Origin of the sequence: Micromonospora sp. NPDC005172, assembly GCF_040608555.1 — a bacterium.
Classification (GTDB): domain Bacteria; phylum Actinomycetota; class Actinomycetes; order Mycobacteriales; family Micromonosporaceae; genus Micromonospora.
In genome coordinates, this window is the sequence record NZ_JBEXIL010000001.1 from 73,964 (window position 1) to 131,634 (window position 57,671).

At 71.9% G+C, this 57,671-nt stretch carries 48 protein-coding genes and 2 pseudogenes (1 of these 50 cut by a window edge); 11 read left to right on the forward strand and 39 right to left on the reverse strand.

The genetic code is table 11. The annotated features are described in order from the left end of the window. Together ABZV06_RS00250 and ABZV06_RS00255 are read left to right on the forward strand one after the other, a co-directional pair. A pseudogene (locus ABZV06_RS00250) lies at positions 1-1,446 on the forward strand (hypothetical protein); the annotation flags it as partial. A 60-nt stretch (positions 1,447-1,506) separates the two neighbouring features. After that, the gene (locus tag ABZV06_RS00255) at positions 1,507-2,352 is read left to right on the forward strand and encodes a hypothetical protein (protein WP_355617331.1); all 846 of its coding nucleotides are present in this window, start codon (positions 1,507-1,509) and stop codon (positions 2,350-2,352) included. 67 nt (positions 2,353-2,419) lie between these two features. Here the strand turns inward: ABZV06_RS00255 and ABZV06_RS00260 are convergent, their stop codons facing one another. The 16 genes from ABZV06_RS00260 to uraD form a co-directional block, all read right to left on the reverse strand. After that, positions 2,420-2,737 (reverse strand): WXG100 family type VII secretion target, encoded by a 318-nt coding sequence (locus tag ABZV06_RS00260; RefSeq protein ID WP_355243773.1) that lies wholly within the window; start codon positions 2,735-2,737, stop codon positions 2,420-2,422. Then, positions 2,737-3,189, reverse strand: a complete 453-nt coding sequence (locus ABZV06_RS00265) for a YbaB/EbfC family nucleoid-associated protein (RefSeq protein WP_355243776.1) — start codon at positions 3,187-3,189, stop codon at positions 2,737-2,739. The genes ABZV06_RS00260 and ABZV06_RS00265 overlap by 1 nt, the downstream gene beginning before the upstream one ends. Continuing rightward, positions 3,186-3,941: a hypothetical protein gene (locus tag ABZV06_RS00270; protein WP_355243779.1), complete on the reverse strand. Its 756-nt coding sequence runs from the start codon at positions 3,939-3,941 to the stop codon at positions 3,186-3,188. Before ABZV06_RS00270 ends, ABZV06_RS00265 begins: the two co-directional genes overlap by 4 nt. Beyond that, the gene (locus ABZV06_RS00275) at positions 3,938-6,430 is read right to left on the reverse strand and encodes a hypothetical protein (RefSeq protein ID WP_355617334.1); all 2,493 of its coding nucleotides are present in this window, start codon (positions 6,428-6,430) and stop codon (positions 3,938-3,940) included. Before ABZV06_RS00275 ends, ABZV06_RS00270 begins: the two co-directional genes overlap by 4 nt. Positions 6,431-6,433: 3 nt before the next feature. Continuing rightward, positions 6,434-7,120, reverse strand: a complete 687-nt coding sequence (locus ABZV06_RS00280; protein ID WP_355243784.1) for a hypothetical protein — start codon at positions 7,118-7,120, stop codon at positions 6,434-6,436. A gap of 81 nt (positions 7,121-7,201) precedes the next feature. Continuing rightward, positions 7,202-7,489 (reverse strand): hypothetical protein, encoded by a 288-nt coding sequence (locus ABZV06_RS00285; protein ID WP_355617337.1) that lies wholly within the window; start codon positions 7,487-7,489, stop codon positions 7,202-7,204. 38 nt (positions 7,490-7,527) lie between these two features. After that, positions 7,528-7,815 (reverse strand): WXG100 family type VII secretion target, encoded by a 288-nt coding sequence (locus ABZV06_RS00290; RefSeq protein WP_355243789.1) that lies wholly within the window; start codon positions 7,813-7,815, stop codon positions 7,528-7,530. A gap of 130 nt (positions 7,816-7,945) precedes the next feature. Continuing rightward, on the reverse strand, positions 7,946-9,472 hold the full coding sequence (locus ABZV06_RS00295; protein ID WP_355617340.1) for an RICIN domain-containing protein: 1,527 nt from the start codon (positions 9,470-9,472) through the stop codon (positions 7,946-7,948). Between the two features lie 73 nt (positions 9,473-9,545). Beyond that, positions 9,546-10,538 (reverse strand): allantoicase, encoded by a 993-nt coding sequence (gene alc, locus ABZV06_RS00300; RefSeq protein WP_355617343.1) that lies wholly within the window; start codon positions 10,536-10,538, stop codon positions 9,546-9,548. Then, a complete protein-coding gene (allB, locus tag ABZV06_RS00305; RefSeq protein ID WP_355617346.1) occupies positions 10,535-11,851 on the reverse strand; it encodes an allantoinase AllB in 1,317 nt (438 codons plus the stop codon). Before allB ends, alc begins: the two co-directional genes overlap by 4 nt. Beyond that, positions 11,848-13,020 carry a hypothetical protein gene (locus tag ABZV06_RS00310; protein WP_355617349.1) on the reverse strand — a complete coding sequence of 391 codons (1,173 nt, stop codon included), beginning with the start codon at positions 13,018-13,020 and terminating at the stop codon, positions 11,848-11,850. Before ABZV06_RS00310 ends, allB begins: the two co-directional genes overlap by 4 nt. Further along, the gene (aceB, locus tag ABZV06_RS00315; RefSeq protein WP_355617655.1) at positions 13,020-14,573 is read right to left on the reverse strand and encodes a malate synthase A; all 1,554 of its coding nucleotides are present in this window, start codon (positions 14,571-14,573) and stop codon (positions 13,020-13,022) included. The genes ABZV06_RS00310 and aceB overlap by 1 nt, the downstream gene beginning before the upstream one ends. A gap of 40 nt (positions 14,574-14,613) precedes the next feature. Then, entirely contained in the window at positions 14,614-16,005 is a 1,392-nt protein-coding gene (locus ABZV06_RS00320) for an 8-oxoguanine deaminase (RefSeq protein ID WP_355617352.1), read from the reverse strand. Next, positions 15,990-16,856: a factor-independent urate hydroxylase gene (pucL, locus tag ABZV06_RS00325; RefSeq protein WP_355243807.1), complete on the reverse strand. Its 867-nt coding sequence runs from the start codon at positions 16,854-16,856 to the stop codon at positions 15,990-15,992. Before pucL ends, ABZV06_RS00320 begins: the two co-directional genes overlap by 16 nt. 5 nt (positions 16,857-16,861) lie before the next feature. Then, on the reverse strand, positions 16,862-17,188 hold the full coding sequence (gene uraH / locus ABZV06_RS00330) for a hydroxyisourate hydrolase (protein ID WP_355243810.1): 327 nt from the start codon (positions 17,186-17,188) through the stop codon (positions 16,862-16,864). After that, on the reverse strand, positions 17,185-17,688 hold the full coding sequence (gene uraD / locus ABZV06_RS00335) for a 2-oxo-4-hydroxy-4-carboxy-5-ureidoimidazoline decarboxylase (RefSeq protein ID WP_355243813.1): 504 nt from the start codon (positions 17,686-17,688) through the stop codon (positions 17,185-17,187). The genes uraH and uraD overlap by 4 nt, the downstream gene beginning before the upstream one ends. Before the next feature lie 134 nt (positions 17,689-17,822). On the opposite strand from uraD, the gene ABZV06_RS00340 reads away from it, so the two are divergent. The 4 genes from ABZV06_RS00340 to ABZV06_RS00355 all read left to right on the forward strand — a co-directional run bounded on the left by ABZV06_RS00340 (position 17,823) and on the right by ABZV06_RS00355 (position 25,391). Next, positions 17,823-19,376 (forward strand): helix-turn-helix domain-containing protein, encoded by a 1,554-nt coding sequence (locus ABZV06_RS00340; protein WP_355617355.1) that lies wholly within the window; start codon positions 17,823-17,825, stop codon positions 19,374-19,376. 439 nt (positions 19,377-19,815) lie between these two features. After that, the gene (locus ABZV06_RS00345; protein WP_355236334.1) at positions 19,816-20,673 is read left to right on the forward strand and encodes an FAD binding domain-containing protein; all 858 of its coding nucleotides are present in this window, start codon (positions 19,816-19,818) and stop codon (positions 20,671-20,673) included. Further along, positions 20,670-23,405: a molybdopterin cofactor-binding domain-containing protein gene (locus ABZV06_RS00350; protein WP_355617357.1), complete on the forward strand. Its 2,736-nt coding sequence runs from the start codon at positions 20,670-20,672 to the stop codon at positions 23,403-23,405. Before ABZV06_RS00345 ends, ABZV06_RS00350 begins: the two co-directional genes overlap by 4 nt. A gap of 126 nt (positions 23,406-23,531) precedes the next feature. Beyond that, positions 23,532-25,391, forward strand: a complete 1,860-nt coding sequence (locus ABZV06_RS00355; RefSeq protein ID WP_355617360.1) for a bifunctional UDP-sugar hydrolase/5'-nucleotidase — start codon at positions 23,532-23,534, stop codon at positions 25,389-25,391. A gap of 67 nt (positions 25,392-25,458) precedes the next feature. Here ABZV06_RS00355 and ABZV06_RS00360 read toward each other — a convergent pair whose 3' ends face one another. From ABZV06_RS00360 to ABZV06_RS00390, 7 genes are read right to left on the reverse strand one after another with little or no spacing between them, the layout of a single operon-like run. After that, positions 25,459-26,454, reverse strand: a complete 996-nt coding sequence (locus ABZV06_RS00360; protein WP_355617363.1) for a DUF2156 domain-containing protein — start codon at positions 26,452-26,454, stop codon at positions 25,459-25,461. Positions 26,455-26,472: 18 nt separating this feature from the next. Beyond that, entirely contained in the window at positions 26,473-29,304 is a 2,832-nt protein-coding gene (locus ABZV06_RS00365; RefSeq protein ID WP_355617366.1) for an FAD-dependent oxidoreductase, read from the reverse strand. Then, on the reverse strand, positions 29,304-29,816 hold the full coding sequence (locus ABZV06_RS00370; RefSeq protein ID WP_355617369.1) for a hypothetical protein: 513 nt from the start codon (positions 29,814-29,816) through the stop codon (positions 29,304-29,306). The genes ABZV06_RS00365 and ABZV06_RS00370 overlap by 1 nt, the downstream gene beginning before the upstream one ends. 2 nt (positions 29,817-29,818) lie before the next feature. Beyond that, positions 29,819-30,307, reverse strand: a complete 489-nt coding sequence (locus tag ABZV06_RS00375) for an SRPBCC family protein (RefSeq protein ID WP_355617372.1) — start codon at positions 30,305-30,307, stop codon at positions 29,819-29,821. A 1-nt stretch (position 30,308) separates the two neighbouring features. Then, complete coding sequence (locus ABZV06_RS00380; protein WP_355617375.1) at positions 30,309-31,589, reverse strand: aminotransferase class III-fold pyridoxal phosphate-dependent enzyme; 1,281 nt, start codon at positions 31,587-31,589, stop codon at positions 30,309-30,311. 8 nt (positions 31,590-31,597) lie between these two features. Continuing rightward, positions 31,598-32,728 (reverse strand): acyl-CoA dehydrogenase family protein, encoded by a 1,131-nt coding sequence (locus ABZV06_RS00385; RefSeq protein ID WP_355236312.1) that lies wholly within the window; start codon positions 32,726-32,728, stop codon positions 31,598-31,600. Then, on the reverse strand, positions 32,725-34,263 hold the full coding sequence (locus ABZV06_RS00390) for an aldehyde dehydrogenase family protein (protein ID WP_355236309.1): 1,539 nt from the start codon (positions 34,261-34,263) through the stop codon (positions 32,725-32,727). The genes ABZV06_RS00385 and ABZV06_RS00390 overlap by 4 nt, the downstream gene beginning before the upstream one ends. Positions 34,264-34,494: 231 nt before the next feature. Between ABZV06_RS00390 and ABZV06_RS00395 the strand changes: the two genes are divergently transcribed. After that, positions 34,495-34,947: a hypothetical protein gene (locus ABZV06_RS00395; protein WP_355236306.1), complete on the forward strand. Its 453-nt coding sequence runs from the start codon at positions 34,495-34,497 to the stop codon at positions 34,945-34,947. Between the two features lie 175 nt (positions 34,948-35,122). Here ABZV06_RS00395 and ABZV06_RS00400 read toward each other — a convergent pair whose 3' ends face one another. The 5 genes from ABZV06_RS00400 to larE form a co-directional block, all read right to left on the reverse strand. Then, positions 35,123-36,049 carry a lysophospholipid acyltransferase family protein gene (locus ABZV06_RS00400; RefSeq protein ID WP_355236303.1) on the reverse strand — a complete coding sequence of 309 codons (927 nt, stop codon included), beginning with the start codon at positions 36,047-36,049 and terminating at the stop codon, positions 35,123-35,125. A gap of 13 nt (positions 36,050-36,062) precedes the next feature. Beyond that, positions 36,063-37,640, reverse strand: coding sequence for a lactate racemase domain-containing protein (locus ABZV06_RS00405; RefSeq protein WP_355236300.1), 1,578 nt, complete (start codon positions 37,638-37,640; stop codon positions 36,063-36,065). A gap of 50 nt (positions 37,641-37,690) precedes the next feature. Further along, on the reverse strand, positions 37,691-38,968 hold the full coding sequence (locus tag ABZV06_RS00410; protein WP_355617378.1) for a zinc-binding dehydrogenase: 1,278 nt from the start codon (positions 38,966-38,968) through the stop codon (positions 37,691-37,693). Next, entirely contained in the window at positions 38,965-41,289 is a 2,325-nt protein-coding gene (locus tag ABZV06_RS00415; protein WP_355236294.1) for an HAD-IB family hydrolase, read from the reverse strand. The genes ABZV06_RS00410 and ABZV06_RS00415 overlap by 4 nt, the downstream gene beginning before the upstream one ends. Before the next feature lie 67 nt (positions 41,290-41,356). Continuing rightward, a complete protein-coding gene (larE, locus tag ABZV06_RS00420) occupies positions 41,357-42,202 on the reverse strand; it encodes an ATP-dependent sacrificial sulfur transferase LarE (RefSeq protein WP_355617381.1) in 846 nt (281 codons plus the stop codon). Between the two features lie 67 nt (positions 42,203-42,269). On the opposite strand from larE, the gene larB reads away from it, so the two are divergent. Genes larB through ABZV06_RS00435 form a run of 3 tightly spaced genes read left to right on the forward strand, consistent with a single transcriptional unit; the run spans position 42,270 to position 45,506 of the window. Further along, positions 42,270-42,926 (forward strand): nickel pincer cofactor biosynthesis protein LarB, encoded by a 657-nt coding sequence (gene larB, locus ABZV06_RS00425; protein WP_355617384.1) that lies wholly within the window; start codon positions 42,270-42,272, stop codon positions 42,924-42,926. Then, positions 42,919-44,211 carry a nickel pincer cofactor biosynthesis protein LarC gene (larC, locus tag ABZV06_RS00430; RefSeq protein ID WP_355236285.1) on the forward strand — a complete coding sequence of 431 codons (1,293 nt, stop codon included), beginning with the start codon at positions 42,919-42,921 and terminating at the stop codon, positions 44,209-44,211. The genes larB and larC overlap by 8 nt, the downstream gene beginning before the upstream one ends. An 8-nt stretch (positions 44,212-44,219) precedes the next feature. Further along, a complete protein-coding gene (locus ABZV06_RS00435) occupies positions 44,220-45,506 on the forward strand; it encodes a nucleotide disphospho-sugar-binding domain-containing protein (RefSeq protein ID WP_355236282.1) in 1,287 nt (428 codons plus the stop codon). Positions 45,507-45,524: 18 nt separating this feature from the next. Here ABZV06_RS00435 and ABZV06_RS00440 read toward each other — a convergent pair whose 3' ends face one another. From ABZV06_RS00440 to ABZV06_RS00470, 7 genes and pseudogenes are all read right to left on the reverse strand, one after another. Beyond that, positions 45,525-46,877 carry a cation:proton antiporter gene (locus ABZV06_RS00440; protein WP_355617387.1) on the reverse strand — a complete coding sequence of 451 codons (1,353 nt, stop codon included), beginning with the start codon at positions 46,875-46,877 and terminating at the stop codon, positions 45,525-45,527. Next, complete coding sequence (locus ABZV06_RS00445; RefSeq protein WP_355236356.1) at positions 46,874-48,100, reverse strand: PLP-dependent aminotransferase family protein; 1,227 nt, start codon at positions 48,098-48,100, stop codon at positions 46,874-46,876. The genes ABZV06_RS00440 and ABZV06_RS00445 overlap by 4 nt, the downstream gene beginning before the upstream one ends. A gap of 185 nt (positions 48,101-48,285) precedes the next feature. Next, positions 48,286-49,326: pseudogene (locus tag ABZV06_RS00450) on the reverse strand (alpha-hydroxy acid oxidase); the annotation flags it as partial. 35 nt (positions 49,327-49,361) lie between these two features. Continuing rightward, positions 49,362-50,441 (reverse strand): 4-hydroxyphenylpyruvate dioxygenase, encoded by a 1,080-nt coding sequence (gene hppD, locus ABZV06_RS00455; protein WP_355236276.1) that lies wholly within the window; start codon positions 50,439-50,441, stop codon positions 49,362-49,364. A gap of 46 nt (positions 50,442-50,487) precedes the next feature. Further along, the gene (locus tag ABZV06_RS00460; protein ID WP_355236273.1) at positions 50,488-51,843 is read right to left on the reverse strand and encodes an NAD(P)/FAD-dependent oxidoreductase; all 1,356 of its coding nucleotides are present in this window, start codon (positions 51,841-51,843) and stop codon (positions 50,488-50,490) included. A gap of 21 nt (positions 51,844-51,864) precedes the next feature. Then, a complete protein-coding gene (locus tag ABZV06_RS00465; protein WP_355236270.1) occupies positions 51,865-52,143 on the reverse strand; it encodes a phosphopantetheine-binding protein in 279 nt (92 codons plus the stop codon). A gap of 204 nt (positions 52,144-52,347) precedes the next feature. Next, on the reverse strand, positions 52,348-52,902 hold the full coding sequence (locus tag ABZV06_RS00470; protein ID WP_355236267.1) for a TetR family transcriptional regulator: 555 nt from the start codon (positions 52,900-52,902) through the stop codon (positions 52,348-52,350). 362 nt (positions 52,903-53,264) lie between these two features. Between ABZV06_RS00470 and ABZV06_RS00475 the strand changes: the two genes are divergently transcribed. Beyond that, the gene (locus tag ABZV06_RS00475; RefSeq protein ID WP_355617391.1) at positions 53,265-53,654 is read left to right on the forward strand and encodes an isoprenylcysteine carboxylmethyltransferase family protein; all 390 of its coding nucleotides are present in this window, start codon (positions 53,265-53,267) and stop codon (positions 53,652-53,654) included. Positions 53,655-53,778: 124 nt separating this feature from the next. Here ABZV06_RS00475 and ABZV06_RS00480 read toward each other — a convergent pair whose 3' ends face one another. The 4 genes from ABZV06_RS00480 to ABZV06_RS00495 form a co-directional block, all read right to left on the reverse strand. Beyond that, positions 53,779-53,982, reverse strand: a complete 204-nt coding sequence (locus ABZV06_RS00480; RefSeq protein ID WP_355236262.1) for a hypothetical protein — start codon at positions 53,980-53,982, stop codon at positions 53,779-53,781. Positions 53,983-54,815: 833 nt separating this feature from the next. Continuing rightward, on the reverse strand, positions 54,816-56,249 hold the full coding sequence (locus ABZV06_RS00485; RefSeq protein ID WP_355236259.1) for a DHA2 family efflux MFS transporter permease subunit: 1,434 nt from the start codon (positions 56,247-56,249) through the stop codon (positions 54,816-54,818). Positions 56,250-56,258: 9 nt separating this feature from the next. Beyond that, positions 56,259-56,804, reverse strand: a complete 546-nt coding sequence (locus ABZV06_RS00490) for a flavin reductase family protein (RefSeq protein WP_355236256.1) — start codon at positions 56,802-56,804, stop codon at positions 56,259-56,261. A 5-nt stretch (positions 56,805-56,809) separates the two neighbouring features. Further along, positions 56,810-57,671, reverse strand: the 3' portion of a protein-coding gene (locus tag ABZV06_RS00495; protein WP_355617394.1) for an amino acid adenylation domain-containing protein. 719 nt of this gene lie beyond the right edge of the window; only the last 862 of its 1,581 coding nucleotides appear in the window; its start codon lies beyond the right edge, outside the window; its stop codon occupies positions 56,810-56,812.

The following is a 57,671-nucleotide window of genomic DNA, read 5'->3' on the forward strand; positions in this document are numbered from 1 at the left end:
TGCGTCACGGTCGGACCTGGCGTCACGGTCGGACCTGGCGTCACGGTCGGACCTGGCGTCACGGTCGGACCTGGCGTCACGGTCGGACCTGGCGTCACGGTCGGACCTGGCGTCGCCGTCGGGGACGGCCCCACCCTCGGGGACGGCATACCGGTCGACGTGGGGTTCGGCGTCGGGGCTGACGTCGTGGCCGACGCTGGAGTGGTCGCCGACGCCGAGCCGGTCGACGTTGCGGTGGTCGACGGCGCGGTGGTCGACGGCGCGGTGGTCGACGGCGCGGTGGCGGCCTGGGCTGCTGGCGTGCTCGACGTGGTTGTCGGCGCAGGTGCCGTGTTGGACTGCGACGCGGCCGGCATGGACGTGGACTGTGGATTCGCCGACGTCGGCGTCGAGGCGACGTTCGTCGTCGGTGTCGTGGCGGCGACCGGCGGCCCGGATGCGGTTGTCGACGGCGTCGGTCCCGTCGACGGCGAGCTGGCCGACGAGACCGGCGTGGAGGTCGCAGTGGCGGCGGACGCGGCCGGGGACGAGGCGGCAGTCGAGCCGGGTGTCGTCGCGGTAGGCGTCGGGCTGCCGCCGGCCGCCGCCGCGGTGGATATCCCGGTGGTGGGGGTGGCGGCACCGGCCGCTCCACCCGCCACGGTGGACGTGCCGGCGGGTGACGACGAGGTGGTCGTCGGGGCCGAACCGGTGGGTGTGGCAGCGCCGCCGGTCTGCCCGCCCGACGGCCCGCCGACCGTGGCTACCGGCGTGCTGCCGGCGGTCGAGCCGGACGTGGGAGCGCCCGCCCCGTTGCCGCCTGCGGTGGCGGCCCCCGAGGCGGTACCCACCTGGCCGCCCGACCCAGGGCTCGTGCCCGACGGGACACCCGGCCCCGAGGCCGACGTCGAGGCACCGGCACCGGCACCGGCAGCGACGCCGCCGGACGGCGATCCGGCCGATGCAGACGAGGACGGCGCCGGAGCCGAGGACGCCGACGCGGACGACGCCGACGCCGACGCGGACGACGCCGAAGCGGAGGACGCCGGAGCGGAGGACGCCGACGCGGACGACGCAGAGGACGCCGGAGACGACGCGGGCCCCGCCGACGACAGGGCGGCCGACGTCGGAGCTGCCTGCGTGGAGGACGCCGACGACGGGGCAGCCGGAGCCGAGGCGGATCCGCCGGATGCCGCCGGGCTGGCTGAGGATGACCCGCTCGCACGAGCGGTGGTCGTCGGCGCGGTGGCCGGACCGCCGGTGGACGTGCCCACCGGTGCCGCTCCGGAGGTGGCACTCGGTGCCGCCGACCCATCTGCCGATGGCGTGGCGTCCGAGGTGGACCGGTCGGCGGCAGTGTCCCCCGCCTTCTCCCCGCCGGTTTCGGTCGGCTTCTCCGGGGTGTTCGCGTCGGGCTTCTCCTCGAGGGCGGGCTTCTCGTCGAGGTCGCCGACCGCTTCGGCGTAGGTGGGCAGGCCGTCCATGTCCGGCACGGCCACCTCGCCCACGCCGCCGCCGTGACTGCCGTTGGAGGGTCCGCCCTCGGACGCGCCGCCGATCGTCGCGGCGGTCACCGAACCCCAGTTGAACGCCTGCCCGAAGATCGCGCCGGTGCTGGCGTCCGCGATGGCCCCGCCGGCACCCTGCGCGGTCGCGGAGATGGCGGCGTACGCGCCCTTGAACTGGATGTCCCTGATCTCGCGCATCCCGTTCCCGGTGATGCTCTGGGTGGTGCTCGTCCACGCGTTGGCCAGGTGTCGGGCGGCCTCGCCGGCGACGAGGCGACCTGCTCCGGCGGCGACGCCACCGATCACGCTGCCGACGCCGGACACCAGCAACGACTGGGTGTCCAGGCCACCGATGCGCAGGCCGCGGGCGATCTGGGCGAGCTGGGTGGCGAGGTCCACGCCGAAGCCGAGGGCGACCTCGGCGGCCAGTTCCGTGACCAGGGTCCGCAGGATCGCATACAGGATGCCGCGAGCGGTGGCCACGACCACCGGGATGAAGAGCGCGCCGAAGAGGGTGGCCAGCAACCAGGCGATGGACGCCGCCAGCACGACCAGCTGCACGATGATCGTGACCTTGGTCTTCTGGATGTCCGCGGCGGCGTTCATCGAGGTCTTGGCGAGTTCGTCGGTCACGCTGGCGAGGGCGTCGAGGACGCCGGGGAGGTCGGAGCGGACCAGATCGGTGTACGTGGTGGCGGCCGACCCGGTCATCGAGTCGCCGAGGGATCGGGCCAACCCGGGCATGTCCTCGCGCAGTGCCCGCAGGACGTCACCGTGGTCGCTCCACAGCCCGTGCATGCGCCGCAGCATCGCCTCGTTGCCCTCGGGCCATTCCATGCCGACCACGACCTTCAGCAGCCGCTGAAGGTCGGGAGGCAGGTCGACGACCCCGGGCCCGGAATCCTCCGCCATCGAATCCTCCGTGCCCTCTGCTACTCGCTGGTCAGCTCCAGCGAGCCGCCGCCCTGCGCGTCGAGCTGCTGGAACGCGTCGGCGATCACGTCCAGGTTGTCGGCGACCCCACCGAGGGTCTCGACCGTCGTGGCGAGGTCGGCGAGCTGCTGTTCGGCGGTCCCGACGTAGTTGTTGGCGAACGACTTGCCCGCGTCGTCGTCGCCCCAGCACCCGTAGACGGCATCGAGGTCCCGCTGCAACGCCCTGAGCGCATCGCCGAGTCGGTCGCCGGCGGTCCCGAGCCGGTCGGCCACGCCGTGCACACCGGGAATGTCCGCGGAGGTGATCTCGGACATCAGCTGTCCCCCCGCAGCCGTGCCTGGTCGGCCGCGGACACCGCGCCCGGCGGCAGAACGTCCAGCGAGGCACCGAGGAAGCTGCTCACCATCCGTTCCAGGTCGACCCGGCCGCCGGCCAGGTCCTGGAACGAGATGCCGGGCAGCACCTCGCCGGCGACGTCGGTGAGCTGGGTCAGGGACTCGACCCGGGCCGCCGCGATCGTCTCGGTGACGAGCGCGGCCAGTTCGGCCGGGGCCATCTGGCGATACCTGGTGTTGTGGAACGTCAGCTTGAGGATCTCGCCGCGGGCATTCACGGCGACCGACAGCATCCGGTCCTTGGAGGTGGTCGTCGTGCCCTCGGCCATCCGCTCGTGCATGCGTCCCAGGCGTTCCCGTTCCTCGGCGAGGGTCTGTAGGGCGGCCTCGAAACCGGCGGTCGCGTCGCCGGGTGCTCGTTGGTCGGTCATGACGGGCTCCTCTCGGGGCGTACGGGTGTCGAAGGGCGAGCACGTCCGGGCGTTCCCCAGCCGTCGGACGATTCGGCCCAGGGGCCGGGATCGACAGGCGCGGGGATGACCACGCGCCGCTCGCGCTGTTGCGCGCCGACCGCGCCCATGCCCATGCCCATTCCGCCCATCGGCATCATCGGCATCATGGGTGCGCCCGCGCCGGGCGATGCGGCACCGGGCGGGCTGGGCGGGACGTCCCGGTCGGGGTCGAGGTCGCCCGCGAACAACTCGACTCCGGGGGGCGCCGATCCGGCCAGCTCCCGCCCGGTCGCGGTGACCGGCGGTGGCGGCGGCAGGTCCAGCCCGGCCCGCAGGAGCGCCGCTCCGGTGGACGAGAGGACGACCTGGCCCTGCACGTCGTACCCGTCGGGTCGCGTCTGTGGATCCGCGGCCTGGCGGGCGACCAGCTCGCCCAGCCGGTCGCGGGCCTCGGCGAGCGAGTCGCCCGCCCGGCGCAGCGCGCTCGCGAAGTCGGTCGCGGCGAGTTGGTCGAGCACGGCCGCGACGTGGGCGGATGACGACGGCAGCGAGGACGACGAGCCGGTGGTCCGACAGGCGTCCTCGGCGTCGCGGAGCACACGACGGTACCGGTCGGCGAGTTCGGCGAAGGTCTGCCGGCGCTCCTCGAAGCGGTCCGCGGCGGCGTAGAGGACGGCAGGCGGCGTACGGCTCAGCCGGGCCGCCGCCTCCTGGAGCAACGCGACGGTCACGACGGCCGCCCGATCGCCTCGGCGGAAGCCCCGTCGCCGTTCTCCTGCCAGGCCTCGTCGTCGCCCTCCAACCAGATGCTGCGTTCCCGGTCGCGTGACGGTTGCTGCCCGTGGCCCTGACCCATCGGCGGCATCATGGGCATGCCCTGCCCGGCGGACGGGTCGACGGCCGCCGGGCCGGTCGGGCCGGCCTGCGCCACCGGAACGGCCGGACGCAGATCGGTGAGCGGGCTGCCGGCGGTACCGACACCGCCCGCACTGCCCGCCGAGCCTCCACCGCCGCCCGCGCCGAGCCCGCCCGACGAGCCCGAGCCACCGCCCGACCCTCCACCGGCGCCGGTCCCCCGCAGGAAGTCGGCGAGGCTGGAGGGCCGGCCGTCCCCGGTGTGGACGCCGTTCTCCTCGATCAGGTCGTCGAGAGCCTCGGTCGCGCTCTCGCGGGCGTCCTGGAGCGCCTCGATCCGGGTCTTCTCCTCGGCGCTCTCGCCCGGCTGCGCCTCGGCGTCCGCGACCAGGTCGTCGAGCGCGGCGTCGACCGCTTCCCGGGCCTCACGGACGGCGTCGTCGTGCAGGGCGTCGCGGGGGTCCACGACGTCCGCCGACTCAGCCATGTCGTCAAGGGAGTGGTCGAGCGCGTCCCGGGCGTCCTCGAGCGCCTCACGACGCTGCTCCTTGGACGCGGGATCGGCGTCACTCTTCTCGTTCTCCTCCAACAGATCGTCGATGGCGTCGGTCGCCGCGTCCCGGGCATCCTGGACAGCCGCACCGGGAGTGCTGGCGTCGCCCTTGCCCAGCAGGTCCTCGATGGCCTTGTCCGCGGCCTGCCGGGCGTCGTCGAGCGCCTGCTGACGCTCGGCGCCACCCGCGCCGGACTTGCCCGACAGGTCCGCGATGGCGTCGTCGGCGGCCTTCTTGGCGTCGTTCAGGGCCTGCTGCCGGGCGGCCTCGGACGGCTGACCGCCGCCCGCACCGGGTCCGGTACCACCGCCGGAGCCGCTGGACGGGCCGGAGGACTCGGTCGGCAGACCGTTTCCCGAGGAGCCGCCGCCCGGCATGCCACCACCGGCGGACTGCAAACCCTCGATCGCGTCGTTCGCCGCCTTCTGTGCGTCGTCCAGCGCCTTCTGACGTGCCTGCTCGGCGCCGCCGGTGCTGCCCTTGCCGCCACCCGAACTGCCCGACCCGCCGCCGGGCATGCCGCCACCGGGACTACCACCGCCGCTGCCGGGGCTGCTGCCGCTGCTCGGCCCCCCGCCGCTGCCGCTGCCCTTGCCGCCACCCGAACTACCGGACCCGGGGCTGCCGCCGCTGCCCATCCCCGGCATGCCACCGCCCGCACCCGCACCGGAGGTCTCCCCGCTCGGCGCCCCACCACTGCCGGACGTGCCGCCAGCCGGATTCGAGAGGCTGTCGATGGCGTCGTTCGCGGCGTCCTGCGCGTCCTGCAGGGCGGCCTGCCGCTCGGCGGCACCATCGCCGCCACCGGACCCGGAGCCGCTGCTGCCCGGCGTGGTGCCGCCGAGTCCCCCGCCGGACGAGCCGCCGGTCGATCCGCCCAGGCTGTCATCCGGCGCGGCGTCCTGGAGGTTGTCGATCGCTTCGTTAGCCCGGTCCTCGGCCTCGTCCCGCTCGTCCCGGTCCGACGAGGAGTCCGAGTCGGAGTCGTCCGACACCGAGGAGTCGTCGTCATCCTGGTTGGACGAAGAATCGTCGTCCTGGTTCGACGAGGAGTCGTCGTCGTCCTGGTTCGACGAGGAGTCGTCGTCATCCTGGTTCGACGAGGAGTCGTCGTCATCCTGGTTCGACGAGGAGTCGTCGTCGTTGGACGAGGACGAGTCGTCGGCCGCGCTGGTGAAGACGTTCGGCGGGGTGATCTCCAGCGGGTCCAGCGCCTCGCCCTTGATGACGTACTTGTCGCTCAGCGTCATCAGCAGTTGCCGCATGTGCGGCATCATGATGTTCTGCTCGACCATCTGGTACGCCGCGTCGCGGGCCTTCTGCAGCATGTCCGCCGGCGGTGACTGCTCGACAGCGCTGTACGCGTCGTACACCGCCCCCTCGAACAGCTTCTCCTGCTGGTCGGTGAGCTGATGGAACGTCTCCACCGCCTCCCAGAAGGCGGTGGCGAACACCTTGATGTCGTGCCCGACGTCGCCGACCAGTTGCCCGTACCCCTCCAGCCGGTCGTGCACGGCGCGGCTGTGGTTGAGCAGTTCCGTCGTCCGTTCCTGGAACGCGTCACCGGCCTGACCGACGAAGCCCGGGTCCAGTGCCGTCTTGATCCGGTCGAACTCGTCGTTGATGCGGGCGAGTTCGGCGGCGGCCTTGTCGAAGGCGGCCCCCGCGTCGTGCCAGGCGTTGCCGGTCTCCGCCGTGTTGTCCACCAGTTCGCTGACGTACGGCTGCAGGTCCGTCCACACGTGCAGCGAGGCGAACGTCTGCCCACGGGGAGCTGGCGTCTGGAGTGAGCCGACCGAATCCTCGGGCATGGCCTACTTCTCGTCGTCCTCGGGCGCGACGGTCGCGGTGACGCTCGTGCTCGTCGGCACCGACTGGTTGTTCTCGCCGTCGGTGAAGAACCCGCCCTCGTAGTCGTAGTCGAGGACGTCGGTGTCGGTGAAGAGCACCTGTGGGGTGATGGAGGTGTCCGGGAAGACGGTGACGTTCAGGTCCTCCGGCGCCGGCAGGGTGACCTCGATGCTGCCGTCGTCGGCCTTCCTCGCCTCGCCCGTCATCGGGTCGACCTCGAAGCCGAGGCGCGCGCCGTCGCGGTTGACGTTGTCGCCGGTGTCGTACGTCTCCTCGCCGTCGGCGGGTGGGATGGTGAGGCCGCCGACCGATGCGGTCCAGGTCTCGATCTCGTCGACGGCCTTGCCCTGGAGCGAGTCGCCGTTGGCCTGGTCCTGCTGCTCGAAGATGTCGGCGATGGTGCGCAGCCTGGTGCCGAGTGCCTCGAAGGACGCCTGTAGGTCGAGGGCGTGCTGGCGCAGACCGGCCCCGCGGTCGGCGACCATGGCCTCGAGCCACTGGGCGGCGTCGAGTTTGCCGGCCTCCAGCGCGCTGGTGTCCGCCGCCGTCTCGAAGATCGTCATGCTGCCGTCGCTCATGAGGTCCTCGATCTGTCGCGCCGCGTCGCGCAACGCCGAGAGGTCGATCTCGGTGCTGTCCGAGCTGGCCATTGCTCACTGCTCCTTTCCGGGCCGAGGTGTGCGTCGCGCGGTGCGGGCGGCGGCGGAGAAACTCCCCGCCGCCCCTGCGGTCTACCGGGAGCCGAGCTTCTTGTCGGTCGCCGCGTAGTCGGCGAACTTCTCGGCCAGCTCCTTGCTCCGCAGGAGGGTGGCGTTGTTCAAGTCGGTGATCCCGTCCCGGACCTTCTGGGCCTTCTGCTCGTAGTTGAGGACGTAGTCACCATTGAAGGCGAGAACCCTCTTCGCCTCCTGCTCCAGGACGTCCAACTGGGCGATCACGTTGTCGCTGATGCGCTTCATCTCGTCGTAGGCGACGTCCATGGAGTCGTAGTCGTACTTGATGTAGCCCGGATCCGTCACGGAAGGTGCTCCTTCTCGAGGTTGGTGGGGGACGGCGATCAGGAGAGGGATTCGCCCTGTTCCTGGTTGAGCCGCTCCAGTTCCGTCTTGCAATCACGCAGATACTGCTCGCAGTCGTCGAGGAGCTTGAGAATGCCGATCATGTCGGTACTCCATTCGTCCTGGACTTTGTTGAGCGTTTCCATGAGGACGCCGGAGTTGGCCGCGTAGAGGTCGTTCACGGTCTGGTCGAGGCCCGTACGTTGCTTGTCGAGGTCCTGCTCCGCGGCGTCGTGGTTGTCGGCCGCTGCCTCGACGTCGTCGGGGGTGATGTCGGTGATCGCCATGCTGGCTGCCTCCTGTGCACCGGTGATCGCTGGCACCGATAGACAACCAGCCGGCGGGCCGGCACAGGTCCGACCGGGAGAGTCGCGGGTCGATCTCCGGGGATTTCCCTCACCGGAGACGGACGTCCGATCAGGTGACCGGCCGCCAGGTCTGGTCCTCGTCGTAGTTGCAGGTCCAGATGGCCGTGGTCGCCAGGTCCCAGCCGATGTCCACGCACATGCCGCCGTTCACCGGGCTGATCAGGGCGTCGTCGCGGAGAGTCCAGCGCTGGGTGTCTTCACCGTTGCAGGTGGCGGTCTGCACGAGGGTGCCGTCGGTGACGCCGCTGTCGTTGACGTCGAGGCAGAGCCCGCTGCGGGCGGACCGGATCGTGCCATCCGACCGCACGTTCCACCGCTGCGAGACCTTGTACGGGTCACACGGCTCGATCCGGGAGGCGAGCAGGTTGGTGGCGGCGCCCGCGTCCAGGCACTGACCGGACCGCTCATGCGCGAACATGGTTCCAGACGGCTTGCGGCTCGGCGTGGGCTTGGGTGCCGTCGGCTTGGGCGACGCGGGAGGCGGCGCGCTCGCCCGCCGTGACGGCGTGGCCGCCGAGGACGTCGACGGGGCGACGGACACGGAGGGCGTCGGCGAGGGCGCGGCCACCGGCCCGGCACCGAGACGGGTGTCGAGCCGGTAGTAGTCGGTGTACCGGCGGACCTGTTCCAGGAAGGACAGTGTCATCGCGTCCGGTACGCCCCCGGCGCGTCGGACGGTGTCCTCGCCGGCACGCCACGAGGCGAGCGCGAGCAGGTACGGGTCACCCGGCAGTCCGGCCAGCTCCGTTGCCAGCCGGCACATCGCGAGAGCGAGCACGCCGACCGCGTCCTCGGCCTTCGACGGCGAGGCGTTCGCGGGCGCGTACCGCTGCCACAGCTCCGGCGGCACGCCGGCGACGCCGCCCGGTCCGTCCGCCCGGAACCCGGACACGGCCATCATCTGACCGGCGAGCGCGGCGGCGGGGACCTGCGAGCACCGCCGGCCGGCGGCGGCGAGCACGGGCGCGAGCGCTTCGGGCAGGGGTACGGCGTCCGGGGCCGTGCCGGCCGTGAGGGTCAGTGTGCCGGCGTCCGCGAAGTGCGGCAGGCCCTGGTAGTAGGTGGCGTAGCCGGCGGCCCGGTCGACGTACTCGGCCGCCGGGTCGGGTACCCGGCCGGCCCTGGTCACCGCCGGGACGCCGGCCCGGAAACCGGCAAGCGACAGCCGCCACGGGTCGCCCTCTATCCCGGCCTGCCGGATCTCAGCGCCGAGCTGGCACATCAGGTGTGACAGGGCTGCCACGGCGGCGGCCGGGTCGGTGCGCCGCGCGCCCGTCCAGGGTGCCCACCGCCGCCACTGCTGGTCGTCGAGGCCGGCGAGGCCGCTGCCGCCGGACACCGTGCGTGTCGCGTCCGTGTCCACGCCGGACTCGGCCATCAGCTGCCCGGCGATGCGGGCCGAGGAGAGCATCGGGCAGGCGTGACCCGCGGACAGTACGGCGGACATCTGGTCGTCCGACAGCGACCGGCCGACCATCTCGTCGTGACGCGCGTACGCGGTCACCCCGATGCCGACGACGGCGGCGACACCGGCGGCGACCAGGCCGACGACCCAGCCACGACCACGCGGATACATCCCCCGAACTCGCACGTTGAGTGTTTCCGACGACGACGCCACGCACCTGCAACGAGATCCGCAGGCGTCAGGTTCACGCCGACGACCACCGCCTTCGCAGGGTGTCCAGGCCGGCCGGGGTGATCTCACCGAGGACGCGGAGGCGGGCCATTCCGCCGTCCGGGTACGCGTCGAGTCGTACCCAGGTGACGGCGTCCGCGTCCGCGACCAGGAAGCGGTGCCGGGTGTCGGGTTGCAGGCGGGTCACCGGCAGCAGGTCGAACCAGCCATCCGGGTCGTCCGGGTCGGTGGCGCAGCCGCGGACTGCCGCCGCCCCGGGCGCGTTGCCCTTGAAGTGGCTGGTGTCCAGCTCGACGAGGCGGACGACGCCGGGCGCGGCCAGACGCAGCAGGACCCAGTCGTTGCCGTCGTCGCGGCGGCGGGCCGTCTCCCAGCCCTCCCCCATGGTGCGGGCCCGGCCCGGGGCGATCAGGTTGTGGGGCGTGCCGTAGAACATGTCGCTGCAGTCCACGACGAGTCCCCCGTGTTCCAGGGCCGCGAGGTCGACGAGGCCGCCGGTGAGGAACCGGGGGTCGGGGGTCACCTCGCCGTGCACCCGCAGCCGCGCGACACCGCCGTCCGGGAAGATCGACAGGCGTACGTGGGTGATCCGCTGGCCCGGTTCGACTCCGAAGACGTTGCGGGTGTCGCCGGCGAGCGCCGCCCGGGGCACCAGGGGCGTCCAGGTCGCCTCGGCCAGGTCGTCCGGTGTGGGATGACCGTCCAGGCGGCAGCCGTCGACGGCCGCGTGCGGTGGGTAGTTGCCGGTGAAGTGGCTGGTGTCCACGACGACCGTGTGCACGATCCCGGGAACGCCGAGGCGCACGATCGCGTGGTCGTGCCCGGGGGTACGCCGCCGCCGGGTCTCCCACCCCTCGTAGACCTGGCCCTTGGCCCCGAACGTGCCCGGGGTGAACGTCGGCGGGTTCGGGTCGACGAGATAGTCGGCGGGGGCGAAGAACTCGTCGTTGGCGTGGACGACGCCTCCGGACAGCACCCGGGAGGCCAGGTCGGGCAGGGTGGTCATCGGCTGCTCCGGGAGATGAGGCGTCCCCGTGGCGGACCGTCCGGCGAGACCGGTCGACCACGTAGCCACACGCCGCGTACGACGCCGTGCAGCGTCCGCCCGGCGTACGGGGTGACGGGGTGGCGGTGCCACAGCGCGGTCGGGTCGACCACGAACGGCTCGTCCGGCGCGAAGGCGACGAGGTCGGCGTCGAAGCCGGCGGCGATGCGCCCCTTGGTGCCCAGTCCGGCGATCTCGGCGGGCCGCTGCGCCATCCACCGGACGACGTCCACCAACCGGTGACCGCGCCGCCGGGCACTGCTCCAGATGGCCGGCAGGCCGATCTGCAACGACGAGATGCCTCCCCACGCGGCGGCGAAGTCACCGCTCGGCGGTCTCTTCAGCATCGGCGTGCTGGGCGAGTGGTCCGACACGACGCAGTCGATGACGCCGGCGACGAGTCCCGCCCAGAGCCGGTCCTGGTTGGCGCGGTCGCGAATCGGCGGGCAGCACTTGTACTCGGTGGCGCCGTCGGGCACCTCCTCGGCGGTCAGGCAGAGGTAGTGCGGGCAGGTTTCGACGGTGACCCTGACACCAGCGCCACGCGCGGCGGCGATCAGCGGCAGGGCGTCCGCGGAGGACAGGTGCAGGATGTGGACCCGCGCGCCGGCGCGTCGGGCGGCGTCCAGCACCCGGGCGATGGCCTCCGTCTCGGCGCTCGGCGGCCGGGACGCCACGAAGTCCGCGTAGCGGCGGGATGGCGGTGCGGCGCTGATGTCGTCGGGGTGCTCGGCGTGCACGATGAACAGGGCGTCGACCGCGCGCAGAGCCTCGTCGAGCGCCGGTGGGTCCAGCGGTGGGAACTCCGGCACACCGGAGTCGACCAGGAAGCACTTGAAGCCGAGGACACCGGCGCGGTGCAGCGCCGCGAGGTCTCCGGCGTTGCCGGGCACGGCACCACCCCAGAACCCGACGTCCGTGTGGACCGCGCCGTCGGCGGCGCGGCGCTTCACGTCGAGGGCCGGCACCGACACGGTCGGCGGGACGGAGTTGAGCGGCATGTCCACGATCGTGGTCACGCCGCCGGCTATCGCGGCGCGGGTGGCCGAGGCGAAACCCTCCCATTCCGTACGCCCCGGTTCGTTGACGTGCACGTGTGTGTCGACGATGCCGGGCAGCAGGGCCAGGTCGCCGAGGTCGGTGACCGGCCCGTGGGGCGTGGCGTCGTGGTCGGTCACCGCCATGATGCGTCCGTCGGTGACGCAGACCGTCGCCGGCCGCTCGCCCTGCGGGGTGACGACCCGCGTCGAGCGCAGGACGAGGTCGTAGCTCACAGCGCCTCCAGGGTGGCTCGGTCCACGCCGACCTCGTCCGGGTCGAGCGCGCCGCAGTCGACGCCACGGCGCAGGAACCCCGCGAGCGCGTGGGCGGTCGCCGGTTCGTCCAGCACGCCCCCGGCCCGACGGGCCAGGTACGCGGTGAGGCGTTCCACAGTGGTCGCGCGGCTCTCGCGGAAGAAGGCATAGGTGGCGGCGTACCGGGTGGGCAACTGCGCGGGGTGCAGGTCCCAGCCCTGGTAGAAGCCGCGTGCGAGGGACCGCCGGATGAGGCTCGTGTGCAGCCGCCAGGCCCGGTGCACGGCGGTCGCGTCGCCGACCGGAAGCACGTTGGACGAGCCGTCGCTGAGGCGTACGCCGGTGCCGGCCGCCGCCGCCTGCATGACGGCCTTGGCGTGGTCGGCGACGGGGTGGTCGAGCGACTGGTGGGCGGCGGCGATACCGCAGGCGGCGCTGTAGTCGTACGTGCCGTAGTGCAGCCCGACGCAGCGGCCCCCGGCAGCGGTGATCATGCGGGCGACGGTCGCGGTGCCGTCGGCGCCCAGTACCGCCTCCGGGGTCTCGATCTGCAGCTCGAACCGCAGGCTCGCGGCCGGCAACGCGTACGCGGCCTCCAGCGCCGCGCACAGCAGGGCCATCGCCGTGACCTGCTCCACGGCCCGGACCTTCGGTAGGGTGATGACGAAGCCGGGTGGGGGTGGGCCGAGCGCGTCGAGGAACACGTCGAGGGTGCGGATCGCCCGGTCCCTGCTGTCCGGGTCGAGGCTCTTGCAGCGCAGTCCGACGAACGCGGGGCGCGGACCGTGCCGCAGTGCCGTCGCGGCGACGCGGGCGGTCTCGTCCTCCTCGTCGTCGTCGCGTACGCCGTAGCCGTCCTCGAAGTCGAGACGCAGATCCTCGACGGGCTCGGTGGACAGCTTCGCCAGCACACGGTCGCGCAGCTCCACCGGGAATGGCAGGGGCGGGCACGCGTCGAGCGCGTCCAGCGCCTGCTCGCCCCACCGCCGGCACAGGTCCGGGGTGTACCGGTCCGCCGGGACGTACACGGTGTGCACCGGCTGCCGGCCGGGCGCCTCACCCGGGTAGCGCCGCCGCAGCGCCTCGTCGACCGGCGCGAGCCGGCGGTCCAGTTCGAGGCCGGTCCGCTCGTGCAGTCGGCGGCCCATCAGTCCACGACCTCGTACGCGGGCACCGTGAGGAAGTCGACGAACTCGTCGTCCAGTGCGCCCCTCTCGACGAGGGCACGGGCGTCCGTCCACCGTCCGGCCACGTAGCCGGCCTCACCCACGGCGTGCCGGATGCCGGCCAGTTCCTCCCCCACGACGCGTCGGACGAGGTCCGCGGAGACCGTCTCGCCGGTGTCGCCCAGCCGGACTCCCTGGTGCACCCACTGCCAGACCTGGGCCCGGGAGATCTCGGCGGTGGCCGCGTCCTCCATGAGGTTGTTGATGGCGACGGCCCCGACGCCCCGGAGCCAGGCCTCCAGGTATCGCAGCGCGACCGAGACGTTGGTCCGCAGCCCGACCGAGGTGACCTCGCCGCCCGCGACCGTGAAGTCGAGCAGCCGGTCGGCGTGCACGCGCACGTCGTCGCGCGTGCGGTCCAGTTGGTTGTCCCGCTGCCCGAGCACACCGTCGAAGACCTCCCGGCAGACCGGCACCAGCGCGGGGTGGGCCACCCAGGAACCGTCGAAGCCGTCGTTCGCCTCGCGCTCCTTGTCCGCGCGGACCTGCGCGAATGCCGCCGCGTTCCGCTGCGCGTCACCGCCGGGAACGAAGGCCGACATGCCGCCGATCGCCACCGCGCCGCGGCGGTGACAGGTCGCGACGAGCAGATCGGTGTACGCGCGCAGGAACGGCGCGGTCATCGTGATCGCGGCACGGTCGGGCAGGACGGTGCGTTCGCGGAAGGTCTTGATGACGGAGAACAGGTAGTCCCAGCGCCCCGCGTTGAGCCCGGCCGCGTGCGGTCCCAGCGCGTGCAGGATCTCGTCCATCTCGAACGCCGCCGTGATGGTCTCGATGAGCACTGTCGCGCGGATCGCGCCGCGTCCGATCGCGAGCGCATCCTCGGCGTACGCGAACACGTCGTGCCAGAGCCGCGCCTCCCGGTGGCTCTCCAGCTTCGGCAGGTAGTAGTACGGGCCGGCGCCCCGCGCGATCGACTCCCGCGCGTTGTGGAAGGCGTGCAGACCGAAGTCGACGAGCGCGCCGGCGGCCGGCACCCCGTCGACCAGCACGTGACGCTCGTCGAGATGCCAGCCCCGTGGTCGTACGACGATGGTGGCGAGCGGCCCGTCGCCGCGCAGGGCGTAGTGCCGCCCGTCCGGCGTGTCGTGGGTGATGGTGGCGCGGACGGCGTCGTACAGGTTGACCTGCCCGGCCACGACGTTGGCCCAGTGCGGGGTGTTGGCGTCCTCCAGGTCGGCGAGCCAGACCTGCGCATCGGAGTTGAGCGCGTTGATGGCCATCTTGCGGTCGGTGGGGCCGGTGATCTCCACGCGACGGTCGACGAGACCGGGTGGTGGCGGGGGGACCCGCCACTCGGAGGCGCGGACGTCCTTCGTCTCGGTAAGGAAGTCGAGTCGGCCGGTCCGGGCGATCTCCGCTCGTCGCCGGGCGCGCCGGTCGAGCAGTTCCGTACGGCGCGCCCCGAAGCGGCGGTGCAGTTCGCGGACGAACTCCAGCGCCTCGGGGCTGAGGATCTCCTGTTCGGTCATCGTCGGCACGTCCGCTCCTGTCCTCGCTGTCGGTACGCCGTCACGGGGTTGCGGCGCGCAGCCGACCCGCCGCGCGCCGGGCCCGCAGGAGCAGGTCCTGTTCGTCGACGGTGGTCAGCCGGCCGCCCTCGACGACCGGTCGCCCGCCGACGAGCAGCAGCTCCACCGGTGGCGGCGCGCCGAGGACGAGGGCCGCGACCGGATCGGCGATGTCGGCGTGACCGAGTCCGTCGATGCGCCAGAGCGCCACGTCGGCACACTTGCCCACCTCCAGCGAGCCGATCTCGTCGGAGCGGCCGAGGCAGCGGGCGCCACCACGGGTGGCGAGGGCGAGCGCCTCACGCGCGGTCAGGGCGGTCGGCCCACCCCGCAGTCGTGCCAGCAACAGGGCCTGGCGCACCTCGGCGACCATCTGTCCGGCCTCCTGCGAGGCGGCGCCGTCGACGCCGAGCCCGACGGACGCGCCGGCGTCGAGCAGGTCCCGCACGGGGGCGATGCCCGCGCCGAGCCGGGCGTTGGAGCTGGGACAGTGGGCCAGCGACGTGCCGGTAGCGGCGATCCGCCCGATGGCGTCGGCGTCCAGGTGCACGCCGTGCGCGAGCCACACGTCGTCGCCGAGCCAGCCGAGCCGCTCGGCGTACTCGGCGGGCGCGCAGCCGTGCGTGGCCCGGCAGTACTCCTCCTCGTCGACGGTCTCGGCCAGGTGGGTGTGCAGCCGGACGCCCCTGTCCCGCGCCAACGCGGCGGCGTCCCGCATCAGCCGTTCACTCGCCGAGAACGGCGAGCAGGGGCCGACCGCGACCCGGACCATCGCGTCGGGCGCGGGGTCGGAGAAGCGGTCGATCGCGTCGGCCGTCGCGGCCAGTGCGGCGTCGGTGTCCTCCACGAGGTGGTCCGGAGGCAGACCACCGGCGGACGACCCGAGATCCATGGAGCCGCGGACGGGGTGGAAGCGCAGCCCCACCCGACCCGCCTCGGCCACCTCGGCGGCGAACAGGTCGCCGGCCCCCGCCGGGAACACGTAGTGGTGGTCGGTGGTGGTCGTGCAGCCGGACAGCGCGAGCCAGCCCAGCCCGGCGCCGACAGCCGCCGACACGTCCTCCTCGCCGATACGCGCCCACACCGGGTACAGCTCGGTGAGCCAGCCGAACAGGTCGGCCTGCTGCGCGAGACCCCGGGTGACCCACTGGTAGAGGTGGTGATGGGTGTTGACCAGCCCCGGTGTGGCGAGGCAGCCGGCGCCGTCGACGCGCCGCACCGACACGGCCTCGTCGGGCTCGGCCGCCGGGCCCGGGCCGACGGCGACGATCCGTCCACCCTCGACGACCAGGTGGCCGCGCTCGTACTCCCGGCCCGCGCCGTCGACAGTCGCGACCGCGCAGCCTTCGATGACGATGCGCTCCGGCCGGGGCGAGGTCACACGTCCCACCACGACTCGATCCACCGTGGCGCGTCCTCGCGGCGCACCGCGCCCTCGATCAACCCGTACGGGCGGTCGGGGGCGTGGAAGACCTCGTTGGGGTTGTCGAGCCCGAACGGTGCGAGGTCGACCAGGAAGTGGTGCTTGTTGGGCAGCGACATCCGCACCTCGGTGATCTCCGGCCGCTGTTCCAGGACCCGCTGCCCCATCGCGTGCAGGGTCTGTTGCAGGGACAGGCTGTGCGTGCCGACGAACGCCTCGACGAGATGCCGCCGTACCTCGCCGAACGAGACCGCCCAGTCGTCGCTTCCGCTCGTCGCGTGTCGCCAGCGGGCGTCCACCGCCGTGGCCAGGATGCGGTCGTGCGCCTCGGGAAGCGTCGTGTACGCGTCCCGGACGAACCCGAAGAACTCCGAGTCGGTCGTGTTCATCAGCACCATCCCGGTCAGCCCGGAGACGACGACGGCGTCCGGCCCGTCGACGGTGACGGTCGCCGTCCGCGTCTCCGCCGTCGAGCGGGCGAAGGAGTGCGCCCCCAGGCGATCCCAGGCGTGCTCGTGGACGTCGACGGTCGCCCGGGTGACGGCGGGCTGCGACTCGACGAAGTGCCGTGCCAGGCGCAGCGCGAAGTCCTCGATCGCGCCGACGCCGTGTTGGCGCGCGAAGGCGTACACCGTGTTCTTCTGGCTGTCGGTCGGCAGGACCTTGCTGTTGTCGCCGGTCAGGTGGGTGTCGGCCAGGTCGCCGGCGAGCGCGACGCCGACCGTCAGGTCGGTCAGGTCGTGCCGTTCGCCGTGGCGGACGACGTGGACCAGCCGCACTTCGGCCTTGCCGTACTGGTGGGGACCGAGAACAACGTCCAATGGGGTCAACTCCCTCGATACGTCGAATAGCCGTACGGGCTCAGCAGCAGGGGGACGTGTACGTGCCGCCAGACATCCGTGACCACGAACACCACCGAGACCTCCGGGAAGAACGCCCCGAGGCCGAGGTAGCCGGCGGTGTCGAAGCAGAGCCGGTAGGTCCCCCGTGCCCAGCGCCGCTTCGGCACCCAGTCGCGCAGCCGCCCGTCGGGGTCCGTACGCCCCGTGGCGACGTCGATCCACCGGTCGCCGGTCCAGCGGTACAGGTGCACCGCCACGCCCTGGGCCGGTTCGCCACGGGCGGTGTCGAGGACGTGCGTGGAGAGGCTCACTCGTCCATCAGCCTCGTCAGTCGCAGCGCCGTGATGCGTGTCAGCTCGGCCCGGACCACCTCCCGCTCCGCTGCGGCGCCGTTGGCGAGCCGGGCGGTGGCGGCGGCGACGATCTCCGCGGACGACCGTCCGTTCGCGAAGATCAGGAAGAGGTGCCCGAAGCGGGCCTCGTAGGCGCGGTTCACCTCGCGCAGGGCGATCCGGGTCTCCTCGTCGCCGTCCGCGACGCCGGCCTGCTCACGGCGGGACCAGGCCGCGTCGCGCCCGTCGCCGTCGGCCCGTTGCCCGATCCGGGGATGCGCCGCCAGCGCCTCGGCGATGTCGGGCCACGGCAGGGCGGCGAGCGTCGCGGAGCCCGCGTCGACGAGCGCGTGCGGCGTGGCGTAGGGACGGGAGGCGGCCACGGCCCGCGCCCACGACGGCGACGCGCAGCAGGCCGACAGCGCCCGCTCGGCGTCGGCCGCCGACAACGCGTTGAACCACGTCAGACGCTCGTGCACCGGATCTCCCTTCCACCCTGCGGTGGCGGTAGTCAAACAGCGACATCGACCCGGGTGCATTGGGCGAGCGAACCGAACTTGAAACATTGCCGCCCTACGGTCTCTGGAGCTTCCTCCAAGGCAAGGAGTTGTCGATGCGCCTCAACGACCTCCTGGGCCAGGCCAACCTCAAGCTGACGTTGCTCAGCGGCCACAGCCAGGGCGAGCGGGTGATCCAGCAGTTCTTCACCACCGACCTGCTCGACCCGAGCCGCTACCTGTCCGGCGGCGAGGTGGTGCTCACCGGTCTCATGTGGAGACGCGGTCCGACGGACTCCGAGGTGTTCGCGGCGGCCGTCGCGCGGGCGGGCGTCAGCGCGGTCGGTGCCGGCGCGGCGGCGTTCGGCACGGTTCCGGACGATGTCGTCGAGGCGTGCGCACGTCACGACATCCCCGTGTTCGAGGTGCCCGTCGAGGTGTCGTTCACCGTCATCAGCGATGCGATCGGCGCCGCCCTGCGGGTCGAGCGGGCCACCGGACTTGCCGCGACCGTGCACCGGCACCAGGGGCTGATCGCGGCCCTCACCGAGGACGCGCACCTCGCCGACCTGCTGCCCTCGGCCGCGGCCGAGATCCCCTGCTGGGTTCTGTCGCCCACCGGTCGGCTCGTCGCGGGCACCGCTCCGATCGACGACGACCTGTGTGCCCGTCTGGCGCGTACGTTCCTGACCGCCCCTCGGCTGCCCCACGTTGTCGGCGTCGGCCGGGACCGGCGCTTCTCGCTCTTCGGCGCGAGCGCACACCCCGGCCGCCGGGTAGGCGCGTGGTTCCTCGCCTGCGCGGGCGACGCGGCCACCTGGGAGCCCGAGCGCCGCCAGGCCGTCGAAGGGCTGATCACCCTGCTCACGCTCGAACGCGCCCACCTCGACCGGCACCTGCACGTCGAGCGTCGCCTCGCCGCGCTCCTGCTGCGACCGCTGGTCGGCAAAGCCGCGCCCGCCGAGATCGCGGCGCGTCTCGAAGCGTGTCGCCTGGACCCGGACGCCACCTTCGTCGCCCTCACCGCCGGGCCCGCCACGCCAGCGTCCGACGATCTGGCGCTCACGGTCGTCGAGGAGGTCGTCCGACCCCTGGCGCCCCTGTCCGCCATCGCCGCCGTCGGCGACGAGGTCCAGGCGGTCATCCCCGTCGACTCCCCCGCCGGCGTCGGCCCAGCCGACCTCGTGGAGGGAATCCGTCAGGCGACGCGGGCGCTGACACCGGGCCTGCGCGGGGCACGGTTCGCAATCGGGCTGAGCGCCGCGGCGTCCGGCGTCGACGCGCTGGACACGGCGGTCGAGGAGGCACGCCACGCCTACCGGTACGCCGTCACCGGGCAGGACCGGGTGGCGGTGGTGTCGAGTGTGGACCTGTCCTCGCACGCGCTGCTGCTGGCCGGCGTCCCCACCGAGGCCCGACGGGCGTTCCACCGCCGGCTGTTACGCCCCCTCGCCGAGTACGACCGGGCCCACGACGCCCGCCTCGTGCACACCCTCGACATGTTCCTGCGCTGCGACGGTTCGTGGACCCGCACGGCGAAGGAGCTGCACGTGCACGTCAACACGTTGCGCTACCGCATCCACCGCATCGAGCAGCTCACCGGTCGCAAGCTGCACCGCTTCGACGACCGCGTCGACCTGTACCTCGCGCTGCAACTGCAACGCCACTAGGCCGTGTGTCAAAAGCCCCTGGCCGGCCTGCGGAGGCCGAGAGGACCGGCCGTTTCGGCCGTTGGTGAAACGCCGCTCGCGGGCCCGTGGTCCGGCCGGATCGGAGCCGCCCGCTCCATTGAGCGTGATGCCTGTGGGTCATCAAGATGACTCACAGGCATCACCCTCATTGTGGTGTCCGCCGTCTGCCCCTCGGCTCGACCGAGGACCTTGACATACGGCCTAGAGGTCTACCGCCGACGACCGCATCCGCCCTCCACCACGGTGACCGAGGGTCACCGTCGGCCGCCGGCTGCGCCCACCGCCCGAGCGATGGTTGGCAACTACTCGTCCAGGTGCCCGCTGTGCGAACGCCCAACTCGCGGCGGCGACCACCCGGCAGCCTTCGTGCCCTGAGCCAATGGGCTGCGGCCTCCCGCACTGCTGAGATGGCTGGCAGGTGAGCCGACCGGCTTCGCGGGACGGGGTGTGCGCGGTGGATCTGGACTCGGTGCGGACGGTGGTGCCGGCGGCGGTGGCCGGTCGGTGGCAGGCGGGCGACGCCTGGCTCGCCGGTGGCACGTACCTGTTCTCCGAGCCGCAGCGGCACCTCCGCCGGCTCCGCGACCTGGCCGGCGAGGACTGGCCGCCGGTCACCGCGACACCGCGCGGCCTGGACATCGCCGCGACCTGCACGATCGCGGAGCTGGCGCGGTCCGCGGCGGCGCACCCGACGGCACTGCGGGACCTGATCCAGAAGTGCTGCGAGGCGTTCCTCGCCTCGTTCAAGATCTGGAACACGGCGACCGTCGGCGGAAACCTGTGCACGGCGCTACCGGCCGGCCCGATGATCTCGCTGGGGGCGGCCCTGGACGGCACCTGCCTGCTGCTGACCGCCGAGGGCGACCGGCGTGAGCTGGCGGTCGCGGACTTCGTGACGGGCGAGGGCACCACCGCCCTCGTACCCGGGGAGTTCCTGCGGTCGATGACCCTGCCCGCCGCCACCCTGCGCAGCCCGAGCGCGTTCCGGCGGGGGTCGCTGTTCGTCGGCGGCCGGTCCGCCGCGCTGCTGGTGGGCCGCACCGACCCGGCCGAAGGGTCGTTCGTGCTCACGGTGACCGCGTCGACGGTACGGCCGGTGCAGCTCCGGTTCGACGCCCTGCCCACGGCCGAGACCCTGCGGCAGGCCGTCACCGACGGCATACCCGCCGAGCGGTACGTCGACGACGTGCACGGTCTGCCGCGGTGGCGACGCCACCTCACCCTGCTGTTCGCCGAGCAGATCCGCGCCGAACTCGCCGGACGGAGCGCGCGGTGACCACCGGAGAGATCGAGGTCGACGGGACGGCGTGTCACCAGGCACCTCGGCCCGGCCAGTGCCTGCGCACCTACCTGCGCGAACACGGCCGTTTCGGGGTCAAGAAGGGCTGCGACGCGGGCGACTGCGGCGCCTGCACGGTGCACGTCGACGGCGAGCCCGTGCACAGCTGCGTCTACCCGGCGGTCCGGGCCCGGGGTCGTCGGGTCACCACCATCGGCGGTCTCGCCACGCCCGACGGCCTGCACCCCGTGCAGCAGCGCTTCCTGGACGCGCAGGGCTTCCAGTGTGGTTTCTGCACCGCCGGCTTCATCATGACGGCCGCCGCGCTCGACGAGCACCAACTCGACGCGCTCCCGCAGGCGTTGAAGGGCAACCTGTGCCGCTGCACCGGCTACCGGGCGATCGAGGACGCCGTTCGCGGCGACCGGCACGTCCACGAGCCGGCCTCGGGCGCGGCGGTCGGGGTCAACGTGCCGGCGCCGGCCGGTCGGGAGGTGGTCACCGGCACGGCCCGGTACACGTTCGACGTCGACGTGCCCGGTCTGCTGCACCTGAAGGTGCTGCGCTCTCCCCACCCGCACGCGCGAATCCTGGCCGTCGACGCCACGGCGGCGCTCGCCCTACCGGGCGTCCACGCGGTGCTCACCCACGCGGACGCCCCCGATCGCCTCTACTCGACCGCGCAGCACGAGCATCCGAGCGACGACCCGGCCGACACCCGGCTCCTGGACGACGTGGTGCGCCACGTGGGCCAACGGGTCGCCGCCGTCGTCGCGGACACCGAGGCCGCCGCCGAGGAGGGCTGTCGACGCGTCGTCGTGCGCTACGAGGTGCTACCGGCGGTCGTCGACCCGGAGGAGGCGATGGCACCGGGCGCGCCGCTCCTGCACGTCGACAAGGGTGCCGAGGCCGGCATCGCCCGAGCGGCCGACAACGTGGTCGGCGAGATCCACGCCGAGGTCGGCGACGTGGACGCCGGGCTCGCGGCCGCCGACCTCGTCCATCGGCAGACCTTTCGCACCCAGCGTGTGCAGCACGCCAGCCTGGAGACGCACGGGGCGCTGGCCTGGGTCGACGACGACGGGCGGGTGACCGTGCGCTCCAGCACCCAGACGCCGTTCCTCACCCGCCGCGCGCTGTGTCGGCTGTTCGACCTGCCGCCGGACCGGGTACGGGTGCTCACCGGCCGGGTCGGTGGCGGGTTCGGCGGCAAGCAGGAGATGCTCGTCGAGGACCTCGTCGTCCTCGCGGCGCTGCGGACGGGTCGCCCGGTGAAACTCGAGCACACCCGCGCGGAGCAGTTCACCGCCACCACCACCCGCCACCCCTTCACCGTCGAGGTGACGGCCGGTGCCCAGCGGGACGGCACCCTGACCGGCATCCGCCTGCGGGTCGTCTCCAACACCGGCGCGTACGGCAACCACGGGCCCGGTGTGCTGTTCCACGGCTGCCACGAATCCCTGTCCGTGTACCGGTGCCCGAACAAGAGGGTCGACGGGTACGCGGTCTACACCAACACGGTCCCCGCCGGCGCGTTCCGCGGCTACGGCCTGGGCCAGGTCAGCTTCGCCGTCGAGTCGGTCCTCGACGAGTTGGCCCGACGCCTCGACATCGACCCGGTCGCCCTGCGCGCCCGCAACGTCGTACGCCCCGGTGAACGGCTTGTCCCCCCGGCCGGCCACGACGACGACCTGACCGTCGGCAGCTACGGACTCGACCAGTGCCTGGACGTCGTCGCCGCCGCGGGAAGGGACGCGGGACCGCCCGCACCGCCCGGTTGGCTCACCGGGCACGGCATGGCCCTGTCGATGATCGCCACCGCGCCACCCGGCGGGCACCACGCGGACGCCCGGGTGACGCTGCTGCCCGACGGGCTTTTCGAGGTCGCCGTCGGCACCGCCGAGTTCGGCAACGGCAGCACCACAGTGCACCAGCAGCTCGCCGCCCAGACGCTGGCCACCACGCCCGACCGGATCGCGATCCGCCAGTCCGACACGGACCTGGTCGGGCACGACACCGGGGCGTTCGGCTCCACCGGCACGATCGTCGCGGGAACCGCCGTTCTGCGCGCCTGCCAGGAACTGCGCGACCGCCTGCTCGCGTTCGCGTCCGCGCACACCGGCGTACCGGTCGCGCAGTGCCGGCTCGACGCCGACGCGCTCGACTGCGCCGGCCACCGGCTACCCCTGCCGGACCTGTGGGAACTCGCCCACTCGGCCGGCGCGCGGACCGCAGCCGACGGGCACTGCGGGGGCACGCCACGCTCGGTGGCCTTCAACACGCACTGGTTCCGGGTCGCGGTCGACCCGGACACGGGCGCGATCCGCATCCTGCGCAGCGTCCACGCCGCCGACGCCGGCACCGTCGTCAACCCGATGCAGTGCCGGGGCCAGGTCGAGGGCGGGGTCGCCCAGGCCATCGGGGCCGCCCTCTACGAGGAGGTACGCGTCGACGCCGGCGGTACGGTGACCACTGCCGCCTTCCGCCAGTACCACCTGCCGACCCTCGCCGACATCCCCCGCACGGAAGTCCACTTCGCGCGGACCCTCGACGCCGTCGGGCCGCTGGGCGCGAAGTCGATGAGCGAGAGCCCGTTCAACCCGGTCGCCGCGGCGCTGGCGAACGCTCTGCGCGACGCGACCGGCGTCCGCTTCACCGATCTGCCGCTGACCGCCGACCGGGTCTGGCTCGCTCTGCACGAGCGACGCTCAGCGCCGGAAATTACTTGATCGTCGCGTGAACGGGTACGTTACTCGCCATTCACAAACATGACTGACCATGAGCGCGAAGATCAAGCAATCTCCTTCGGGGCGCCCGGACGGCGCTTCCACCGATGGTTTGATGAGGAGTATCAGTTGCGTTCCCTTCCCATACGCGCGGCACTGGCCACGGCCGCGGCGACACTCGTCGTGCTGGGCACCGCGCCGGCCCCGGCGCAGGCCGCGCCGACCGAGGTGCAGATCCTCGGTTTCAACGACTTCCACGGCCGCCTGGAGGCGCCCACGGCGGGAGTCGGCGGCGCCGCCCAGATGGCCGGCATGATCAAGCAGTTGCGGGCGGAGAACGACAACACGCTGGTCATGTCGGCTGGTGACAGCATCGGCGCGTCCCCGTTCATCTCGCTCGTGCAGAAGGACGAGCCCACGATCGACTTCCTGAAGATGATCGGTGTCGACGCGTCGAGCATCGGCAACCACGAACTCGACCGCGGGTTCGACGACCTCAACGACCGGGTCATCCCCCGCGCCGGCTTCCCGTACCTGGCCGCGAACGTGTACCGGGGCACCGAGGCCGCTCCCGGCCGCCTGGCGGAGTCGACCGTGCTGACGGTCGGCGGCGTCCGCATCGGCGTCGTCGGCGCGGTCACCCTGGAGACGCCGTCGCTGGTGTCACCGGCCGGCATTCCGGGCCTGACCTTCAAGGACCCGACCGCCGAGGCGAACCGCGTCGCGGCGAAGCTGAAGGCCGACGACGACGTGGACGCGGTCGTGCTCCTCGTGCACGAGGGCTCGGAGGCCAGCGGCACGGACGCCGCAGCCTGCGCAGCCGTGGCCGACCCGACCACTCCGTTCGGCAAGATCGTGACCGGTGCCAGCGCCGACATCAACGTGATCATCTCGGGTCACACCCACGTCCCGTACAACTGCGCGTACGACGTCCCGAACCTGGGGCACAAGCGGCTCGTCCTGCAGACCGGCCGGTACGGGGACGCGCTGGACCAGGTCAGGCTCACCATCGCCGACGGCAAGGTGACCGCCGCCGAGGGCGCGGTCCTTCCGATCAAGGGCTACCCGGCGGACCCGGCGGTCGCGCAGTTCGTCGCCGACACCAAGGCCGAGGCCGACGTGCAGGGCAAGGTGAAGATCGGCGAGATCACCGCCGACATCAAGCGCGCCGTCACCGCCGAGGGCGTCGAGGACCGTGGCAACGAGTCGACCCTCGGCAACTTCATCGCGGACGTCCAGTTGGAGGGCACCCGCGCCGCCAACCGGGGCGGAGCGCAGATCGCCTTCATGAACCCGGGCGGCCTGCGCGCCGACTTCGTCAAGCGTCCCGACGGCACGGTCACCTTCGCCGACGCCGCCACCGTCCAGCCCTTCGCCAACGACGTGATCACGAAGACGTACACCGGTGCGGAGATCAAGGAGACACTGGAGCAGCAGTGGCAACCGGCGGGCGCGTCGCGGCCCTTCCTCCACCTGGGTGTCTCGAAGGGCTTCAGCTACGTCTACGACCCGAACGGTCCCGCCGGCAATCGGGTCGTCGCCGACCGCATCTTCCTCAACGGCACGGTCATCGACCCGAAGGGCACCTACCGGGTGACGGTCAACTCGTTCCTGGCCTCGGGCGGTGACAACTTCAAGGCCCTCGCCGGTGGTGTCGACCCGCTCGCGACCGGCGACAACGACCTCACCGTGCTTGTCGACTACTTCCGGGCGAAGTCCCCGGTCACGGCCGACACGGTGGAGCGCGCGTACACCGTCGACCAGCCGGGCGCCCCGGTCGGCGGCGGTCCCAGCGGTGAGCCCAGCGCCAGCCCCACCGCCGGTCCCAGCGGCGGCACGGGCAACGGTGGCGGGGCCGGCGGTCCCGGCCTGCCGATCACCGGCGTCAAGGCCCTCACGATCGCCGGCGCCGGCATCCTCCTGTTGCTGGCCGGCGTCGTCGCGCTCGTCGCGGCCCGCCGGCGGCGCGTCCGCCTGACCGTCGAGTGACGCGAGGCTGAGACGAACGGTCGTCTCCGGAAGGCCCGCGCGGCTCCCGGAGACGACCGTCGGGGCGTCACACCGCCCGGGTCAGCCGCAGCAGCCGCCAGACGGTACGCAGGGACACGCTCGGATGGAAGCCCACGTACTCGGGCGTCACCCTCGGCTGCCACTTCTCCTTGAACTCGGCCTGACTGCGGGCCGGGTAGATCCAGTCACCGTGCTCGGCGATGAACCGGACCAACCGGTCGGTGCCCCGGTGGCTGCCACACGTCGGCTGGTGTGCGGCCGACAGCTCCCGGAACGGCGTGAGGCCCAGGTGCAGCCACCGCACCCCCTCGGCCTGGAAGCGCTGCAACGCGACCACGAACGCCAGGTCGACCGCGCCGGGAGGCGCGTCCGGCTCGCGGCGCGTGATGTCGTACAGCCATCCGCCCTCCCGGCCGAACGCCGGGGAGTACGACACGTACGCCACCGGCTCACCGTCGGACAGCGCGAGGAACAGCCGGCGCACGGGGTCGTCCTGGCGGGCACGTTCACCGACCAGGAACTCGATCTGCTTGACGTGCCGGCCCTTGTCGGCGAGCCAGCGGGCGTCCATCGCGTCCAGGCGGGCGGTGAGCGCCGCGTCGTACGGCACGTCCCGGCCGGCCTCCACGACGGTGATCCCGGCCCGCCGGGAACGGGCCAACTTGTTGCGGACCTTCTCGAACTTACGACCGCGCAGCGTGAAGCTGTCCAGGTCGATCGAGTACGCGGCACCGAGTTGACTGAGGTGGTAACCGAACTCGGCGTACAGGTCGAGGTCGTCCGGGGTGAGCTGGATCGCGCACAGCCGGCGACCCTCCTGCGCGGCCCAGCCGTGGAAGGCGCCGAGCAGCCGCTTGCGGTCGTCCGGGTCGGCATGCACGCTGCCCTGCTGCACGGCGTGCCGCCGGCCGGCCGGCCGGTACGCGATGAACCCGTCGAGGCCGGGCACGGTGAAGTGCCGCGTGTCCCTGTTCAGGGCCAGCGCGGCGCTGGAGTGCTGCCCGTGCCGGCGCAGGACGTCCAGGGCGGTCAACGGTTCCACAGCAGCGACCTCCACCGGTCAGGGAGCGGACGGAGCGTGGCGGGTCGCCGCGCGTCGGCGCGCCCACGCGAGCTGGACAAGGTCGACGGCCTCGCGGCCGACGGTCGAGGCGGGTTCGCCGCCGGTGATCCGGTGGGTGACGGCACCCACCAGCCGGGGCAGGGTGAGCAGGCGGTCCGCGTCGAGCCGGTCGCCCATCACGTCGTCGAGACGGCCCACGGCCCGTGGGTCGCGCTGAAGGCCGGCGAGGAACGCGTGCTCCATCGCGGTGACCCTGCCGCCCCGACCGATGTCCTGGCCGTACCAGTAGTTCGGCAGTTCGGCCCGGTCCCGGTCGCGGGCCCACCGGGCCAGCCCCGACGACAGCGCCGCCGGTCGCTCCCAGTGCGCCGTGAGCACCGCCGCGAGTCCACGCGCGTTGCGCAGCGCGTCGTTGATGCCGTGACCCAGGGTGGCGTCCTTGGCGTGCCCGGCGTCGCCCACCAGAGCCCAGCCCGGCCCGAACGGCTGCCGGAAGAAGCACGGGTAGCGCACCACCCGGTTGAGGTTCCCCACCGGCTCGGCGGAGGCCGCGAGGTGGGCCACTTCTGGGCTGACCGATCCCACGTGGCGCAGGAACCCGGCCACGTCACGACCCGCCAGCTCGCCCTGTAGGCGTTCCGGCGGTTGTGCGATGACCACGAAGTCCTCGGGGCCGGTCGGCAGGATCGAGACGATGTGCACCCCGATGCGGTGCCACAGCAGCGCCGGCGGAATCCGGACGCCGGTGAAGTACCGCCAGAGCAGGGCTCGTTCGCTGCGCGCGGTGAGGTACTGCCGGGCGCCCACCCAGCGGGCCACCGACGAGTTGCGGCCGTCCGCGCCGATCACCAGCCGTGCCGACACGTCCCGGACCGACCCGTCGGCGCGCTGGACTGTCACGCCGTTCACCGTGCCGTCGGAGCCGCGTCGCAGACCGACGACGGCGGTGCCGGTGGAGGTCTTGGCGCCGGCGGCGACCGCCCGGTCCAGCAGGACCTGGTCGAGGACGTCCCGCGGCGGACACAACCCGGGGTCGTCGGGGTGGCGGAAGTGCAGCCGCACGTCGTCCAACCGGACCCGGACGTCGTGCAGCGGCGGCACACCGAGCCCGACGACGGTGTCGTACACGCCCTCGACGCGCAGGTCCTCGGTGCCGTGCAGGATGTGCGTGGACAGGGTCGGCGCGGGCAGGTCACCGCGGTCGAACACCGCCACCGACAAGCCGGCTGCCGCGAGCCGGGCCGCCAGCGCCGAGCCCGCCACCCGCGCCCCGACGATCACGACGTCGACCTGCTGCTCCTCTGCACGGTTCCCGGCCACGACCGAGCCGCCCGTGACCGCCGCCGGCGGCCCCGCGACCGGGGCGGGCAGCTCGACGTCCAGGGCCGGCGGCACCTCGGCCGTACCTACCGGCGACGCTGTCGCAGCGGCCGACGGCCGGGTGGGCCCGGCGGCCTGCGTCGGCCCGGCCGACGTCGTGGGAGTTGGCCGGGCGGGGGCGATCTTGTCGGCCGCGTCCAGTCCGCGGAGGTAGCCGGCCAGCAGCAGGTTGCCGACCCGACCCGTCGGCATGAGGCCCGCGCTGCTGCGCAGCCAGGGCAGCTCGGGCAGCGGCGCGGTCGGGTCGACCGCCTCCGGCTTCGAGCCGTCGGCCAGCCGGGGGGCGAGCAGCTCGGCCGTGAGCGCGGAGAGAGCCAGGCCGTGTCCGCACCACGCGCCGGCGAACCACACGCCCGGCTGGCCCGGCACCGGACCGACGATGGGCAGCCGGTCAAACGTGGATGCCGTGACGCCGGACCAGAAGTCGCTCACCGGCACGTCCGCCAGCGCCGGGAAGGTCGCGGCGAGTTCGCGTACCAGCCGGTCCCGTACCGCGGCGATGCCACGCTCGTCCACGCGCGGCTCCAGCAGGGCGGGACCACCGCCGAACAGCAGCCGGCCGCGTGCGGTCATCCGCAGGTAGTTGAAGAACGAGCGGCTGTCGATGGCGGCGCCGCGTCCGTCCCAGCCGGTCTGCGCGAGCAGGTGGGCGGGCACGGGTTCGGTGCGCAGGACATGGGTACGGATCACCGCGACGTTGCGGCTGAACAGTCCCAGCCCGGTGGTGAAACCGTCGGTGGTCAGGGCGACCCGTCTGGCGCGTACCCGATGTCCGCCGGCCGTCACCGTGACCGGGTCTCCGCCGGTGATCGCGGTGACCGGCGTGTTCTCGGCGATGCGCACCCCGGCCGTGCGCAGCGCCGCCCGGAGTGCCTGGACCAGCAGCCACGGGTTGATCAGCGCCATGTCGGGATAGCACAACGCGCCGTGGTAGCGGACGCTGCCCAGCCGTTCGATGGTGGCGTCGCGGTCCAGGTAGGAGGCGTCGAAGCCGAGGTCGACCAGGGTCTGCGCCTGGCGACGAAGCGACCCGGCGTGTGCGGGCGCCGACGCCGCCACGAGTTGGAAACCCTCGGTCAGCTCGCAGCCGTCCGGCAGTGCCCGGGCCAGCCGCCGCAGCGCGGCGATCCCGTCGACCGTGGCGGCGAACATGTTCCGGGCCTGGTCCCGCCCGTACCGTTTGACCAGCTTGGTGACCGGGCCGCCGACCCCGGGGCCGACGATGCCCGTGCTGTGCCCGCTCGCGCCCGCGCCGACCTCGGTGGCCTCCAGCACCAGGATGTCGCTCGCGGGCAGGTGGTTCGTCAGGTGGTAGGCCAGCGCGAGCCCGGCCAGGCCGCCACCGACGATCACGACGGACGCCTCGTCGTCGTCGGCGAGGGCGGGCTGACGTGCGACCCGTGGGTCGTCACGCTGCCAACCGCTCGGCGCGGAGCCCGGCCGGCTCATCAGATCACCGAGGTCGGTCTCGACGTGGCCGGCGCGCCAGCCGGTACGTCGGCGACACGCGACGGCGACGGACGCCCGGTCACCTCGCGCAGCAGCGCGTCGAAGGCGGGCAGGCGCCTGGGCTCGAACGGCACACCGAAGGGCTTGAGCTGGTTGCCGAAGAGCGAACGGTCACCGAAGAGGTGGATCGGTACGGCCAGCAGCGCCCACTCGGGCCCGATCAGCCAGGCCCACAGCGCCACCACCAGGCCGGCGCTGAGCAGGCTGTGCATGCTGTTGTAGAGAACGTAGTACGCCTTCGGAATCCGCCCGTCGGGGCTGCGGTGGTAGGCGATCGCGCCGGGGATGTAACCGATCAGGTCGATGTAGAGGAACAGGCCGATCGCCGGCAGCCACCGGATCTCGCCCCAGTGCGCGATGAAGAGGCCACTCGCCAGCGCGAGCCCCGCGAAGTACTCCGCGCGGTGCAGCCGGGCGATCGTCGGCGTGTCGAACGTGTTCTGCTGGTCCATCGTCAGTCCCTCCCGATGGTGCCCGCCGCCGCGGTCGCCAGGACGCCGTCCGGGATGACGACCGCCGGGAACAATCCACGGAGAACGTGGTGGATCGTCTCGGTGAGCACCCGCTCGGCGACCGGGTCGATGATGCTGGCGAGGCTGGGCACGCCGAAGTCGAAATTCGCCACGAACGTCATCGCCACCCCGTCCGGGTCCTGGCGCAGCGTCCAGGCGCCGGAGAACTCGTCGAAGTCACCGTCGATCTGGTCGAACTCGATCGAGAGACGGTCGCGGTCCAGTTCGTCGGCCTCGGTCCAGGCGAGGATGCCGTTGCGGAACAGGACCTCCCACGAGCTGACGATCCGTCGCTCGCCTGCCGGCGTCTGCACCGTCACGGCCTGGACCACGTCGACCAGCTGCGGATAACGTTCGAAGTCGACCAGTTGGTCGAACACCGTGGAGCCGTCCCCACCAGGTAGGAACGCCTGAATCTCGACCCTTCGCATGTCAGTGGACCCCCAGCCGGTCTGCTGTCGGATAGCGGTGGCCGAGCGTGCGCAGCGCGCCGTCGAACGCGTCGACCAGGAGGGCGACCTCGTCGCCGGAGAGCACCGCGGGTGGAGTGAGGCGCAGCACCGCGCTGGCGTTCAGCGAGTGGTTCACGATCACCCGGGCGTTGAGGAGTTCGAGGATCGCCTCGCCCGCCAGCCCCGGACCGGCGAACTCCACGCCGATCAGCAGCCCGACGCCGCGTACCTCGCGCACGAGGTGCGGGTACCCGGCGGTCACCGCTCGCAGGCGGGCCAACAACTCGGCGCCGAGTGTCGCCGAGCGGTCGACCAGCCCCTCCTCGGTGACGGCCGCGATCGCCGCGCGGGTGGCGGCCATCGCGATCGGCGCGCCGGAGAAGGTCGACGTGTGCAGGAACGGGTCCTTGTCGAAGGCCTGGAAAGCCTCGGCGGTGGCGACCACGGCGGAGACCGGCACGATGCCTCCGGACAGGCTCTTGCCGGCCAGCAGCACGTCCGGTGTCACGCCCTCGCGGAGGGCGCCCCACCAGTGACCGAGACGGCCGACGCCGGTCAGGATCTCGTCGAGCACCAGGAACGCGCCGTGCTCCCGGCACAGTCGGGACACCTCGCGCAGGTAGCCGGGCGGTGGGATCACCACCCCGCCCTCACCCTGCACCGGCTCCATGATCACGCAGGCGGGCGGTCCGTCGGCCAGCACGACGCCCAGCGCCTCGGCGTCCCCGTACGGAACGTGGGTGACGTCCGGCAACAGCGGGCGGAAGGGTCGCTGGTAGAGATCCTGCCCGGTGACGGACAGGGCGCCCATGGTCTTGCCGTGGTAGCCGCCCACCGTCGAGACGAGCCTGCGCCGGCCCTGGACGCGCGCCATCTTGATGGCCGCCTCCACCGCCTCCGCGCCGGAGCCCGCGAAGTGCACCCGGGTGAGGCCGGGAGGCGCCACCGCGACGAGCGCCGCCGCGGCGTCGGCCACCGACGGCTCCAGCATCATCCGGGTCGCTATCGGATGGCTCTGGATCTGCGCGATGACGGCGGCGACCACGGCCGGATGCCGGGCGCCGTGAAGGAACACGCCGTACCCACCCACGTTGAGGAAACGGTCGCCGTCCGACGTGTACACCCACGCGCCCTCGGAACCGACCTCGACGTGTCCGCCGAACATGTCGCCGAGCTTGGCGCGGCCCCGGGACAGGAACCGTCGGTAGTTGTTCCGGACCTGGTCCCGGACCTGGTGATCGGTCTCTACGCTGCTGGTCACCACTCCCCCTAGCTCACCACGAGCGGCTGGCCGCCGAACCAGGCCGTCAGTTCCGCGGCGGCGCTCACGCGCGACGGCGGGTGGAAGGCGACCGCGTGCGACGCGGCCGAAAGGTAGGCCACCTCGGGCGACGAGATGAACGCCATCCCACCGAGCAGATCCACCGCGCCCCGTACGGCGGAGGCGATCGCGTTGGCTGCGGCGAACCGCACCACGAGCGCCCGGCCGAGGGCGTCGTTGCCGCCGTCACCGTCGTCGAGGCTCCGTGCCGCGCCGTCCAACATGATCGCCGCGCCCTGCACGGCGGTCGCGACGTCCGCCCGTTCGGTGATTGGCCCTCGGCCGCTCGTGATCGCGCGCTCCACCAGCGCCGACGCCACTCCCAGGTAGCACGCGGTCACCAGGAGCTGGAACCAGACGAACCCGACGGTCTGCAAGTCGTCGAGCTGGCCGTCGAGCGCGACCTCCGGGTAGACGAACAGGTCTGGGTGCACCTCGACGTCGTCGAGCAGCACGGCGTCGGACTCGGCGCCGGTGAGCACCGACGACGCCCAGAACGGCTCGATCGTGATGCCCGGCGACTCCGCCGGGATGAGCGCCACACCCAGGCGGGTACCGCCGTCCTCGGTGGGCACGGCGACGCTCGCGGTCAGCAGGTCCATCGAGGCGGAGAGGCTGCACGGCCGCTTCGCGCCGGTGACCCGCCAGTTCTTGCCGTCCCGCCGGGCCGTCATGGTGGGCGTCAGGATGCCGCGACCGGCGTGCCCCTCGGCGAAGCCGGACGCGACCAGCCGGCGGTCGGTGGCGACCGCCTCCAGCAGCATCCACTCGAATCCCACGTTCGCCCTGGCCAGAGCCACCAGGCCGGCGACCGAGAACTGGTGCATCGTGGTGGCGACCGCCAGTGACGGCGCCTGGGCGGCCAGGGCGCGGGTGACCCGCACGGCCTGGAGCGCGGAGGCACCGAGCCCGTGGTACGTCTTGGGCACCACCAGACCCGCGCCCCCGGCCTCCCGGAAGAGGGCGACACCCGGGCCGCCCCGACGTTCCAGCTCCATCAGCGGAAACTCGCCCAACCTCTTGAGCAGGCCTGGAAGCAACGCCTCGCAGGTATCCCGCTCGGTATCGAGGAAACTCATGCGGCCAGACCCTCCTGCTCGGCACGTAGCGGGGAGGCGAGCGCCGCCCGCCGTGGTTGGACGTCGCGGCCGATGCTGATCCCTTGTAGGTGCGACGTACGCAGCATCGGATAGTTGCTCTCGCCCAGCGGGCCGCCGGTCAGGCCGGCGCCGCCGTGGGTGGACAGGTACGGGACGAAGCCGATGTGCGAATCATTGATCTTGAGCAGGCCGCCGTTGTGCACCCGCGCGACGAACTGCTCGATGGTGGAGTCGTCGCCGGTCCAGACGGAGTTACGCAGGGCGTACTCGTTGGCGTTGAGGAAGTCGATGACATCGTCGAGCAGGCCGTCGCCGTGGTCCGGGTCGGGCACCACCACCGGCAGCAGCGGGAAGAAGGTCTCCCGGGCCACCGCCCACACCGCCCGGGCCTCGGCCAGGCCGTTGACCCGCAGGACTGTCGGCTCGACGAACACCCCGGTGGACGAGATCGAGCCGTCCAGCTCCATCCGGTTGCCGCCGGCGAGCACCTCGGCGCCGTTCTCGGTGGCCTGCTCGACGTACCGATTGAACTGGTCACTCTTGAGCACCGGCGACAGCAGGACGTCCGGGTCCTCGGGGTGACCGGGCCGGATCTTGCGGGCGTGGCTGATCAGGCGGGCCAGCAGGCGGTCCGCGATGGCCGGGTGGGCCACCACGTAGTTGGGCACCATGCAGATCTGCCCGGACCCGAAGAAACTCTCGGTGAGCGCCTCGGCGGCACGGTCGAGATCCGCGTCGTGCCACACCACGCAGCCGTCGTTGCCGGCCAGCTCCAGAATCGGCTTCTTGCCCCGGCGTACCGCGTCCTCGCCGAGCGGGATGCCGAGCTCACTGCTGCCGAAGTAGAAGATGTCGTCGACGAGCGGGCTGGCCAGGAACTGGTCGAGGATCCGCTTGGGCGGGCCGCAGACGACGTTCAGGGTGCCGGGTGGGGCACCGACCTCGTCGAGGATCGGCGCCACGATCTCGCGCAACACGTACATCACGCCGTAGGGGCTCCCGCGCGGCGCCTTGACGACGAGCGCGTTGCCGGCCGCGAGCGCGGGCACGCCGAGCAGCGAGTTGACCGCCGCCGCGTTCTGCGGTGGGCTCAGCGCGACGACGCCGTCCGGCTTGCGGACCACCAGCAGGCGCCGGTTCGCGTCCTCGTACTCCCGGTGCATCTGCTCGGCGCACAGCCCGATCGTCTCGGGGCTGGTGCCGTGCAGGCAGCCGGCCAGCTCCCACTCGGCGAGCGCGCGGGGGTGGCCCTCGTGGACGAGGACTTCCACCACCTCGTCGTGCCGCCGGCGCAGCTCCTGGTGCAGCCGGTGCACCACCTGGAGCCGTACCTGAAGCGGCATCGCGCCCCAGACGGGCGCCGCCGCCGCGGCGGCCTGGATGGCCCGCTCGACCACGGCGTCGTCGGCCACCGCACAGCGGGCCAGGACGCTCGGGTGGTCGTCGCCGTCGTGGCGCCGGCCGCGGTCCAGGTCACGCTTGAGAGAAAGCTGGGGCAGCATGTCGTCGAGCACCGCCGAGGCGCGCAGGCAATGTACCCACTTGTCCGCTGCAACGTCCTGACCTGCAATGAAGGACCCGTACGATCGCAACGTCTCAGCCCCCTCCCGTGAGCGAGTCTGTGCTACTAATTCATTGGCCGAGGAACGGTCGAACCATAGATGCCCACGTTGAAGGGTGTCAACGAACCTTTGAGCAGAGGCAAGATGCCGACAGACGAGGCAGAAGCGCAGAGGAAGAGCCCCATGCGGTGGATTCGGATCGGCTCATCTGTACTGGCGGCGCAGATGCTCGCCCTCGGCGTGCCGGCGGCCGTGGCGCCACGGTGGTTCTTCGACTGGTTCCCGTTCGGCGCGGGGTGGGTGGCCGCCGGTGGCCCGTACAACGGGCACCTGCTGTCCGATCTGGGCTACGCGTACCTGGCGTTGGCGGTGGTCCTCGGGTGGGCTGCCGCGCGGCCGGTGCGGGAGTTGTGCCTCGCCGCAGCGGCCGCTTCGGTCGTCGCGAACACGCCACACCTGCTGTACCACGTGGCCCACGCGGAGGCGTTGCCGATCGTGGACAGCGTCGCGGAGAACGCTCTGCTGGCAGTCACCGTCGTGGTGGGACTGGCGATCTTCTTCGCCGCCTACCGGCTCCCGGCCGGTAACGCCGCCGCCGGTCAGGCACGCGCCGATCTGCCACGCGAGCGGCCGTAGCCCGGCTCGGCCGAACGGCGCTGGTCATCCGCTGTGCTGTGCGCCGTGCCGATGTGCTGGTGAGCGGTATACCTCAGAGTCATATTCATGACTCTGAGGTATACCGCTGACGACGGCATCCGTCCCCAGCCAGGTGACCGAAGGGTCACCGCCGGCCGCCCGCTGCGCCTGACGGTCAGGACCGGCTGGCCGGCCAGATCCGGCGGGCGGGCCGGCCGTCGGCCGCGGGCAGCGGGCGGGTCGACTCCCACAACCGCCGCCACTCGGCGGCCTGCGGCCCGGTGGTGGAGGCGACCGCGGCGGCTGGCGGGGTACGCAGCGACTGGTACCAGCCGACCTCCTCCTCCACCCACAGACGACCGATGGCGGCGGACATGCGCTCGTGGAAAGCCCGCGCCCCCTCGCCCTCGCGGGGCCACAGCGGCCGGCCGTAGCGCACCACCACCGTGCGCCGGCCGGGCACCGGCCAGTTCCGGCCCCGCGGCATGGCACCGAACGTCCCCCGCAGCGCGACCGGCACCGCCGGCACGTTGTGCGTGCAGCACAGGTGCGCGGCGCCCAGCCGCATCCCGCTCATCCAACCGTCGGTGGACCGACTGCTCTCCGGGAAGAGCAGCAGGCTCCAGCCGTCGCCGAGCAGCTTGGTGGCGAGACTGCGCAGCCGACGATCGCCCTGACGCTCGATCGGGAACGCGTTGAAGACCAGCGACGTCACGACGGCGCGCCAGCGCGCGTCGAAGAAGTAGTCGGCCGCCGCGCCGACGGCCAGCCGCCGCGCGAACCGGCGCGGCACCGAGCCGAGGATCAGCGGCGTGTCCAGGTGACTCGCGTGGTTGGAGACGAAGACGGCGGGGCCCTGCAACCCGTCCAGGTATTCCGTGCCGCGGACGACCGGGTGGGTCTGGGTCCAGGCAATCGACTTGAGCACGCCCCGCTGCAGGCCGAAGCGGACCGCCCCGGCCGCCCGGGTGCGGGCCCAGGCGGTGGGGAACTCGGCACGCTCGCGGCGAACCTCGTACGGCTCGGCGGAGCGCGGGGTGGTGGCCCGGCCACGCCAGTCGCGACGCCCGCGCAGCAGCCTCACCTCGTCGATCAGGCGCACATCGCCTCCCGGGTCATCGGACGTCCGCCAACGTCACCGGCGGGGCGTGCAGGTAGGTGATGCTCGGGCTCGACCCGACGGTGTCGCGTGCCATCTCCAGCGCGTCGGCGAGCGAGGAGGCCGCCCGGAAGCCCATCACCGCCGCCGTCTTCCGGTCGGCGCCTACGAAGATCACGTCGCCCAGGTGCTCCATCGCGTGCGCTCCCCAGTACCACATGTAGAACGGGTGCACGCCGTGGTACGCGTAGCTGGTCCGGTACAGGTGCCGGTACCAGGGGTCCTGCGCGTACTGCTGCTCGTACTTCGCCTCGATCGCCGCCGGGTCGGTGGTCTGCGGCAGGACCTCCTCGAAGAAGTCGATGTAGCTGGGGTGGTGCACCGGGTGGAACTCCTTCGGCATCGGGTGGTAGAAGATGCCGACTCCACCGCGCCGCACGATGGGCTGGTTGCGGTAGAGGTTGAAGAAGTAGCCCAGGCCCAGCGACATCACCAGGATCGGATTCATGATCGAGTTGACGTTGTACGGGCAGATGAAGGGCAGGCCCCAGACACCGATGTCACTCTGACCCTGCACCTCGGTGAGCTGCTGACGGTGCACGTTGGCGAGGGTGAGCGGGTGGACCGAGTCCGGACGGCCCGCGTTGACCCCGGTCACCCCGTACGGCGCGTCGTTGTTCTGCCAGACGCGCCGGCGCAGCTTGGGCGGCGTCAGGTCGTTGGCCCGCTTGGCGGCCAGGTAGGAGAGCTGGTCACCGATCCCCCACTCCCACTCCCGGCGGTTGAGGAAGCCGACGTGGTTGGGGAACGAGTCGAGGTTGAGCGTGGTCTCGACCGTGAAGACCTTGACCGCCTCGCCCAGCACCTCGGCCATCCGGTCGTACGAGTGGTGCATGGCCGAGTTCGGCGGGTCGTTGAAGGACCGCGAGTGGCGCAGCGTGTGGACGTTGTGGTGGTGGCGCAGACTCTTGTAGGAGCCGAGCCCCACGGTGACCGACTTGCTGCCACCGCTCATCGCCGTGAGGTTGATGTTGGCGTACACGATGAGATCGCTCTCGGCCGCCCGCCGATTGATCTCCACGTCCTCGCCGTGCGGGGTGGTGCCGAGGTGGACCAGACCGTCCGGGTCCTCGGCGTCATGGTTGCGCAGGTGCTTGGGGAAGAACGCCCGGAAGACCCGCTCACCGACGATCCGCTTCAGCTCGGCCGGCGTCATCCGCCGGTGCAGCGAGTTCGCGGCGATCAGCTCGACGTCGTCCACGCCCGCCTCGGCGGCGAGTTCCAGCACGTTCTCGATCACCCGCTGCCGGATGTCCGGCGGGCGCATCTGCGGCAACGGGAGCGACAGGTCGTCGAAGACGATCGTCAGTCGCATCCCGGGGCGGAGCAGGTCGGGCAGCGGCGGGGAATCCACCGGATGCAGCAGCGCACGCTGGATGGCGGCGTCGACGTTGGCGATGGGCGGAAGCGAGTCCGGCGGGTACACCACCCGCGTGCCGAGCGGGAACCGCTCGAGGAGGAAGCCCTCCCCCTGGTGTACGAGCAGCGGCGGCGTACGCTCGTCGACCTCGAGCACGAAGCCAGGTCTGCTCATGAATTGTCCTCTCGTCGTTCCGGCTCGTGCGTGTGTGTCCGGCTGGTGGATCAGTTGCGGCTGGGGTCGAAGGCGACCTTGACGGCGCCCAACTGCCCAGCCTTGGCGGCATGACCGAGCGCCTCCCGCCAGCGCGACAGGGGGTAGACCGCGTCGACGTAGCCGTCCAGGGGCGCCTCGGCGGCCAACGCCATCGCCTCGGCGAACGTGCCGCCTGCGGGCTCGCCGGCCCCCTGCTCGTCGGCCGCGGCCTCGGCGGTGGTGGTCTCGGTGGTGGTCCCGGTGGCCGGGCGACCGCTGGAGGCGTACGACCCCACGAGGTTCAGCTCCCGGAACCACACGGGCGTCAGGTCCACGCCGCCGGAGGGCATCCCGGAGAGCAGCACCGTGCCACCCGCCCGGACCAGCCGCAGCGCCATGTCCAGACCGGCCCCGGCACCGGTGCACTCGAACGCGACATCCGCCCCGCCGAGGAGGAAGTCACCGCCGATCATCGGCTGCTCCAGCGTGCCGCCACAGGCGCGGCGCACCGCACGAGCCGCGCGCGACGGCTGGAACACCTCGGTGGCACCGAGCTCGCGCGCCCGAGCGTGCTGGTGCGCGTGCTTGGCGACCACGTAGATCGGGCCCGCCTTGGTCAGGGCGCGCAGCGCCAGCAGGGTCAGTAGGCCGACCGTGCCGGCGCCGACGATCAGCACCGCCGCCCCCTCCGGCACCTGCGCCCGGCGCACCGAGTGCACCGCGCAGGACAACGGCTCGACGAGCACCGCACGGCGGTCGTCCAACGTGTCCGGTACGGCGTGCAGCTGGGCGGCGTGGGCGACCATCTGCCGACCCCAGCCACCGCCGGTGTCGGTGCAGTAGCCGGTCTGCAGGCCGGCGGAGACGCGGCCGGCGGTGACCCGGTCGCACCGGCTGTGCTGCCCGGCGACGCACCAGCGACAGGGCTCCCCACCGCGCACCGCGCAGGACAGCACCGGGTCGACCACCACGCGACTGCCCTTGGGCAGGCCGGGCAGGTCGTCCAGGGTCTCCGCGACCACCTCGTGCCCGGGCACGAACGGCATCGACACGACCGCGCCGAAGTACGGCGAGGAGCGGCCCGTCAGCAGGCTGACGTCCGAGCCGCAGATGCCCGACAGCAGCGGTCGCAGGCGGACCCAATCACCACCGGAGGGCAGGCTGGGCTCGGCCCGGTGCACCAGGCGAAGCGGCGCCACGTTGCTGGCCAGCACGCCGGACATCCGACCGCCGAGCTTGGTGGAGCTGGCGCCACGGGCGGCGAGGAAGCGAGGAGTCGACTGGCGGTACTCCAGGGCCGGCATCATCGGGCCGCTCCCCGCGCGCCGGGGCCGGCAGCCGAGGTGGTCAGCTCGACCATGGTCTCGACGGCCCCCACCGTGTGACCGCCCCACTCCTCGATGCGCCAGTTCTGGCGCTTGGCATGGCGGTACAGCTTGGGATCGGGGTTGACTGCCACCGGGTTGCCCACCCCCTCAAGAAGTGATCGGTCGGAGAAGCTGTCGCCGTACGCGTAGGAGCTGCTCAGGTCCGCGCCGATGTCGTCGGCGTGGTGGCGGAGCCAGGCCAGCCGGGCCTCGCCCACCAGGGGCGGCGAGGCCAGGAAGCCGGTCAGCACGCCGTCGCGTACGTGCAGGCGGCTCGCGACCACGTCGTCGAAGAGCGGCCGCAGCGATTCGATGAGGATGTCCGCGGTACCGGTGATCAGGATGGTGCGGTGACCGGCCGCCCGGTGCGCGCGGATCTGTCGGATCGCCTCCGGCAACGCCCGGCGCAGCAACGCGTCACCCATCCGCTCCTGGATCAGGTCGCGCAGGGCCTCCTCGGAGGCACCGGCGTACCGCCGCATGAAGGTCCGGATGAACTCGCCGCGACTGCGCTGCTCGGCGCGCAGGTAGCGCGGCGCGGCGCCGGCGAGCGCGGCGAACTCCCGGGCCCAGCCGCCCTTCGGCCGGTCGGACAGGCGGGCCCACAGGAAGGTCTCGATGAGGTTGGACGCCACCACCGTGCCCTCCAGGTCGAAGACCGCCACGGTGTCGCGGCCCTCGGGCAGCGGCCCGCGCCGGGTGGAGCGGGAACGCCGCGTCACCGACTGCCGCAGCAGGGCGGTGATGGCCGGGCAGTGCACCTCCTGGAGGTAGTGCGGCCAGTCCACCTCGGCGACGTCGAAGCTGCCCCGGCTGACCACCTCGTCGGGCAACTGGCGGTGCAGCGCCAGCACGTTGCCATCGGTGTAGATGGCCTCGACCTCGGTGTAGACGCCGTACAGGTCGGACAGCCGGCGCAGCGACTCGATCCGCTTGGTCTCCTTGTGCACCTTCGTCATCCAGTCACGGGTGCGCGGTGACGCCGGAAGCCGCAGCAACGCCCGTTCGGCGAACGAGACGGCGCGCTCGCCGGCACGCAATTTGCGCTCGATCTGGCTCGCGCCGGGAAAGCGCCACGTCGGCACGGCGATGTGGCCGCGACCGGCCTCGGGTAGCGGGTGACGACGGAAGTAGTTGCGGATGTTCTCGTCGAGCTGGCGCTGGGTGAGCGGGTTCCGTGCGCCGGTGCCGACGTGGTAGTAGACCGGCGCGGCGGGTTCCGGCTCGACGGCCGCGACCGCCAGCAGGGCGTTGGTGACGAGGTCGATGGGGACGATGTCCACCACCGCGTCGGGCAGGCCCGGGAAGTCCGGAAGTGTGCCGCGCCCGTACGACAGGATGATCGGATCCACCATCTTGAAGGAGTCGAACCACCCGGGGAACGGATGACGCAGAGCGCTCTGCACGATCGCCGGGCGCACCACGGAGAGGCGCAATCCCTCGTCGCGGGCGTACTGCTCGGCGACCCGCTCCCCCAGGGCCTTGGTGAACGTGTAGACGTCCGGCCAGCCGACGCTGTGCGCCCGCAGTCGGCCGTAGTCGACCAGCCGCTCGGTCACCTTGCGACGCCGCGCCTCCTCGGCGGCCCGCGCCGTCGCCTGCGGGCCCGCCTTGCCGTGCTCGGCGCGGGCCTCGGCCAACAGCGCGCGCAGCGCCTCGGGGCGGCGGGAAGCGCGCTCCACCTCGGCGCGGGCGGCCAGCGCGGCGGTCAGCTCGGCCTGCCAGTCGACGTCGTGGTCCAGCGGGGCCTCGGGCACCACGCCCTTGCGGGCGCCGGCCACGTACGCCGTGGAGACGTGGACCACGTGCGGACGTCGCGGCAGCGCGACCACCGCGTCGTAGAGGTTGACCAGGCCGCCGACGTTGACCTGGAACGCGTCGTCGATCGGCGGGTCGAAGGACACGGTGGACGCACAGTGCAGGACGGCGGTCAGGTCGTCGGGCAGCGCCGGAACCGAGTCGGTGAGGTCACCCTCGAGAACGCTGACCCGCTCGGCCAGCAACTGCGCGAGCGCCGGTCCGCCGATCCGGCGACGCAGCGTGCGGAACACCGGCTTGCGCGCCAACCCGGCGACGCGGTCGGCGCCCGACGTCGCGCCGCGCCCGCGCACCAGGACCGTCACCCGGGTGTTGGGATGGTCGGCGAGCAGCCGCTCCAGCGATGCCTGCCCCAGGAACCCGGTGACACCGGTGAGCAGGACGTGAGCACCGTCGAGAGACCAGTTCGGCGTGGCGGGTCGGTCACCCGGGTTGTAATTCACCAGATGAGGATAGCGTCATTCGGGCCGCGCGTCAGCCCACCGATTCGGGGAAAAACCGCGCCCTCCGTCAGCGCCAACGATCCGGGTCGGCGAGCAGCTCGTTCATCGATCCGGAGCGGAACGCCTCCACGGTGAGCGGCACGTCGGGAAACCCGGCCGCGCGGATCGCCGCCGCGAGCCGCTGGTCGGAGCGGGCCCGCTCCACGACGGGCGCGTCGACCTCCAGACGGACGCCGTCGCCCAGGTCACGGACCCGCAGGTCGACCACCCCGTGCGGGTCCAGCACGCGGTGCGCGGCCAGCTCGGCCAGCTCCACCCGGGCCAGTCGGGCCGGCGAGATGGGCACGCCGTACGCGATGCGGCTGGCCAGGCAGGCGGCTGCCGGCTTGGCGGCCGTGTCGAGCTCCCAGAGCCCGGCTATCGCGCGTACCGCCGGTTTGTCCAACCCGAGGTCCGCCAGCGGCGTGCGGGCCGCACGCTCGGCGGCCGCGGCGATCCCGGGGCGGAAGCCGGCCGCCACGTCCGAGGCGTTGGTGCCGGTCACCACGGTCGCGAAGCCGAGCCGGTCGGCCAGCTCGCGCACCGTGTCGATGAGTGTGCTCTTGCAGAAGTAGCAGCGGCGGGGGCCGTTCTCGCGGTAACCCTCGACCTCCAACTCGCGCGTGCCGAGCACGTGGTGCGCCACGCCGAGCCGGGCGCAGAAGTCGCGGGCGGCGGTCACCTCCGCGGCGGGCACCGCGGCCGAAACCGCCGTCACCGCAGCGACATCGGCCGGCGCCAGGGCCCGCACCGCCGCCGCCAGGGCGACGCTCGAGTCCACGCCACCGGAGAAAGCGACGAGCGTCTTGCCGTATCGTGTGAATTCCGCGACGAGCTGATCCGCGGCCCCCCAGGCCCAATCATCAGGTCTCACAGCTCGACAGTACTGGAAGGAGCGTGAGGTGTCCGCACCGGAATTCATCGACCTAGGATTCGCACGGATGGACGTGGACCGTCTGTCGCGCACCGGCGACCCCGAGGTGGTGTACGGCGCGGGCAAAACCCCTGAACAGGTGACCGGAGCGATGCACGCGTTACGCCTCGCCCACCCGGACACGCCGATCCTCGCCACCCGGCTCGCCGACGCCGCGATGGCCCGGTGTGTCGACGAGTTCGGCGCCGACGCGGTGGACCCGGTGAGCCGTACCGCGGTCGTGGGCCCGGCCCGGACAGCCGTGGGAACGGTCGCCATCGCCTGCGGCGGCACGAGCGACCTGCCGGTCGCCCGCGAGTGCGCGGCCACCGTCGCCGTCTTCGGCGCCCGAGCGGACCTCGTGGTGGACGTGGGTGTGGCCGGCCTGCACCGACTGCTGGCCGAGCGGGACCGCATCGCCCGCGCCGACGTGGTGGTGGCCATCGCCGGGATGGAGGCCGCGCTGCCGTCGGTCCTGGGTGGACTCGTCGGCAGTCCGCTCATCGCGGTGCCCACCAGCGTCGGTTACGGCTGGCACCTCGACGGTCTCACGGCGTGGCTCGCCATGCTGAACTCGTGCGCGCCGGGCGTGCTGACCGTCAACGTGGACAACGGCTTCGGCGCTGGCGTCGCCGCCGCCAGGATCGCCCGTCGCACGCCGAGCTGCGCAGACGCGAATGGCTGAGCCGCGGACGATGGCCGAGGAGAGCACGACGACCGCACCGGCGACCGCCCTGTGGGTCGACCCCAGCAACGGCGCGGCCGGCGACATGCTGCTCGCGGCGCTGCTGGACGCGGGCGCGAGCCTGTCCGTCGTGGAGCAGGGCGTGGCGCGACTCGCGGTCGAGCCGGTGGCACTGAAGCTGGAGAGCGTACGCCGGCACGGCCTGCGCGCCGCCCACCTGATCGTCACCGCGCCGGACAGCGGCACCCACCGCGACCTGGCCGCGGTGACCGCCATCATCACCCGCGCCGCACTCCCGCCGGCGGTGCACGCGTTCGCCGTCGCCGCCTTCACCACGTTGGCCCGAGCCGAGGCGCGGGTGCACGGCGTACCCCTGGCGGACATCCACTTCCACGAGGTCGGCGCCCTCGACGCGGTGGTCGACCTGGTCGGTTGCGCCCTCGCGCTCGCCGACCTGGGGCTGCTCGACGCGCCAACCCGGGTCGTCGGTCCGGTCGCCGTGGGCTCCGGCGTGGTCCGCACCGACCACGGCCCGATGCCGGTGCCCGTGCCGGCCGTCCTGGAGATCCTCACCGCGGCGGGCGCCCCCATCGCCGCCCACCCGGCCACGATGGAGCTGTGCACGCCGTCGGGCGCCGCCCTGCTCGCCACCCTCGCCACCGGTTGGGGGCCGCCGCCGGCGCTGGTGCCCCACGCGGTCGGCGTCGGCGCCGGCACCAGGGACCCCGCCGGCCACCCGAACATCCTGCGCGTGCTGGTGGGCACGTCCGCCAGTCGGGATTCCGACGGCACGCCCTGGCAGGGCGAGCCGCTGCACCGGATCGACACGACAATCGACGACGTGGACCCGCGGGTCTGGCCGGACCTGCTGGAGCAGTTGCGGGCCGTGGGCGCGGCGGACGCCTGGTGCACTCCGGTGCTGATGCGCAAGGGGCGGCCGGGGCAACTGCTCAGCGTCCTGGTCGCACCGGCGCAGCTCGACCTGGTCTGCCGGCTGGTGTTCACCCGCACGGGCACACTCGGCGTGCGGGTGTCCACCGTGCAGCGTCGCCGGCTGCGCCGCGACCAGATCGCCCTGCCGTACGGCGACACGGCCGTACGGGTCAAACGCGGTTACCTCGGTGACCACCTGGTCAGTGTCCAGCCGGAGTACGACGACGCCCTGGCGGTCGCGCAGCGGGCGGACGTACCGGTCGCCCGGGTGCTGGACGAGGTACGCGCGGTGGCCCGCACCGCCGGCCCGTCTTCGGAGGCCGGTGCGCTCCCGGAATCGACGACCGCATGATCTGCCTCATGCCGCACTGCGGCTTCCTGTCCGCCACCTCCCGCATGCTGGAGATCTACCGGGCGCTCCGCCAGCGCGGGGTGACCGCCCGCATCGCGACGCACGGCGGCACCTACGAGCACGTGCTCCGCGACGTCGGCGTCCCGTACGACATCGTCGGTGAGCGCATGACGCCACAGCGGTGCGAGCGGTTCATCCGCGACGAGATCGGCATGGGGTACGTCGGTCAGAGCATGTACACCGACCGGGAGATGCGCGATTACGTCACCGCGGAGACCGAGTACTTCCGTCGACACGACATCCGGACGGTGGTCACCGGCTTCACCCTGACCACCCTGCTGTCCACCCGGCTGGCCGGCGCATCGCTGGTCACCGAGCACGCCGGCAGTTGGGTGCCGCCGCTGTTCGAGCGCGGGATGCTGCCGGCCCCCAGCCAGGCTCACTTCGGCCTGCTGCCGGCGTCGGCGCTGCGGTGGTTGTCGAACTCGCTGCCACCCCGGGTCGGTTTCTACTGCGGCGGGTTCAACCGGCTGGCCGCCGACCTGGGCGTTCCGCGCGTGCCCAGCCTCGCCGCGCTCGTCCTCGGCGACCTGGCGCTCATACCGGAGGTGCCGGAGGTGCTGGGCGTGTCCGCGACGGACGTGGCCGACTGGCGGCCGAACGGCCGTTCCGGTTACCGCGCCAGCACGCGGCTGCGCTGCGTCGGGCCGCTCTACGCTCGACTGGACCTGCCGCTGCCGGAGCGGGTCGCCCGTTTCCTCGCCGAGCCCGGCCCGGTCGTCTACGTGGCGGTCAACTCGGCCGAGGTCGGCTTCGTGCGGCGCGTGGTGACGACCATCGCCGCGCTGCCGGTGCGCGTGCTGGTCGCGGGCACCCACCACGACCTGCACGACATGGCCGGCGACCGGGTCATGGTCGGCGGCGTGCTGCCGAGCCACCTGATCATGCCGGAGGTGGACCTGGCGGTCACCGCCGGCGGTCAGGGCAGCGTGCAGACAGCGATGGCCGGTGGCACACCGGTACTCGGATTCCCGCTCCAACCGGAGCAGGACCTGAACCTCGCGCTGCTGGAACGGATCGGCGCGGCGCGGCTGCTGGCCCCGAGGCACGTTGGCGCGAGGCTGGCCCCGCTCGTCGCGGAGATGCTGGCCGACCGGTCCTACCGCGAGGCGGCTCAGCAGGTCCAGCGCTGGTACGAGGCCACCGACGGGCCGGCGAACGCGGCCGACGCCATCCTGGCACTGCACGACGCCGACGAGGCCGACACGATCGGCCCCGCCGGCGTCCTGGGTTGATCCCGCTGGGTCGACCCGCTACGCGGCCGGTGGAGCGCCCGTCCCCGCCGGCCGTACGACCGGGCCGGTCGACCACTGCTCCTCGTGGTCGGCCTTGCGAAGGAGTTCGTCGGCGCTGTGCGCCACCCGGGACATCGCCAGGCGCAGCAGTGGGGGCGCCATCATCGACGTGACGATCGCGACGAGCGCGATGATGGTGAAGGTCGCGATGTCCAGGACACCGAGCCGCAGCCCCACCATCGCGACGACGATCTCGACCACGCCCCGCGCGTTCATGCCCGCGCCGACGGCCAGAGACTCCCAGTGGCCGAGCCGACTGGACCGCGCACCGAGGTAGGCGCCCGTGAACTTGCCGAGGATCGCCGCCGCCAGCACCACGAACGCGGCCAGCGCGACGTCCCGGTCGAGCAGCACGCCGAGGTCCATCCGCAGACCGGCGGAGGCCAGGAAGATCGGCGCCAGCACGGTGAGCACGATGGTCCGCAGGGGTGCCAGCACCGCCCGCCGCTCCCGGACCGCCTGCCCGATGAGAATGCCGGCGACGAACGCGCCGAACACCGCCTCCATGTGCAGGGACTGGGTGATCGCCGCGCCGGCCAGGACGATCACCACGGCGGTGACGATGGTCGGCCCGGTCTCCGCGGAGCGGCCGGCCATCCGTAGCGCGCCGCGTACCAGTGGCCGGCCGACGACGATCGCGGCGACCACGAAGGCGACCAGCAGCAGCAGCGACAACGCGACCTGGCCGGCGCGTACGCCGACGGTCGCCATGGCCGACACGACCGACAGCAGGAACCAGCCCACCGCGTCGTCGACCATGCCAGACGTCATGATCAGCTGCCCGACGTCGCGGTGGATCAGCTTCATGTCCGACAGCGTCTTGGCGATCACGGGGATCGCCGTCACGCACATGGCGACGGCGAGGAACAACGCGAACACCGGGCGTTCGGTGGTGTCCGGCACCAGGACGGCCGGAGCCAGGTAGCCGATGAGGATGCCGAAGCCGATCGGTATGAGCAGGCCGCCGAGGCTGACCCGGAGGGCCGTCGTACCGCGACGGCGGATGATCCGGGTGTCCAGCTCGATGCCGGCCACCCCCACCAGCAGCAGCACGCCGACCTGGGCGACCGCGTCCAGCAGGTGCATCTGCGCCGGGTCGGCGGGGAACAGCCAGTCGTGCACCGCCGGTGCCGCGTGGCCCAGCAGCGACGGCCCGAGCACCACGCCGGCCATCAGCTCGCCGACGATCGGCGGCAGGCCGAACCGCGCCACCAACCGGCCCAGGCCGAGGCCGAGCAGGAGCAGAGACGCGAGCTGGACGAGCAGGATCACGACCTGTCCGCCAGCCAGCGGCATGATGGGTGAGTTCATACCGGCCGCACCTCCGTGATCAGGGCCGCCAATCGGTCGAGCCCCTGCTCGATCTGCGGTGGCTGCAGAAGGCTGACCGACAGGCGGAGTTGATGACGTCCGCCCCCGTCGGCATAGAAGTGGTGCATCGGCGTCCACAACACACCGAAGTCGCGGGCGGAGCGCTCCAGGAGCGCGTCGTCCACCACGAGCGGCACCGTCACGACGACGAAGAAGCCGCCACCGGGGGTGTTCCAGGAGACGCCGGCACCCTGCCCGAAGCGCGCGGCCAGGCCGTCCAGCACGTGCCGCAGATTGCGCCGGTACGCGTGGGCCTCGCGCTCGTTGGCGCGTACGAGACTGCAGTCGTGCTCCAGCAACTTGCCGGCGATGACCGCCTGCGCCAGCGGTGAGGTGTTGACGGTCACCATGCTCTTGATCTTGGATAGCTCGTCCGCCAGCAGGCCCGTTCCCGTGGGTCCGGCCACCGGCTGGTCGGCGACCACGTAACCCACCCGGGCGCCGGGCATGCCGGTCTTGGCGAACGAGCCGAGATAGACGACACGACGCTCGTCGTCCATGGCCTTGAGCGTGGCCGGGCGCTCGCCGCCCGCGTGGAACAGCCCGTACGGGTTGTCCTCGATGATCAGCAGGTCGTGTTCGGCGGCCGCGCGTAGCACCGCGACCCGGGTGTCGGTGTCCAGGCTCGCCCCGGCCGGATTGGCGAAGTCGGGCACCAGGTACAGCGCGCGAGGGCGCTGCCCCGCCGCCCGGGCGGAGCGCACCACCCGGGCGAGGTCGGCCAGATCGATGCCCCGTGCACCGTCCCGCACCGGCAACGTGGTCATGTCGACGAGCGACGCGGCCCCCCGAATTCCCACGTAGTTGGGCGAGACCGCCAGCAGCACGTCACGCGGATCGGTGCGCAACGCCCGCAGGACGAGGAACATCCCCTCCTGCGCGCCCACCGTCACCACGACGGCCTCCGGGTCGACGTCCATCCCCTCGTCGACCGACAGGTTGGTGGCCACCAGGTCGTGCACGATGCCCTTGGTCCGCCCGTACTGCAGCAGGACGCGATTGACCTGACGCTCACTCATTCCGTGCTCGGCGCGCAGGTGGTCGCAGTAGCGGCGCAGATAGCGGTGCACCGCCTCGACCTCGAAGAACTCCTCGTACGGCCGGCCCGCCGCGAAGGACACCGCATCCGGGAACCGGCCGGCGATCTCGTTGAGGAAGGTCATCGAGTCGAGCACCGGATCGGCCAGCGAACCGTGCAGGTCGGCCAGCGCGATCGGCGCGCGGGCCCCCACGGTGGTCGTCGCCGACACGCCCGTCACGGCGACCACCCCGCGAGGGTGTCACCGGACGATCGGCCCCGCACCGTCGACCCGGAACCGCTGGCGGCCACCGTGGTGCCGTGGCCCAGCGCCCGCAGGTCGGCGCAGCCCATCATCGCCATCGCATCCTCCAACTCGGTCCGCAGCAACGACAGCACCCGGCGGGCGCCGGCCCGGCCGCCCACGGCCAGCCCCCAGAGCGCGGGCCGGCCCACCAGCACGGCGGATGCGCCGAGGGCCAGCGCCCGTGCCACGTCCACACCGCTACGGACGCCGCTGTCCACCAGGACCGCACACCGGTCGGCCACGGCCGCCACCACCGGCTCCAGCGCCGCGATGCTGGGCACCGCGCCGTCGAGCTGACGGCCACCGTGGTTGGACACCACGACCCCGTCGACTCCCAGGTCCGCCGCACGCACCGCGTCGTCCGGATGCAGGACGCCCTTCACGACGATCGGCAGACGCGTCCGTCGACGCAGCCAGTCCAGGTCCCGCCAGGACAGCTTCGGGTCGAACGCGAGACCGGTGTGCACCATCAGCGCCGAACTGTGCGCGCCGCCGGAGTGCGCGGCCGCGCCGACGGCCGGCGGCAGATTGGCGGCCACCACGTCGTCGGGCAGCGTGAAGCCGGATCGCATGTCCCGCAGACGCCGGCCCATCCGCGGCACGTCGACAGTCAGCATGAGAGCCCGGCAACCAGCGGCCTCGGCCCGGGTCACCAGGTCGGCGACCAACCCGCGGTCGCGCAACCAGTAGAGCTGCATCCAGACCGCCGCCTGGGTGGCGGCGATCCGCTCGATCGGCTCGCTGCTGAGCATGCTGGCCACGAACACCGCGCCCTCGTCCCGGGCCGCCTCGGCGAGCGCCACCTCGCCGTCCGGATGCAGGAGCCGCTGGTAGGCCATCGGCGCCACCCCGACGGGCAGACCCATCGGGGTGCCCAGCAACTCCGTGCCGAGGTCGTAGGCGTCCGTGCCCGCCAGCACCCGCGGCACCAGGTGCACGCGGTCGAACGCGTCCCGGTTGTCCCGCAACGTCGACTCGGTGCCGCTGCCCCCGGCCACGTAGTCCCAGACCGGCTCGGCCAGCACCCGCCGCGCCGCCACCGCCACGTCGTCGAGGCAGAGCAGGGCGGCCAGGTCGGTTGCCCGATCCGCGATGGTGGTCACAGGACGTCGTGGGTCTTGGTCCGCTCCGCCTCGACCGCCTCGTACAGCGCCCGGATGTTTCCGCTGCCGAAGGTGCGCGCACCCAGCCGCTCGATGACCTCGAAGAAGAACGTCCGGCGCGGATGGGTGGACCTGGCGAAGATCTGGAACAGCTGCCCGTCGTGGTCCTCGTCGACGAGGATGTTGCGGGACCGCAGCTGGTCCACGTCGTACCTGGCGAGATCCAGTCGCTGGCCGAGCAGGTCGTAGTACGTCTCCGGCGTCCGCAGGAATTCCACGCCGCGATCGGTCAGCGCCGAGATCGCCGAGACGATGTCGGTGGAGCACATCGCCACGTGCTGCACGCCGGGGCCACCGTGCCCCTTGAGGAAGTCGTCGATCTGGCCGGCGGCCGCCGAGGCGTCCGGCTCGATGAGCGTGAGCGTGACCAGCCGGGACGGGCTCTGCACCACCTTGGAGAACATCGCCTGGCTGCCCACCAGGATGTGCTCCTCGAAGGTCACGTCGAAATCCAGCACCGTGCGGTAGAAGTCCACCGTCGGGTCGAGGGTGCCCGCCTCGAGACAGACGGCGAGGTGGTCGACCACGCCCAGTCCCGGCGTCGGGCCCGACTCCGGCAGGTGACCGCCCGGAAGACCGGGAGTCAGGCCGGGCAGTACCAGCCCGGCCGACTCCTCGGGTGGTTGGACGAACGTGTGCGTCACGTCGCCGAAGCCGCCGACAGTGGCCGTGACGAACCCCTCGCGCACGGCCGGTTCGGCCACCGCCCGCGCGCCGCGGGACACCGCGACCTCGAACGCCGCCCTCGCGTCCGGGGTACGCATCGCCAGGTCGGCGACGCCGTCGCCGTGCTGTTGCACGTACAGGCTGGCCGGGTGCGCGTCGACGAGCCCTTCGGTGACCACGAGAACTGTCGAACCCTGCCGCAGCGCCACCGACACGTGGTCCTCGACGCTGCGCGAGCCGACGACGGCGAAGCCGTACTGTGCGGCGAGCTCGCGTGCCGCCCAGACCGCGTCGGTCACGTGGAATTCGACGTGGTGCACGGCCAGGTCACTGAACACACTGCTGCCCACGCTCACTGATGTCCCCCTACCGGGGCCGCACGGCCCCCCTTGTGAATCAGAAGATGGGAGCCGCCGTCGGAGCCGACAGCTCACCGAGATACGGATGCCAGAGATGTTCGGGGTCCTGCTCGACGGCCCGGATGGTGTTCCGCATCTCGACGAGCGCCTTGGGCTCGGCCTCGTCGTACATGTTGCCCTGCAACATCTTCAGCACGTCGAGTCGATACCGCGGGTCCTGGACGAACGCGGTGAACAAGATGTTGAGCCGGTAGTAAACCGAGATGAACTCGTACCAGTTGCGTACACCGCGCCGCAGCAGCATCTCGTAGGTGGCGAACCGCTCGCGCTTGAAGTCGCCCGCCTCGGCCGCCGCGATGATGTCGTTGCAGGCCAACCGGGCGCTGTTGAGGGCGATGCTGACACCGGTGGAGAAGATGGGATCGACGAAGCGGGCGGCGTCGCCGATCATGACGAAGTTGTCCCCGCAGATCTGCTTCATCGCGTAGCTGTAGTCGCCCTCGGCCTTGAACGGCCGCACCTGCTCCGAACTGCGCAGGGCCGCCTCCAGCTCGGGCCGGCTGCCCACGCACTCCCAGAAGAACGCTTCGAGATCCTCCCGGGCCGCCTCGGCGAACCGGCTCTTCTGGGTGACGACGCCGATCGACGTGATCGTCTCGGTGATGGGGATCTGCCACACCCAGGTGTCGGTCAGCGGCAGGAAGTGGATGAAGATGAAGTCGGACTTCGACTGCTCCGCCGACAACGCCTGCCGGTCGAAGCCGTCGAACCAGGTGTGGATCGCGTACTGGTTGAAGACCGAGTCGGCCACCTTCACCTTGAGCTGGCTGCCCAGGGTGGTGCTCCGGCCGCTGGCGTCGACCACCATCCGCACCGACACCTCGCGCTGCCCCTCGTCGGAGCGCGTGTGGATGACGGGATGCTCGCCGTCGAAGTCGACGCGGTTGACCCGTACGCCGTGGTGGACCTCCGCGCCGAGACTCGCCGCGTTCTCCAGCAGGATCTGGTCGAACTTGCCCCGGTCGACGTGGAAGGTGTAATCCCGGTCGACGCCGGCCTGGTCCCGCTCGTTGAACATGACCTCCGCGAGCCGGAAGTCGTGGGTGAGGTTGGAGAAGCCCATGTGGCTCACGGGCCGCGACTCGGCCGACGTCCACGCCGCGCCGAACTTGCGGGGGAAGCCGGCTGCCTCGACGGCGGCCATCGCCCCGGTCTCCAACAGCACCGGCGTGGTCGCCGGTACCAACGACTCACCCACGTGTTCGCGGGGGAAGTGCGCGCTCTCGAAGACCACGACGGACAGCCCCGCCTTGGCCAGGTAGGCGGCGGCCGTCGACCCGGCGGGCCCGCCTCCGATGATGCCGATGTCCCACTCTGCTGGCTTGGTGTTCATGGCGCCTCCTCGGCAGGCCTGTCAGGCGCGGGGCAACGACAGGATCAGGTCGGTGATGGTGTCGAGACTGCGGAAGTGTCGTCCCGTGATGTGCGAGGGCGGCACGTCGACGTCGAGCTCTGCCCGGACGAACGCGATGAGCCGAGCCGTATTCAGCGAGTTCAGGACGCCCCACTCCAGCAGCGGCGAGTCGGGGCGCAGGTCGACTCCGGTGACCCCCTCGTCCTGGTCGCCGATCAGCTCGTGGCGCACGTACACCATCAGTTGGCCGAGTATCTCGTCGCGTTGGTCTGTCGGCACAAACCCCTCCCAGGTCGCCGGACGTGGTCTCCCCCGTTGAGCTGTCACCCGGGAGGCCGCGAAATCCGGCGGCTTTCCCCCTCTGATGACATCCCTACTCGGTGAATTCTAGAAGCCCGGACGGGTTCGTCAAGGGGGATGCTGCGCAAGGATCGACGCCGGCCAGTGGCACGACGATTGTCGTGCCAGTTCAGAGCGGGCGGATCAGGCCAGGACGCCGGTGAGGTAGGTCTGGATCGCCTTGCCCGTGCCCGCGGCCAGAGCGGCGGCGGTGAGCTCGGCGATCGCCGGTACGCGGAAGACGTACCGGGTGGTGGCGAGACCGATCAGATGCGAGCCGACCATGGCGGCCCGCAGCTCCGGCTGGGTGTGACCCAGCGCCCGGGTCAGCGGCAGGATCACCTGGTCGCCGAGGAAGTTGCGGACGGCGTCCGCCGCCATGTCGTTGGCCGTCATCGACCGCAGGATGCCGCCGAGCCGCGCCGCCGTGTCCGGCTCGTCCCAGTGGCTGAAGAACAGCTCGACGGTGCGCCGGCCAACCTGGCCGCGCGGGCCCTTCATCGCCCGCTCCACCAGGTCGGGTGGCTGCAGGGCACCACGCACCGCGGCCTCGAACAGGCCCTCCTTGGTGAGGAAGAAGTGGTGCACCAGCGCGCTGTCCACCCCCGCCTCCTGGGCGATGGTACGCACCGTGGTGCCCTCGTAGCCGCGCTCGGCAAACTGGCCACGAGCGATCTCGAGGATGAGCTGATGGCTCACCGTCGGCCCGACACGTCGCCCCGTCCGTCGTCGTGGAGCACCGTTCGGGGACACCTCCGCGCCCACAAGTTCACCTTTCCCAGTTCATCGCATGCCCTATTCATCGTATGGGGGCAAAGGACATAGTATCGCCTTCCTACGTGCGGAAATACGGAGGATCTGCGGCGAGGCAACAACAACAGTACGTAACGATGCCTTGACACGGTGCCCCGCACCCGCCGTAGCATGGCGCAGTGCTACGAACACGGGCGGTCGTCGGGAGTCTTGTCTTCTTTTGCGCCGCACCGGGCGTGGTCGCGGGCCTCGGTCCATGGTGGATATCGGACTGGGAGGTCGAAACACCGTTCGCCTTCTACCAGCCGGTGCGAGTCCTCGGCGCACTGATGCTGGTTGCCGCGGTGGCGTTTCTTCTTCAGTCGTTCGTGCGGTTCGTCGTGGAGGGCCTGGGCACTCCGGCCCCGGTGGCGCCGACCGAGCATCTGGTGATCGGCGGGCCCTACCGGTTCGTCCGCAACCCGATGTACGTCGCGGTGGTGACGGCCATCCTCGGCCAGGCGCTGATCTTCGGCCAGGCGGCGCTGCTGTGGTACGGGTTGGCCATCGCCCTCATCCAGGCAGCGTTCGTCCGGTTCTACGAGGAACCCGGTCTGCGCCGACGGTACGGCTCCGAGTACGACACCTACCGCGCCGCGGTTCCAGCGTGGATTCCCCGGCTACGTCCATGGAAGGGTGCCAGCTCACCGCAGATGTGACCCGATCACCAGATCACCCGAGGTGCGGCCGATCCACCGAGCCGCCGACCCGCGAAGGGAGTGCGATGCCGTCATCCCCGAGGGCTGTCCACCCCCCGCCGCACGACGGGGGGCGACCAGCCTTCTAGGACACCCGCTCCCGGGTCGGCAACTCCGCCTGCGTCACGGATGCCTGGCAACTGGCGGTCAACACCGGTAGCCGACCGGAGACCTCTGCGATCAACTCGCCTCGCAAGAGGTCGTCCCCGGCCGGTTCCCCCCAGATGATGAGCCGGCAGTTCACCTGCTCCGCGCGCACCGACGCCGAGGCCGTCCAGATGATGGGCATGCGGTGTCGTGCCGCTCCCAACAATTCCACTGTGACGAACTCGGGTGCCGTCTTGTCAGTGCCATCGCACTGCTCGAAGCCGACGTGCGCCGTAATCTCACCACTGCCCAGGTAACTCAATTGAAACATTACGCGATACTCGCGCCCACCTACATCCGCCGGCAATAATCCCGCTGTCAATAACAGCCCTTCCGGCTCGTAGAAGAGTACCTGGACATCCGTAACAGCTAGCGCTGATGCTTTCATATCCCTGGTGGCCCCATCCCCCATTAGCGTACCGCCAGTTCATCGATGGATGTTATCCTGTCGAGGGCCTCGCTGTCCCCCCCTAATTGGGTAGGCCATGGCGCGGCACGGTCGGGTTGCGGACCGTTCCGGCCGGAATAGGTCTCATCGGGCATGGCGCGCCGAGGCCGATGTGTCGTACACGAATCCCAGCACGGCAATCGGCTGCGGCACGACGGTCGCGTTGACGTGGGACAACGCGATATCGAGCCCGACGTACCGCGCACATCACACCCCGGCGCCGCCGCCCGGACGCGCCCCGACCGGTGCCGCCACACCTCTCGCGCGGCACCCGGATTCGTCCTTCGTAAGGCCTGCCAGCATTCCGACACCGGGTGCCGGCGGCCCACCCCCGGACCGCTCGACACGACGCCGACACCCGCCCAAGCCTCCATCCGGCATCGACGGGCGCCCGCGTCCCGGCCACGTCGGCGCCGCGCCTGTGGCCCACCGCCCGCTCATCGCTCAACTCGCCGCAGGCACCACCCTCAACGGGCGCGGTCGAGGCCCCGACCGTGGGGGTCGGGGCCTCGATCCGGTAGGACCACTCAGGTCGGGGCGCCCGCTGCGAGGACCTCTTCCTCCTCCTCGACGGCGTGACCGTGCCCCTGTGTGCGCAGGTGCGGGATGAACAGCGCGATCAGCGCGCCCGCGGCGAGCGCACAGGCAGCCACCAGGTGGGCCTCCTGCAGACCGTTGACGAACGTGGCCACCGACTCGTAGCCGCCGTTCGCGCCGAGGATCGCGCCGCCCACCGAAACACCCATCACGGTGCCGGTCTGGCGGATCGCGTTGGAGACACCGGAGGCGACGCCCTCCAGCTCGGCGGGCGCGAAGCCGAAGGCCAACCGACCGATCGGCGCGAGGAAGATGCCCAGGCCGAGGCCGGTGATCACGAACGGCACCACCAGCTTCGAGTACGTCAGGTCGTCGACGACCGAGCCGATCCAGCCCACGCCGATCGCCTGCATCGTCAGGCCCAGGATCACCAGCGGCTTGCCGCCGATCTTGTCGGTCAGGATGCCGGAGATCGGGGCCGCGATCATCGGCATGGCCGTCCACGGCAACGTGCGCAGGCCTGCCTCCAGTGGCGAGTAGCCAAGGATGCTCTGCAGGTACTGGGTACCGAGGAAGACGGCCCCGAAGACACCGAACGGCATGATGATCGTCGCCACCATGGTGAGGCTGAAGCCTCGGCTACGGAACAACGACAGCGGCACCATCGGCGTACGCGCCCGCGACTGCCAGAAGATGAACACGAGCACGAGGATTCCGCCGACGATGAACCCCGCCAGGACGGAAGGGCTGTCCCAGCCTGCGCTGTTGCCCCGCACGAGGCTGGACACGATGCCGAGCATGCCGGCGGTGATCAGGACGACGCCCACCGGGTCCAGGCGACCGTAGCCGCCGCGGCTCTCGCGGACGCGCGTCATCACCGGCAACAGCAGCAGACCGATGGGCACGTTCACCCAGAAGATCCACTGCCACGACCAGGCTTCGGTCACCGCACCGCCGATGACCGGCCCGAGGGCGATACCGAGACCCACCATCGCGCCCCACAGCCCGAACGCGTGGCCGCGCTGGCGTGCCGGCACCACGCTGGCCAACAGGGTGAGGGTGAGCGGGAGGACGACAGCGGCACCCAGGCCCTGCACCGCACGTGCGGCGATGAGGAATTCGATGTTGTCGGCGAGGCCCGCCAGCGCAGACGCGAGGGTGAAGACCAGCAACGCGATGGTGAAGACCTTCCGTCGGCCGAAGCGGTCACCGAGCGCCGCGCCGGTCAACAGAAAGACGGCGAAAGTGAGCGTGTAGGCGTTGACGATCCATTCAAGATCTTCAAGGCTCGCACTGAGCTCGGTCCGGATGACCGGTAGCGTCGTCGTGACGACGAGGGTGTCGATCGCGACCATGAACACCGCGACCAGGGCCGCTATCCATGTCCATACGGTGCTGTGGGTCGCTGGTTGGTTCTTGTCCACTCTGTTTCCCTACTCGAGATGGATTGGCTGGGAAGGATCGCTGGGGCGCTGCCCGTTGCGCTCCTCTCGTCGGTAATGGGGTTGAGCGACCCGGACGTACGTCCCGCGCCAATACCCCAGCGGGAATCGGTCCGGCGTCGTCGCGCCGCCGACGAGGCGGCCGAGCACGATGACGTGGTCACCGGCGGCGATCACGTCGTGCAGCGCGCACTCGGTGAAGGCGACGGTGGGTTCCAGCCGCGGCATGCCGGCGACGTCGCCGGGACGCCAGGCCACGTTCGCGAACTTGTCGCTGTTGTAGCTGGCGAACAGGTCGGAGACCTCGTGGCCGTCCGCGTCGAGGAAGTTGACGGCAAATCCGCCGGTCTCCCGGATGGCGTCCAGGGTGGAACTCACCTGCCGCACGCAGAACAGCAGCAGCGGTGGGTTCTTGGAGACGCTGCACACCGACGACGAGGTCAGGCCGTGCGGCCGACCGGACGCGTCGAGCGCGGTCACCACGCTGACGCCGCTGGCCAGCGAGCCCATGATCGCTAGGAACGCACTCGGCTCCACGTTGACTAGTTCGGTGCCAGTAATGGTCCACCTCCTTCGATCGCCGCCAGAAGCGCGGCTCGATCGGTCTTTCCGTTCGGGGTGAGCGGTAGGCTCGTGGCCGCCTGGACGGAGTCGACGATCATGTAGGTCGGCAGTTGTCCCGCGCACCAACGCTTGATTTCCAGCAGGCCGGGGCGGCGGTCGCCCGCCGGCACCACGACCGCGTGCAGCCGCGCGGCCAGCCCGACGCCGGCGACGACCACCGCGGCCGCCGCGACGTCCGGGTGCGCGGCGAGGACGGCCTCGATCTCGCCGGGCTCCACCCGGTTGCCGCGCACCTTGGCCATGTCGTCGCGTCGGCCCAGATATTCGAGAGTGCCGTCGGATGCCAGCCGCCCGAGGTCACCCGTGCGGTACGGCCCACGCTGCGGCTCCCGGCCCCAGTATCCGAGCATCACCGTGGGCCCGTCGGCCACGATCTCGCCCTCCGGGACGTCGCCGCCACCGTCACCGTCGACGCCGGTGGACGCCGGCGGGTCCAGGGTCAGCACCGCGCCGCTGGCCGGGCGGCCGATCGGCAGCGGACGGTCCCGCCCGGTGTCGGCGTCGGTCACCTCGTACGACGCACACACGTTGGTCTCGGTGGGCCCGTACCAGTTGAGCAGCCGTACGCCCGGCCAGGCGGCACGCAGCTCGTGCACGTACCGGATCGGCATCACCTCGCCGGCGAAGACGCAGGCCCGCAGTACCGGCGGCGGCGGACCCTCCAGCATCCCGCCGTCCCGGATCATCAGCGTCAGCGCGGACGGCACCGAATACCAGATGGTGATGCCCTCCTCGCGCACGAATCGGGCCAACTGCACCGGCGCGTACGCCAACTCGGCC

Bases quoted from the DNA above. Each gene is read 5' to 3' on its own strand.
- ABZV06_RS00275 (WP_355617334.1), bottom strand. From the start codon at position 6,430: ATGCCCGAGGATTCGGTCGGCTCACTCCAGACGCCAGCTCCCCGTGGG.
- ABZV06_RS00460 (WP_355236273.1), bottom strand. From the start codon at position 51,843: ATGAACACCAAGCCAGCAGAGTGGGACATCGGCATCATCGGAGGCGGG.
- ABZV06_RS00385 (WP_355236312.1), bottom strand. From the start codon at position 32,728: ATGAGTTTCCTCGATACCGAGCGGGATACCTGCGAGGCGTTGCTTCCA.
- larB (WP_355617384.1), top strand. From the start codon at position 42,270: ATGGACGTGGACCGTCTGTCGCGCACCGGCGACCCCGAGGTGGTGTAC.
- ABZV06_RS00370 (WP_355617369.1), bottom strand. From the start codon at position 29,816: ATGGACCAGCAGAACACGTTCGACACGCCGACGATCGCCCGGCTGCAC.
- ABZV06_RS00290 (WP_355243789.1), bottom strand. From the start codon at position 7,815: ATGGCGATCACCGACATCACCCCCGACGACGTCGAGGCAGCGGCCGAC.
- ABZV06_RS00435 (WP_355236282.1), top strand. From the start codon at position 44,220: ATGCCGCACTGCGGCTTCCTGTCCGCCACCTCCCGCATGCTGGAGATC.
- ABZV06_RS00280 (WP_355243784.1), bottom strand. From the start codon at position 7,120: ATGGCCAGCTCGGACAGCACCGAGATCGACCTCTCGGCGTTGCGCGAC.
- ABZV06_RS00265 (WP_355243776.1), bottom strand. From the start codon at position 3,189: ATGACCGACCAACGAGCACCCGGCGACGCGACCGCCGGTTTCGAGGCC.
- larC (WP_355236285.1), top strand. From the start codon at position 42,919: ATGGCTGAGCCGCGGACGATGGCCGAGGAGAGCACGACGACCGCACCG.
- ABZV06_RS00340 (WP_355617355.1), top strand. From the start codon at position 17,823: ATGCGCCTCAACGACCTCCTGGGCCAGGCCAACCTCAAGCTGACGTTG.
- aceB (WP_355617655.1), bottom strand. From the start codon at position 14,573: ATGACCGAACAGGAGATCCTCAGCCCCGAGGCGCTGGAGTTCGTCCGC.
- ABZV06_RS00445 (WP_355236356.1), bottom strand. From the start codon at position 48,100: ATGACCTTCCTCAACGAGATCGCCGGCCGGTTCCCGGATGCGGTGTCC.
- ABZV06_RS00260 (WP_355243773.1), bottom strand. From the start codon at position 2,737: ATGTCCGAGATCACCTCCGCGGACATTCCCGGTGTGCACGGCGTGGCC.
- alc (WP_355617343.1), bottom strand. From the start codon at position 10,538: ATGACCACCCTGCCCGACCTGGCCTCCCGGGTGCTGTCCGGAGGCGTC.
- ABZV06_RS00440 (WP_355617387.1), bottom strand. From the start codon at position 46,877: ATGAACTCACCCATCATGCCGCTGGCTGGCGGACAGGTCGTGATCCTG.
- ABZV06_RS00395 (WP_355236306.1), top strand. From the start codon at position 34,495: ATGCGGTGGATTCGGATCGGCTCATCTGTACTGGCGGCGCAGATGCTC.
- ABZV06_RS00410 (WP_355617378.1), bottom strand. From the start codon at position 38,968: ATGATGCCGGCCCTGGAGTACCGCCAGTCGACTCCTCGCTTCCTCGCC.
- ABZV06_RS00310 (WP_355617349.1), bottom strand. From the start codon at position 13,020: ATGGGCCGCCGACTGCACGAGCGGACCGGCCTCGAACTGGACCGCCGG.
- ABZV06_RS00295 (WP_355617340.1), bottom strand. From the start codon at position 9,472: ATGTATCCGCGTGGTCGTGGCTGGGTCGTCGGCCTGGTCGCCGCCGGT.
- ABZV06_RS00375 (WP_355617372.1), bottom strand. From the start codon at position 30,307: ATGCGAAGGGTCGAGATTCAGGCGTTCCTACCTGGTGGGGACGGCTCC.
- ABZV06_RS00365 (WP_355617366.1), bottom strand. From the start codon at position 29,304: ATGAGCCGGCCGGGCTCCGCGCCGAGCGGTTGGCAGCGTGACGACCCA.
- ABZV06_RS00480 (WP_355236262.1), bottom strand. From the start codon at position 53,982: ATGCCCATCATCTGGACGGCCTCGGCGTCGGTGCGCGCGGAGCAGGTG.
- ABZV06_RS00405 (WP_355236300.1), bottom strand. From the start codon at position 37,640: ATGAGCAGACCTGGCTTCGTGCTCGAGGTCGACGAGCGTACGCCGCCG.